The organism is Rhodococcoides fascians NBRC 12155 = LMG 3623 (genome assembly GCF_001894785.1).
Lineage (GTDB): Bacteria > Actinomycetota > Actinomycetes > Mycobacteriales > Mycobacteriaceae > Rhodococcoides > Rhodococcoides fascians.
Genome location: NZ_BCWW01000001.1, coordinates 900282 through 956318 on the forward strand (window position 1 = coordinate 900282; position 56037 = coordinate 956318).

Annotated in this window: 58 protein-coding genes (2 of these 58 running past the window's edge); 38 read left to right on the plus strand and 20 right to left on the minus strand. The window is 66.1% G+C overall.

Annotated features, from left to right (window positions below):
- Window positions 1–392: the 3' portion of a hypothetical protein gene (locus RFA01S_RS04510; RefSeq protein WP_032406650.1), read on the plus strand. It extends 112 nt beyond the left edge of the window; 392 of the gene's 504 nt are visible here — the last part of the coding sequence; the start codon falls outside the window, past its left edge; it ends in the stop codon at window positions 390–392.
- 11 nt (window positions 393–403) lie between these two features.
- On the opposite strand, the gene RFA01S_RS04515 is transcribed toward RFA01S_RS04510, so the two are convergent.
- The 3 genes from RFA01S_RS04515 to RFA01S_RS04525 all read right to left on the minus strand — a co-directional run bounded on the left by RFA01S_RS04515 (window position 404) and on the right by RFA01S_RS04525 (window position 2942).
- Window positions 404–877 carry a YbaK/EbsC family protein gene (locus RFA01S_RS04515; RefSeq protein WP_032364486.1) on the minus strand — a complete coding sequence of 158 codons (474 nt, stop codon included), beginning with the start codon at window positions 875–877 and terminating at the stop codon, window positions 404–406.
- Window positions 878–963: 86 nt separating this feature from the next.
- On the minus strand, window positions 964–1935 hold the full coding sequence (alc, locus tag RFA01S_RS04520; protein WP_032406577.1) for an allantoicase: 972 nt from the start codon (window positions 1933–1935) through the stop codon (window positions 964–966).
- Between the two features lie 11 nt (window positions 1936–1946).
- On the minus strand, window positions 1947–2942 hold the full coding sequence (locus RFA01S_RS04525; protein ID WP_032373856.1) for a hypothetical protein: 996 nt from the start codon (window positions 2940–2942) through the stop codon (window positions 1947–1949).
- A 138-nt stretch (window positions 2943–3080) separates the two neighbouring features.
- Between RFA01S_RS04525 and RFA01S_RS04530 the strand changes: the two genes are divergently transcribed.
- Both RFA01S_RS04530 and RFA01S_RS04535 read left to right on the plus strand, forming a co-directional pair.
- A complete protein-coding gene (locus RFA01S_RS04530) occupies window positions 3081–3659 on the plus strand; it encodes a TetR/AcrR family transcriptional regulator (protein WP_032373887.1) in 579 nt (192 codons plus the stop codon).
- 28 nt (window positions 3660–3687) lie between these two features.
- Entirely contained in the window at window positions 3688–3912 is a 225-nt protein-coding gene (locus tag RFA01S_RS04535; RefSeq protein ID WP_027494384.1) for a DUF6480 family protein, read from the plus strand.
- Window positions 3913–3922: 10 nt separating this feature from the next.
- Here RFA01S_RS04535 and RFA01S_RS04540 read toward each other — a convergent pair whose 3' ends face one another.
- Complete coding sequence (locus tag RFA01S_RS04540) at window positions 3923–4420, minus strand: 2-oxo-4-hydroxy-4-carboxy-5-ureidoimidazoline decarboxylase (protein ID WP_032406576.1); 498 nt, start codon at window positions 4418–4420, stop codon at window positions 3923–3925.
- Between the two features lie 119 nt (window positions 4421–4539).
- Between RFA01S_RS04540 and RFA01S_RS04545 the strand changes: the two genes are divergently transcribed.
- The 3 genes from RFA01S_RS04545 (at window position 4540) to RFA01S_RS04555 (ending at window position 7040) form a co-directional block, all read left to right on the plus strand.
- Window positions 4540–5367: a crotonase/enoyl-CoA hydratase family protein gene (locus RFA01S_RS04545; RefSeq protein WP_072691998.1), complete on the plus strand. Its 828-nt coding sequence runs from the start codon at window positions 4540–4542 to the stop codon at window positions 5365–5367.
- Between the two features lies 1 nt (window position 5368).
- Window positions 5369–5833 carry a MarR family winged helix-turn-helix transcriptional regulator gene (locus tag RFA01S_RS04550; protein ID WP_032369382.1) on the plus strand — a complete coding sequence of 155 codons (465 nt, stop codon included), beginning with the start codon at window positions 5369–5371 and terminating at the stop codon, window positions 5831–5833.
- A 130-nt stretch (window positions 5834–5963) separates the two neighbouring features.
- On the plus strand, window positions 5964–7040 hold the full coding sequence (locus tag RFA01S_RS04555) for a GGDEF domain-containing protein (RefSeq protein WP_032406649.1): 1077 nt from the start codon (window positions 5964–5966) through the stop codon (window positions 7038–7040).
- A gap of 61 nt (window positions 7041–7101) precedes the next feature.
- Here RFA01S_RS04555 and RFA01S_RS04560 read toward each other — a convergent pair whose 3' ends face one another.
- Window positions 7102–7560: a PAS domain-containing protein gene (locus RFA01S_RS04560; protein WP_027494379.1), complete on the minus strand. Its 459-nt coding sequence runs from the start codon at window positions 7558–7560 to the stop codon at window positions 7102–7104.
- A 64-nt stretch (window positions 7561–7624) separates the two neighbouring features.
- Complete coding sequence (locus RFA01S_RS04565) at window positions 7625–8116, minus strand: inorganic diphosphatase (RefSeq protein ID WP_027494378.1); 492 nt, start codon at window positions 8114–8116, stop codon at window positions 7625–7627.
- Window positions 8117–8294: 178 nt separating this feature from the next.
- On the opposite strand from RFA01S_RS04565, the gene dacB reads away from it, so the two are divergent.
- From dacB to RFA01S_RS04665, 19 genes are all read left to right on the plus strand, one after another.
- Window positions 8295–9665, plus strand: a complete 1371-nt coding sequence (dacB, locus tag RFA01S_RS04570; protein WP_052060543.1) for a D-alanyl-D-alanine carboxypeptidase/D-alanyl-D-alanine endopeptidase — start codon at window positions 8295–8297, stop codon at window positions 9663–9665.
- Window positions 9662–10738 (plus strand): Rv3626c family coenzyme F420 biosynthesis-associated protein, encoded by a 1077-nt coding sequence (locus tag RFA01S_RS04575; RefSeq protein WP_052060526.1) that lies wholly within the window; start codon window positions 9662–9664, stop codon window positions 10736–10738. The genes dacB and RFA01S_RS04575 overlap by 4 nt, the downstream gene beginning before the upstream one ends.
- Window positions 10739–10754: 16 nt before the next feature.
- Entirely contained in the window at window positions 10755–11708 is a 954-nt protein-coding gene (gene tilS, locus RFA01S_RS04580; protein WP_032388288.1) for a tRNA lysidine(34) synthetase TilS, read from the plus strand.
- 11 nt (window positions 11709–11719) lie between these two features.
- Window positions 11720–12271: a hypoxanthine phosphoribosyltransferase gene (gene hpt / locus RFA01S_RS04585; protein WP_027494374.1), complete on the plus strand. Its 552-nt coding sequence runs from the start codon at window positions 11720–11722 to the stop codon at window positions 12269–12271.
- A 307-nt stretch (window positions 12272–12578) separates the two neighbouring features.
- Window positions 12579–15419 (plus strand): ATP-dependent zinc metalloprotease FtsH, encoded by a 2841-nt coding sequence (ftsH, locus tag RFA01S_RS04590; RefSeq protein WP_032406573.1) that lies wholly within the window; start codon window positions 12579–12581, stop codon window positions 15417–15419.
- 207 nt (window positions 15420–15626) lie between these two features.
- A complete protein-coding gene (gene folE, locus RFA01S_RS04595; protein ID WP_072691999.1) occupies window positions 15627–16253 on the plus strand; it encodes a GTP cyclohydrolase I FolE in 627 nt (208 codons plus the stop codon).
- 19 nt (window positions 16254–16272) lie between these two features.
- Window positions 16273–17121: a dihydropteroate synthase gene (folP, locus tag RFA01S_RS04600; RefSeq protein ID WP_032406572.1), complete on the plus strand. Its 849-nt coding sequence runs from the start codon at window positions 16273–16275 to the stop codon at window positions 17119–17121.
- On the plus strand, window positions 17118–17519 hold the full coding sequence (gene folB / locus RFA01S_RS04605) for a dihydroneopterin aldolase (RefSeq protein ID WP_045841635.1): 402 nt from the start codon (window positions 17118–17120) through the stop codon (window positions 17517–17519). The genes folP and folB overlap by 4 nt, the downstream gene beginning before the upstream one ends.
- The gene (folK, locus tag RFA01S_RS04610; RefSeq protein WP_032406571.1) at window positions 17516–18025 is read left to right on the plus strand and encodes a 2-amino-4-hydroxy-6-hydroxymethyldihydropteridine diphosphokinase; all 510 of its coding nucleotides are present in this window, start codon (window positions 17516–17518) and stop codon (window positions 18023–18025) included. The genes folB and folK overlap by 4 nt, the downstream gene beginning before the upstream one ends.
- Window positions 18022–18492, plus strand: coding sequence for a DUF3180 domain-containing protein (locus tag RFA01S_RS04615; protein ID WP_032369421.1), 471 nt, complete (start codon window positions 18022–18024; stop codon window positions 18490–18492). Before folK ends, RFA01S_RS04615 begins: the two co-directional genes overlap by 4 nt.
- Before the next feature lie 90 nt (window positions 18493–18582).
- Window positions 18583–19824: a DUF6779 domain-containing protein gene (locus RFA01S_RS04620; RefSeq protein WP_081371259.1), complete on the plus strand. Its 1242-nt coding sequence runs from the start codon at window positions 18583–18585 to the stop codon at window positions 19822–19824.
- A 114-nt stretch (window positions 19825–19938) separates the two neighbouring features.
- Window positions 19939–20853 (plus strand): Rossmann-like and DUF2520 domain-containing protein, encoded by a 915-nt coding sequence (locus tag RFA01S_RS04625; protein WP_032406570.1) that lies wholly within the window; start codon window positions 19939–19941, stop codon window positions 20851–20853.
- Window positions 20850–21758: a pantoate--beta-alanine ligase gene (panC, locus tag RFA01S_RS04630; RefSeq protein ID WP_027494365.1), complete on the plus strand. Its 909-nt coding sequence runs from the start codon at window positions 20850–20852 to the stop codon at window positions 21756–21758. Before RFA01S_RS04625 ends, panC begins: the two co-directional genes overlap by 4 nt.
- 4 nt (window positions 21759–21762) lie before the next feature.
- Window positions 21763–22194: an aspartate 1-decarboxylase gene (gene panD, locus RFA01S_RS04635; protein ID WP_027494364.1), complete on the plus strand. Its 432-nt coding sequence runs from the start codon at window positions 21763–21765 to the stop codon at window positions 22192–22194.
- Between the two features lie 4 nt (window positions 22195–22198).
- A complete protein-coding gene (locus RFA01S_RS04640; RefSeq protein ID WP_027494363.1) occupies window positions 22199–22999 on the plus strand; it encodes a type III pantothenate kinase in 801 nt (266 codons plus the stop codon).
- Window positions 23000–23160: 161 nt separating this feature from the next.
- On the plus strand, window positions 23161–23730 hold the full coding sequence (locus RFA01S_RS04645; RefSeq protein WP_080736027.1) for a cysteine dioxygenase: 570 nt from the start codon (window positions 23161–23163) through the stop codon (window positions 23728–23730).
- Complete coding sequence (locus tag RFA01S_RS04650) at window positions 23727–24149, plus strand: rhodanese-like domain-containing protein (protein ID WP_032364474.1); 423 nt, start codon at window positions 23727–23729, stop codon at window positions 24147–24149. The genes RFA01S_RS04645 and RFA01S_RS04650 overlap by 4 nt, the downstream gene beginning before the upstream one ends.
- A gap of 36 nt (window positions 24150–24185) precedes the next feature.
- On the plus strand, window positions 24186–25709 hold the full coding sequence (gene lysS / locus RFA01S_RS04655) for a lysine--tRNA ligase (protein ID WP_032406647.1): 1524 nt from the start codon (window positions 24186–24188) through the stop codon (window positions 25707–25709).
- A gap of 274 nt (window positions 25710–25983) precedes the next feature.
- A complete protein-coding gene (locus RFA01S_RS04665; RefSeq protein ID WP_027494358.1) occupies window positions 25984–28524 on the plus strand; it encodes an ATP-dependent Clp protease ATP-binding subunit in 2541 nt (846 codons plus the stop codon).
- A gap of 136 nt (window positions 28525–28660) precedes the next feature.
- Here RFA01S_RS04665 and RFA01S_RS04670 read toward each other — a convergent pair whose 3' ends face one another.
- Together RFA01S_RS04670 and RFA01S_RS04675 are read right to left on the minus strand one after the other, a co-directional pair.
- Window positions 28661–30034, minus strand: coding sequence for a serine hydrolase domain-containing protein (locus RFA01S_RS04670; protein ID WP_032406569.1), 1374 nt, complete (start codon window positions 30032–30034; stop codon window positions 28661–28663).
- Between the two features lie 99 nt (window positions 30035–30133).
- Complete coding sequence (locus RFA01S_RS04675) at window positions 30134–31333, minus strand: lipase family protein (protein ID WP_174557202.1); 1200 nt, start codon at window positions 31331–31333, stop codon at window positions 30134–30136.
- Between the two features lie 94 nt (window positions 31334–31427).
- Between RFA01S_RS04675 and RFA01S_RS04680 the strand changes: the two genes are divergently transcribed.
- Complete coding sequence (locus RFA01S_RS04680) at window positions 31428–31865, plus strand: OsmC family protein (RefSeq protein WP_027494355.1); 438 nt, start codon at window positions 31428–31430, stop codon at window positions 31863–31865.
- Window positions 31866–32038: 173 nt separating this feature from the next.
- Window positions 32039–34333 carry a putative bifunctional diguanylate cyclase/phosphodiesterase gene (locus tag RFA01S_RS04685; protein ID WP_139278373.1) on the plus strand — a complete coding sequence of 765 codons (2295 nt, stop codon included), beginning with the start codon at window positions 32039–32041 and terminating at the stop codon, window positions 34331–34333.
- Between the two features lie 16 nt (window positions 34334–34349).
- Here the strand turns inward: RFA01S_RS04685 and RFA01S_RS04690 are convergent, their stop codons facing one another.
- Complete coding sequence (locus RFA01S_RS04690) at window positions 34350–34661, minus strand: antibiotic biosynthesis monooxygenase family protein (RefSeq protein WP_027494354.1); 312 nt, start codon at window positions 34659–34661, stop codon at window positions 34350–34352.
- Between the two features lie 36 nt (window positions 34662–34697).
- Between RFA01S_RS04690 and RFA01S_RS04695 the strand changes: the two genes are divergently transcribed.
- Window positions 34698–35474, plus strand: a complete 777-nt coding sequence (locus RFA01S_RS04695; RefSeq protein WP_052054738.1) for an alpha/beta fold hydrolase — start codon at window positions 34698–34700, stop codon at window positions 35472–35474.
- The gene (locus tag RFA01S_RS04700) at window positions 35441–36250 is read left to right on the plus strand and encodes an alpha/beta fold hydrolase (protein ID WP_032382187.1); all 810 of its coding nucleotides are present in this window, start codon (window positions 35441–35443) and stop codon (window positions 36248–36250) included. The genes RFA01S_RS04695 and RFA01S_RS04700 overlap by 34 nt, the downstream gene beginning before the upstream one ends.
- On the opposite strand, the gene RFA01S_RS04705 is transcribed toward RFA01S_RS04700, so the two are convergent.
- On the minus strand, window positions 36247–37131 hold the full coding sequence (locus tag RFA01S_RS04705) for an HhH-GPD family protein (protein WP_032382188.1): 885 nt from the start codon (window positions 37129–37131) through the stop codon (window positions 36247–36249). The two genes, RFA01S_RS04700 and RFA01S_RS04705, sit on opposite strands and share 4 nt — an antisense overlap.
- Window positions 37132–37252: 121 nt before the next feature.
- On the opposite strand from RFA01S_RS04705, the gene RFA01S_RS04710 reads away from it, so the two are divergent.
- From RFA01S_RS04710 to RFA01S_RS04720, 3 genes are all read left to right on the plus strand, one after another.
- Entirely contained in the window at window positions 37253–37879 is a 627-nt protein-coding gene (locus RFA01S_RS04710) for a carbonic anhydrase (protein ID WP_027494350.1), read from the plus strand.
- A gap of 111 nt (window positions 37880–37990) precedes the next feature.
- Window positions 37991–38737 carry a hypothetical protein gene (locus RFA01S_RS04715; RefSeq protein WP_027494349.1) on the plus strand — a complete coding sequence of 249 codons (747 nt, stop codon included), beginning with the start codon at window positions 37991–37993 and terminating at the stop codon, window positions 38735–38737.
- Between the two features lie 15 nt (window positions 38738–38752).
- Window positions 38753–39622 carry an SCO6745 family protein gene (locus RFA01S_RS04720; protein WP_027494348.1) on the plus strand — a complete coding sequence of 290 codons (870 nt, stop codon included), beginning with the start codon at window positions 38753–38755 and terminating at the stop codon, window positions 39620–39622.
- Window positions 39623–39668: 46 nt separating this feature from the next.
- On the opposite strand, the gene disA is transcribed toward RFA01S_RS04720, so the two are convergent.
- From disA to RFA01S_RS04735, 3 genes are all read right to left on the minus strand, one after another.
- A complete protein-coding gene (gene disA, locus RFA01S_RS04725) occupies window positions 39669–40754 on the minus strand; it encodes a DNA integrity scanning diadenylate cyclase DisA (RefSeq protein WP_027494347.1) in 1086 nt (361 codons plus the stop codon).
- Window positions 40755–40882: 128 nt separating this feature from the next.
- Window positions 40883–42280 carry a DNA repair protein RadA gene (radA, locus tag RFA01S_RS04730; protein ID WP_027494346.1) on the minus strand — a complete coding sequence of 466 codons (1398 nt, stop codon included), beginning with the start codon at window positions 42278–42280 and terminating at the stop codon, window positions 40883–40885.
- 53 nt (window positions 42281–42333) lie between these two features.
- Window positions 42334–42942: a copper chaperone PCu(A)C domain-containing protein gene (locus RFA01S_RS04735; RefSeq protein ID WP_027494345.1), complete on the minus strand. Its 609-nt coding sequence runs from the start codon at window positions 42940–42942 to the stop codon at window positions 42334–42336.
- A gap of 288 nt (window positions 42943–43230) precedes the next feature.
- Between RFA01S_RS04735 and RFA01S_RS04740 the strand changes: the two genes are divergently transcribed.
- From RFA01S_RS04740 to rlmB, 5 genes are read left to right on the plus strand one after another with little or no spacing between them, the layout of a single operon-like run.
- Entirely contained in the window at window positions 43231–43719 is a 489-nt protein-coding gene (locus tag RFA01S_RS04740) for a CarD family transcriptional regulator (RefSeq protein ID WP_027494344.1), read from the plus strand.
- Window positions 43720–43754: 35 nt separating this feature from the next.
- On the plus strand, window positions 43755–44420 hold the full coding sequence (gene ispD / locus RFA01S_RS04745; protein WP_027494343.1) for a 2-C-methyl-D-erythritol 4-phosphate cytidylyltransferase: 666 nt from the start codon (window positions 43755–43757) through the stop codon (window positions 44418–44420).
- Window positions 44417–44881 carry a 2-C-methyl-D-erythritol 2,4-cyclodiphosphate synthase gene (gene ispF / locus RFA01S_RS04750; protein WP_027494342.1) on the plus strand — a complete coding sequence of 155 codons (465 nt, stop codon included), beginning with the start codon at window positions 44417–44419 and terminating at the stop codon, window positions 44879–44881. The genes ispD and ispF overlap by 4 nt, the downstream gene beginning before the upstream one ends.
- A gap of 23 nt (window positions 44882–44904) precedes the next feature.
- Entirely contained in the window at window positions 44905–46320 is a 1416-nt protein-coding gene (gene cysS, locus RFA01S_RS04755; RefSeq protein WP_032406644.1) for a cysteine--tRNA ligase, read from the plus strand.
- The gene (rlmB, locus tag RFA01S_RS04760; protein ID WP_032373657.1) at window positions 46320–47303 is read left to right on the plus strand and encodes a 23S rRNA (guanosine(2251)-2'-O)-methyltransferase RlmB; all 984 of its coding nucleotides are present in this window, start codon (window positions 46320–46322) and stop codon (window positions 47301–47303) included. Before cysS ends, rlmB begins: the two co-directional genes overlap by 1 nt.
- An 18-nt stretch (window positions 47304–47321) precedes the next feature.
- Here rlmB and RFA01S_RS04765 read toward each other — a convergent pair whose 3' ends face one another.
- From RFA01S_RS04765 to RFA01S_RS04790, 6 genes are read right to left on the minus strand one after another with little or no spacing between them, the layout of a single operon-like run.
- Window positions 47322–48176, minus strand: a complete 855-nt coding sequence (locus RFA01S_RS04765) for a 5-oxoprolinase subunit C family protein (RefSeq protein WP_032406568.1) — start codon at window positions 48174–48176, stop codon at window positions 47322–47324.
- A complete protein-coding gene (locus RFA01S_RS04770; protein WP_032406567.1) occupies window positions 48173–48775 on the minus strand; it encodes a 5-oxoprolinase subunit B family protein in 603 nt (200 codons plus the stop codon). Before RFA01S_RS04770 ends, RFA01S_RS04765 begins: the two co-directional genes overlap by 4 nt.
- Window positions 48775–49533 (minus strand): LamB/YcsF family protein, encoded by a 759-nt coding sequence (locus tag RFA01S_RS04775; protein WP_032406566.1) that lies wholly within the window; start codon window positions 49531–49533, stop codon window positions 48775–48777. Before RFA01S_RS04775 ends, RFA01S_RS04770 begins: the two co-directional genes overlap by 1 nt.
- A gap of 10 nt (window positions 49534–49543) precedes the next feature.
- Window positions 49544–50422, minus strand: a complete 879-nt coding sequence (locus RFA01S_RS04780) for a metal ABC transporter permease (RefSeq protein ID WP_032364918.1) — start codon at window positions 50420–50422, stop codon at window positions 49544–49546.
- A complete protein-coding gene (locus tag RFA01S_RS04785; RefSeq protein WP_027494335.1) occupies window positions 50419–51252 on the minus strand; it encodes a metal ABC transporter ATP-binding protein in 834 nt (277 codons plus the stop codon). The genes RFA01S_RS04780 and RFA01S_RS04785 overlap by 4 nt, the downstream gene beginning before the upstream one ends.
- Window positions 51253–51300: 48 nt before the next feature.
- Window positions 51301–52323 (minus strand): metal ABC transporter solute-binding protein, Zn/Mn family, encoded by a 1023-nt coding sequence (locus RFA01S_RS04790; RefSeq protein WP_032406565.1) that lies wholly within the window; start codon window positions 52321–52323, stop codon window positions 51301–51303.
- A gap of 141 nt (window positions 52324–52464) precedes the next feature.
- On the opposite strand from RFA01S_RS04790, the gene RFA01S_RS04795 reads away from it, so the two are divergent.
- Window positions 52465–53571: a LacI family DNA-binding transcriptional regulator gene (locus RFA01S_RS04795; protein WP_032364921.1), complete on the plus strand. Its 1107-nt coding sequence runs from the start codon at window positions 52465–52467 to the stop codon at window positions 53569–53571.
- A 212-nt stretch (window positions 53572–53783) separates the two neighbouring features.
- On the opposite strand, the gene otsB is transcribed toward RFA01S_RS04795, so the two are convergent.
- Window positions 53784–56037, minus strand: the 3' portion of a protein-coding gene (gene otsB / locus RFA01S_RS04800) for a trehalose-phosphatase (RefSeq protein ID WP_032406564.1). Its footprint extends 299 nt past the window's final position; only the last 2254 of its 2553 coding nucleotides appear in the window; its start codon lies beyond the right edge, outside the window; the stop codon is at window positions 53784–53786.

The window sequence follows — 56037 nt, forward strand, 5'->3', positions numbered from 1 at the left end:
CTCAGCAGCAACGCGCCCGGTTGCACGCAGAAGCCGTCGAGCGCGGTGAATCGGCCGACAATCTCGCGGTCTTCCTCGATCTCGAGATCTACATCGCTGCCGACGCCAGGACGGCCCGTCGGGAATTCGCCGCACTCGACGCGCCGGCAAGCCCGTCGTCCATCCGCTACGTCGGTACCCCGTCGGGACTGGCGAGTTTGATCTCCGACGTCACCGCGGCCGATGTCGCCGACGGCGTGACGCTGCAGGTACACGGCGAGATCGAGCGGCAGTCGACGTTCCTGGCCGCGGGAGTGTTGCCGCTCCTCGAATCGCGCGGCACCCGCCTCGACACCGACGTCGTCGACGCGATCCTCGGCGCACCCCGAATTGCCCCGACCCTTGCTTCCTAGGTCGTTCGAGCTCAGGTGACGTCGATCGCCAGACCTGCGGTGATGCGCAGCAACTCGGTGTACGACGAGCGGAAGATCGTGTCGATGTGCCCGGCCGCGGCCCACAGTTCGGGGTGGGCCGCCAGGTCCTGATCGACGAACGTATCCAAATTCGTCGGATGGCCCACCGGAGCGATTCCCCCGATCGGCTGGCCGGTGGCGTGCTTGGCGGTACGCAGATCGGCCCGGGCGAGCGTGCCGCCGAGACGCTCACCGGTGTGCTCGAGATGAACATTGTGAGCCCCGGACACCAGGAGCAACACCGGCTCGTCGTCGAGCAGAAACACCATCGACTTCACGATCGCACCCACATCGACGCCCAACGCAGCTGCGGCGTCGGCGGCGGTGTGGGTGCCCTCGGGACTGTTCACCACCACCCCGTGATGACCACGAGAAATCAGGGTGTCGGCAACGTGGGCTGCATTCGGATGAAGTAGCCGGGACATGCCCCAACCCTATTGCCACACGACCGTTTACGCAGACAGCTTGCCCAACCGGGTCATTCCGCAGGCTCCACTTCTGCCTCAGTGGGTCATTCCGCAGGCTCCACTCCCGCGAGATCACCGAACAATCTCAATCGCGCCATTCCCCCGTCGGGGAAGATGTCCATTCGCACCTCCGACACCGGGGCGTCGTGGTCCAGAACGAAGCGATGCCGAGTGTCGGGCTGCAGTGTCGTTCGCGGCAGGAGTTCGATCCAGTCGCCGTCGCCCAGTCGCCCTTGCAGGGATGCCGCGCCGGGGGCGTTGCCCAGGAAGCAACTGGTGTCCAGCTCGGCCAGCCGGATTCGGCCCGTGCCGGCGAGCTGCACCTGCACCCAGTCGTTGGCGTCGTTGCGTCGACGCGAGGTCTCCCAGCCTTCGCCCATCGAGCGCGGCGGGCCGGGGAACAGCAGATTGTTGGGGGAGCTGTAGAACATGTTGGAGCAGGCCGAGACGTATGCGCCGTTCTCGAGCGCGGCCAGGTCGACGGGCCCGACGGCGAGGAACTTCGGGTCCGGGACGCCGCGGCCCAGTACTCGCAGCCGAGCGACGCCGCCGTCCGGGTAGATGGACAGCTTGACGTGCGTCCACCGGGCGTCGGACGCGACCTCGAATCGGTTCTCGCTGTCGCCGTCGACGGCACTACGGGCAACGATGGTCGTCCATTCCGTGGCGTACAGCTCGGTCGGTGACGGGAATCCGGTCACCTCGGCGGCCTCGACCGAAATTTCCGGCGGGTAGTTGCCGGTGAACCAGGACGTGTCGACGATGACGGCCGATACGATGCCGGCAGCTCCGAGTCGCACGATCGCCTCGTCGTGGCCGGCCTCGCGTCGGCGCCGCGTCTCCCACCCGTCGTAGATCTGCCCCTTGTGCCCGAACGTCGCGGTCGAGTAGTCGGCTTTGCCCGGTGTGATCAGATTTTCCTTCTCGGCGAACGTCTCGTCGTTGGCCCACACCACTGCGCCACCGAGTGTGCGGACAGCGAGATCGGGCATCGGCAGAGGGAAGGTGGCAGTCATGGGATGCCACTTTACTGGCTCGGCATCGATTCACCGGCGCTGCGACGACGGCGCAGAACCGCTGCCGCAGCCATCAGCAGCACGCCGATCAGGATGTAGAGACCCAGTCCGAGTGCCGGCTGCCCGACCCCCGCACCCGAGAAGTACACGATGCTGCGCACTCCTTCGGTGCCGATGCCCGGGGTGATCCACCGGCCGATCGACGCGTACACATGCGGCAGTACGTTGGCCCCGAAAGCGCCTCCAGCGCTGGGATTTCCGAGGATGACGAACAGCACGATCGCCGCCGGTACCGCAGCCACTCCGATCAGGGCTCGCAGGCCCATCGTGAACAGTCCGGTGGCGAAGACGACCCCGGTGCCCAGCACGGTGAGCGGAAACCAGTGTCCGGCAAAGGTTCCGAGTACGTGGGTGGTCAGCAGTGCTCCCAGTGCGCCCGAGGCAATCGAGTACGCGGCGAGAATGCCGACGTGGACACAGGTTTCGCGTCGGGTCGTCGGTGCCCCGATGAGCAGACCGAAGGCGGCCGCGAGGAGGTAGCCGCCGACGACCCAGCCCACCGACAGGTAGAAGCCGGACAATCCACGGTTGTCATGCACGCCGACCGGGATTTCGTCACGCACCACGAATTGGCGTCCCTGAGCGGCATCGACCTCGGTGAAGATCGATTCGAGGGCGGTCGCCACCGAGCTGCCGGCAGCGCTCGCGGTGATCAGTGTGTCGGTGCCGCTCGAGCCGACGACGTAGGCGCCGAGGATGTCCCGATCGCGGAGCAGGGTGCGAACCTCGGCGGTGTCCACTGCCGTACGCGCGTCGAGCGGCGCACCGTCGATGGCGTCGAGGCGGTCGGCGGTCTGCTGGTCCAGGCCGGCGGGAAGCCCGGCCTCGGTCACCACGGCGATCGGAATCGCGTGGGGAGTCGGCTGATGGAACGCCGACACGTAGCTGAGGATGAAGCCGAGTTGCAGCACCAGCACTGCGGCGGCGAGTAGTGACATCTTGCGCATGAAAAGTGCTCCTGAACATGTCGAGACTCGAAGACCTTGTCGATACCCGAGGTATTCAATACTCTAGGTATCGTGAATGCCGAGCAGCAAGAAGAGTGGCGATCGACACAGCCACAGCGCAGGCCGCAGCGCACCGATGTGCGAGAGAGACTGCTCGCCGCAGCGGCCGACGAGTTCACCGAGCGCGGATACGCGGCGGCCAAGCTCACCGACATAGCCGATCGGGCCGGCTTCACGAAGGGGGCCGTGTACTCCAACTTCGATTCCAAGCAAGGGCTGTTCGCCGAACTGCTGGCACAGCGCTCACTCGATCTCGCCGCCCGAGTACTCGCTCACGTGTCCGACCTGGACCCGCAGGCGGCTGCGGGAGCCGGCGGCGGCGAAATCGCGTCCTGGGTGGTCGCCGAGCCGCGGTGGCCACTACTGACCGTCGAATTCGGGATTCTTGCGGGCCGTGACCCGGTGATTGCCGAGCGCTACCGCACCGACCGTCGTGCCCTCCGCTCCGAGCTCGAACGACTCATCGCCGATCGAGCGGTGCAGTGGGGTGTGGGGGAGGCGTTCGATGCTCGACGCCTCGCGATGTCCTTGGCTGCGTTGATCTCCGGATTGGCCGTGGAACATTCGGTGGATCCGGAGGAGATCGACCGGTCCGTCATCGCCGATGCCGTGTCGGAACTGTTCGCCGGAGCGATAGCCAGAGCACAGCTCGATTGAGGGCTGCGCTACCGGGTACTCCGGGTTCATGACTGCTCAGAATCCAGAACCCGATGAGACTGCCGGCCTCGAAGCGGGCGGTAGCGTGACGCCGGGCGATACTCCTCCAGCCGAGACAGCAGTCGGTGGGCCCAACCACGAACCGCCGCAGCGCAGTCGCGTGATGCCGATCGTCGTCATCGTTCTGGTGGCATTGTTGGCAATCGTGATCGCCGGTGGCCTGATCGGCCGAGTCGTCGGCCTCTTCGGCTGACCTCGCGGTATCAGTACGGCGGCCAGCCGCCTTCGGGACCCAACAGTCGGCCGAGGCGACGGTGATCGATCTCGACCAACTCCCTGCGCATGACCAGCCGTTCGGTCGGTTCGTCGTTGTCGAGTCGATGGCCGAGCTCCATCAGCACGTCCCTGGGTTCGAAACCGTCGGGAGCCATCATCAGGTTCGAGACGTACCGCCAGCCGAATTTCGATTCGTACGCGCGCGCTGCGGTGCCCAGGGCGCTACGTGAGTCTGCGTCCATGGTCGTGCACATCTTGTTCGGCTCGGGCAGCGTCGCGGCCAAGGCGTCGATGACGTTGTCGGACAACTCGTTCAGCTCGGCGGCCGCCGCGGTGAACAACTCGTCCCGCGACCGGTACGGGCGGCCGTCGGCGAGACGTGAGGCCCAGGCAACCGAGCAACAGCACTCGTAGAGCGCGTGTACCGCCTTGCGACGCGGCAGATCGTTGAATGTCTCGAGACCCAACCCCTGATGCATCAACATGCATGAATGATGGGGGACCGGAGTCGGTCATTGCCATAGCTGAGCAGGCTCTTAGCGCAGACGTTACTCGGCGTAACACGCCCTGTGGGTACTGCTGCGTCTGCCGCTAGGCTCGCAGCATGACCGAACGGAACTGGACCGCATTCTCTGTGGAGATCGCAGACCACATCGCGCACGTGACACTTCTCGGGCCGAACAAGGGCAACGCCATGGGCCCTGATTTCTGGAGCGAATGCCCAGAACTGTTCGACCGACTCGATGCCGATCCAGAGGTACGGGCCGTGGTTCTCGCGGGCTCCGGAAGGAACTTCACCTACGGTCTCGACCTGCCGGCCATGGCCGGAACGTTCGGGCCGCTGATGGCCGACCAAGCACTCGCCGGACCCAGGACCACGTTTCACGACACCATCAAGACGATGCAGAAGGCCGTCAACGCCGTGGCGGACTGCCGCAAGCCCGTCGTCGCCGCAGTGCAGGGTTGGTGCATCGGTGGCGGCGTCGACCTCATCACCGCCGCCGACGTGCGGTACGCCAGCGCCGACGCGAAGTTCAGCGTCCGCGAGGTGCGTGTCGCGATCGTCGCCGACATGGGATCTCTCGCTCGACTCCCCGCGATCATCGGCGACGGCCACCTGCGTGAGCTCGCGTTGACCGGCAAGGACATCGACGCGGTGCGCGCCGAGAAGATCGGCCTGGTCAACGACGTGTTCGAGGACCACGATGCCGTCCTCGCGGCCGCCCGTGAGTGCGCCGCGGCCATTGCTGCGAACCCGCCCCTGGTGGTGCAGGGCATCAAGACCGTCCTCGACCATTCCCGGTCGGCGAGCGTCGACGACTCGCTGAGATTCGTCGCGGCCTGGAACGCGGCTTTCCTCGCCTCGCACGATCTCACCGAGGCCATCACCTCGGTGTTCGAGAAGCGTCCGGCCCAATTCACCGGTAGCTGACGTGGTCGAATACGCCGAAGAGCTGGGTACACAGCTGGTTCGGCTGCAGCGGATTCGGGAGCGCAACATCGCGCAGATCTCGTCCTCGGGCGGCGTCGACGGTGCCGCCTACGTATGCCTGTTCCGCCTGCTGCGCGACGGACCGATGCGGTCCAGCGAGCTCGCCGCGATGGTCAACTCGGACCCGTCCACGGTCAGCAGGCAGGTAGGCCAGCTGGTCGAGCGAGGACATGTCGCTCGGGTACCCGACGAACGTGACGGGCGGGCATTCGTTCTGGCCGTCACCCCGTCCGGCGAGGAAGCTGCAGCCGCCATCCAGCAACGCCGTACCGAGAACCTCGGACGAGTCATCGAAGGATGGGCCGAGGAGGATCGGGCGACGCTGGTCGGACTGCTGGACCGATTCTTGACCGATTACGAGACCATCAGACCGGACCTGCCCACTCAACGCCCGGGTAACGTCTGAGCCTCGGACTCCGAGAACTCGGTGCCGACGGTCGAGTCGTTTCGTACGCTCGAGCCCTACCTCGACGGCCGGGGCGCGACGCCGTCGTACCCGGATGCTCGGACTGCTCGGAACGGACGGAGGGGACGCGATGCCAACCGATCACGACGTACCCTCCCCGTCGTCCGAGATCGGACCCCGATCGGGCTCGATCCGGCTCGAGCGTCGCGTGGCCAGGGGTATCGCAGTGCTCGTCCCGTCGTTCGGCGTGATCGGCGCGATCATCATGCTGTCGGACGACGGTCCGGTGGGTACGACGGCCGTGCTGATCTGCACGATCGTGCTGCTCTCCACCCTGCCAGTGGGAGCGTGGTGGTGGTTACGGTCGGTGGACGCCTCGCACATGCCCGGATGGTTCGTGATCTATGCGGACGTGGGGGTGTCGGGGCTACTGCTGACCTTTGCGGACCGGGACCTGGCTCTGTACGGGGCTGCCCTGTTCTCGGTGATCGGCACCTACATCGCGTACTTCTCCCGCCGCAACGTACTGAAATTTCATACGGCGTTCGTCAACGCCGTCATTCTGCTGCTCGCGGTTCTGGCCGTCCTCGAACGCCCGGACGACCCGGCCTCGATCGTCGCGCGCGCTCTCGTCACGGTGCTTGTGGTCAACTCGGTGCTCGCCTTTCGCGCCGTCATCCAACGCCAGCTCGACCTCGCCAACACCGACTCCTTGACGGGCCTGCTCAATCGGCGCGGTCTGGAACTGCGGCTCGAGCGGATGCTGGGCAGATTGGCCGACACTGAATCCGTGGCGTTGATGGTGGTCGATCTGGACCAGTTCAAGCGGGTCAACGACACCTTCGGCCACGCGATGGGTGACCGGGTTCTTCGTCGGACAGCGCGGCGGCTGAGCGCTGTCACCGGTAGACGTCCGTGCGTGGCGCGGACCGGAGGTGAAGAGTTCACGATTGCCGTTCCGGTCGACGCCGACTCCGCGAAACACCTGGCCGACGACATTCGCGAGGCGGTGCACGATCCAGGCGACGACGTGCCGGTGACGGTCAGCATCGGGGTCGCGATACTCGATGCCGGCCAGTGGCGGTCGGCCGATTCGACCTACGAGTCGGCCGAGTTGATGCACAACGGACTGCTCGACGCCGACGCAGCGATGTACGAGTCGAAACACGCGGGTGGAAACAAAGCAACGGTGTACACCGGCACCTGACATGCCGATGTACACCGTTGGTCGTTCCCGGGAAACGTTCTGGGGAGAACGATTCGAGCCTTCAGCGCAGAGCGCTCTTCGGGTCGTTCCACAGCTGGTCGGTGAAATCCTCCAACGCGACGAGCACGATGGTGTCCTCGGTGCGCCGAAGAATCGACTTGCTGGCCCGCACCTGAACGATGTCGCCGGTCTTGTCGGTCATCCGCCACAGGGAGTCCGCACGGGTGGCGACGGTGGTCAGGAACATCTCCGCGACGTTCACGCCCTCCGGAGCTCGATCCGGGAAGATGTCGTGCAGGTGAAAGTCCTCTCGTTCTGTCCGGTCGAGTCCGAACAGATCGTCGAAGGCCTCGTTCGCGAACACGATGGCACCGGTGGGATCGACAGCCAGAATCGGTACCGGGATCCGGTCGAGAACGACGGTCACCGGCAGATCGGGGAACTGGGTCGGGTCCGATATCGGCCGCGACTCCAGATTGCGCCGATCACCGGCGGTGCCGTTGGAAGTGCTGTCGGTCATACGTCTCCCCAAACTGTGGTTCGTCGGCACACGGCCGAAACGAGGTGTTGTGATGCCGAAAGGATCAGTGACCCGGATTGTCCGTCAAACGCTTGAAGGACGCAGCGATTTCGGCCTCGGCTTCTGCGCGACCCACCCAGTCTGCACCGGTGACGTGCTTGTTGGGTTCGAGATCCTTGTAATGGACGAAGAAATGCTTGATCGCGTCGAGCTCGAAGGTCGAGACGTCGCTCAGATCCTGGATGTGATCCCAGCGGGTGTCGCCGGCCGGCACACACAGCACCTTGTCGTCGCCGCCTGCTTCGTCGACCATCTTGAACATGGCCACCGGGCGGGCCTCGACGATGACACCGGGGTACACCGACTCGGGCAGCAGCACCAGCGCGTCGAGCGGATCGCCGTCCTCGCCCAGAGTGTTCTCGATGAAGCCGTAGTCGGCCGGATACGCCATCGCGGTGTAGAGGTAGCGGTCGAGGCGAACACGTCCGGTGACGTGGTCGACCTCGTACTTGTTGCGCTGCCCCTTGGGGATCTCGATGGTGACGTCGAACGACACGTGCAGTCCTCACTGTCTTGGTTCGAGCCCGAGCGGGCTCGAGTGGTTTGCGAATGTCTCTATGGTGGCGGCGCAAGGCTACCGGACCCGAGGATACTGTTGACTCGATGATCATGGGTACGACCACGGCAATGACGGAGGAACGGTGGCGGGGCTGACACGGCGATTCCTCGGTCCCATGGCGGGGCGCAGACGCAGGAAGAAGCGGTTGATCCTCACGCTGTGCGCGGTGTTCGTCGTGGTCCTTGCCGTCACGACCGCCGCTCTGGTGCTGCCCAGGGTCTCCGAGAGTGCCGACGCCGCGATCGCACCCCCACCCGAGACGGTGCTGCCGAACCCGTCGATCACCGCGTTCCCGGACTCCGCCCCGGTGCCGAGCGCAGCCGGTCTCGCAGGCGCGCTCGCACCCGTCGTGGACGACGCCGCGCTCGGCACCTTCACCGGCACCGTGGCCGACGCGCAGACCGGCCAGATCCTGTGGTCGCAGAATCCCGACACGCCCATGACTCCCGCATCGACGACCAAGGTGCTCACGGCAGCGGCCGCAATGCTCGCGCTTCCGTCCGACCACCGCGTCGCGACCCGGGTGGTCCAGGGCAGCGGTGAGGGCAACATCGTGCTGATCGCCGGCGGCGACCCCACGCTCACCGCCCTGCCGGTGGGTACGACCGGGTTCTATCCGGGAGCGGCACGCATCGACGACCTGGTGGAGCAGATCCGTCGCAGCGGAACCGCAGTGCGCAGCATCAGCGTCGACACGTCCATCTACTCCGGCGACACGATGGCCCAGGGCTGGTTCCCGGCCGACATCGCCGCCGGATCCATTGCCCCGATCGAACCGATCATGCTCGACGGCGGCCGCTCGAACCCCCTCGTCGACGAATCGCCGCGCAGCACCACGCCTGCCCTCGATGCCGGCCGCGCCCTCGCCGCGGGACTCGGCGTCGACCCCGCTGCGGTGACGACGGGCAAGGCGGCGGAGGGTGCAGATCAGATCGCATCGGTGCAGTCGGCCCCGTTGCGGGATCGGCTGCAGCAGATGATCTATCGGTCCGACAACGTGCTGGCCGAAGCGGTGGGCCGAGAACTCTCGCTCGAGATGAACACGGCGGCAAGCTTTTCCGGGGCGGTGGCGTCCATCGGCCAGACCCTGTTCTCGGCCGGCTTCGACATGGCCGGTCTGGCGTTGCAGGACGCGAGCGGACTGTCGGTCGACGGCAGGATTCCCGCGCGCCTGCTCGATCAGGTGCTGACGTCGGCAGCCGGGAGCGGTCAACCGGCACTGCGGCCCATGCTCGACTACCTACCGGTCGCCGGTGCCACCGGAACGCTGTCCGATCGGTACGCCTCGGGTGATCGTACCGGTGCCGGCTGGGTTCGCGCGAAGACCGGAACTCTCTCCGCTGCAAGCGCTTTGGCCGGATACGTCGTCGACGTCGACGGCCGGATCCTGACGTTCGCCCTGATGTCCAACGACCGGCCACCCGATGTCAGTCGACCCGCCCTCGATGCCGTCGCATCGACCCTGAGAATGTGTGGTTGCCGATGAGCACCGAAACAGCAACCGCCGACGACAACGACGCCACGTCCCGGTTCGCCGGCGCAGTCGACTGGGCGGTGGCCGCGAAGGCCGGAGCGAGATTGGCCCGCCCGGGGCCGGCCACCTCGCGATACACCGCCGCCGCAGCCGTGGAAGAGCTTGCCGCAGCATCGCTTCGGGCCGAGGGGCCGGTACGGGAGACGACAGGCCTGGCCGACGGTCTGCCGGTGCCCGACGCCCAGGTGGTCGATCGAGCAGGATGGATCGCAGCGGCGGCTGCGTCGATGAAGCACCTCACCGGGGACGAGAACGAGGCACCCCCGTCCGGTCTGCTCGGCGGCAAGCCCGCCGGGTTGCAGGCCGGTGCCATGCTCGCGTTCCTGTCCAGTGCCATTCTGGGACAGTACGATCCGTTCACCGGTGAGAGCGGCACCCTGCTGCTGGTCGCACCCAACGTGATCGCCGTCGAACGTGCACTTCGCGTCTCACCCAGTGATTTTCGGCTCTGGGTATGCCTGCACGAGGTGACCCACCGAGTGCAGTTCTCCTCCGCGCCGTGGCTCGGGCAGTACATGCGGGACAACGTCGGATTGCTCTCCGACGGCACCGACGAGCCGATGTCCGATGTCCTCACTCGGCTGAGCGGCGCTCTGAAGGCCAGGAAGAATCCCGGCGGATCCGCCGAGGACGCCGGCATCATCGGTCTGCTCCGCGCGACCCAGCCCGAGCCGCAGCGGCAGGCGATCGACCGTCTCCTCGTTCTCGGAACACTGCTCGAAGGTCACGCCGACCACGTCATGGACGCCGTCGGACCGGCCGTCGTGCCGTCGGTGGTGCAGATCCGCCGCGCGTTCGATCGGCGACGCCAACGCAAGGTCAACCCCGTCCAACGCGTCGTGCGCACGCTGCTCGGGATGGACGCGAAGATGGCGCAATACGTACGCGGCAAGGCATTCGTGGATCACGTCGTCGGCTCGGTGGGAATGGAACGCTTCAACACAGTGTGGACCGGGCCGGACACTCTGCCGTTGCTGTCGGAGATCGAGGACCCGGATGCGTGGGTCGCGCGAGTCCTTGGCTGAGCCTGCGAAACGACCCATGCTGCCCGAGTCTCCGGCGTTGCTGGAGGTTCGGCGAGCGGTGCGGGGTTGGTTGGCGGCGCATCCCGGCCCGGTAGCGGTGGCGCTGTCCGGTGGCGCGGATTCTTTGGCGCTCACTGCGGCGACGGCAGCCGAGGCTTCGAACGTGACGGCGCTGATCGTCGATCATGGGCTGCAGGCGGGATCGGCCGAGGTGGCTGCCGTTGCCGCCGAGCGTGCCCGGTTGCTGGGCGTCGATGACGCCCGAGTGCTGACAGTGACCGTGGCCGGTTCGGGCGGGATGGAAGCTGCCGCTCGCCGAGCCCGATACGACGCGTTGGACGCCGCGCGCGGTGATGCCTCGGTGCTGGTGGCGCACACTCTCGACGACCAGGCCGAGACGGTGCTGTTAGGCCTCGGTCGGGGCTCGGGGCCTCGGTCCATCGCCGGAATGGCAGCGTTCGACGACCCGTGGGGTCGGCCGCTCCTCGGGGTGCGACGCGCTGTGACGCGGGCCGCGTGCGCAGAGCTGGGGCTCGAACCGTTCGAGGATCCGCACAACACCGATCCCGACTTCACCCGGGTGCGACTACGCCACGAGGTGCTGCCGTTGCTCGAGGACGTGCTCGGTGGGGGCGTCGCTCCGGCTCTGGCCCGCACGGCCGAGCAGCTGCAGGAGGACGGCCGGGCGCTCGACGCCATCGCCGCGGCCGTCGTCGATCCGAACACGCGCGAGCTGGACGTCTCGGCGATCGAATCGTCCGACCCTGCGATCCGCCGCCGAGTGGTGCGCCGCTGGCTCCTCGGCCGGGGTGTGACGTCGTTGTCGGACCGTCAGATCCGCGCTGTCGATGCGCTCGTCGTGCGCTGGACCGGGCAGGGCGGAGTTGCGCTGCCTGGGGGAACGCCGGAGGCGAGGTTGGTGTGCTCGCGTCGGCATGGCAGGCTGAGCGTCGGCCTGGAGAACGAATGAAGGGAAACCCCGTGTACGAGGGCGACATCGAATCGGTTCTCATTTCCGAGGAACAGATCAAAACACGGACCGCGGAACTCGCAGAGGAAATTGCCAAGCGGTATCCCGAGGGTGCTCCCGAAGGCGACTTGCTGCTGGTCGGCGTTCTCAAGGGCGCGATCATGTTCATGACCGACTTCGCGCGGGCCCTGCCCATCCCGGCGCAGCTCGAGTTCATGGCGGTGAGCTCCTACGGCTCGTCGACGTCGTCCTCCGGCGTCGTCCGGATTCTCAAGGACCTCGACCGCGACATCACCGGACGCCACGTGCTGATCGTCGAGGACATCATCGACTCCGGTCTGACGCTGAGCTGGCTCAAGCGCAACCTGGCGACCCGGTCGCCCGCCTCGCTGTCGGTGGTGACGTTGCTGCGTAAGCCCGACGCGATCAAGGTCGACGTCGAGGTCGCGAACGTGGGCTTCGACATCCCCAACGAGTTCGTCGTCGGCTACGGCCTCGATTACAACGAGCGATACCGCGATCTGCCGTACATCGGTCTGCTGGACCCGAAGGTGTACAGCTGATCCGAGTTCTTTCGGTTCCGCCCGTGTCGCTGCGCTGGACCGTCCGTCAATGGACCATTGCCGCGCCGAGACGTATGCAATGGTCCATCGATCCGGATAGTGTGCGGCGATACACGGGGAACTGCCGGGGGAGTGCAGTCGTTGGAGGGGAAGAAGCGTCGACGCCGACAGGCGCGTGGACGCAGAGCGCCAGGTAAGAGCGAGTCCGATGTCCGAGTCTCGCGGTAGCCTGGAGTATCCGGCGGGCAGGGAGCAGCCAGCGCGCGGGAGCGGACTGAAAGGACACGGCCGAGTCGGCTGAAGCTGTATGAATCGGAAGACAGTAATACGAAATCTCGCCATCGTTTTCGGCATTCTGTTGGTGATCTATGCCTTCAGCTACTTCGGTAACGACACGCGGAACTGGACGTCGGTCGACACCTCGGTGGCGATCGCCCAGCTCGACGACCGCAATGTCGAGTCCGCGCAGATCGACGACCGTGAGCAGCAGATTCGGCTGACCCTCAAAGAGGCCTCCGACGCCACGGACAACGAGAAGCAGATCATCGCGAAGTATCCGGACTCGGCGTCCGAGCAGATCTTCGACAAGGTCGACTCGCAGGGCTTGAACAGCTACAACACCACCGTCACCCAGGAGAGCTGGTTCAGCTCGTTCCTGCTGCTCATCCTCCCGATGGTGTTGATCCTCGGCGTGATCATCTTCGTGATGAGCCGTATGCAGGGCGGCGGCCGCGGCGGTGTCATGGGCTTCGGGAAGTCCAAAGCCAAGCAGCTGACGAAAGATATGCCGAAGACCACGTTCGCCGATGTCGCGGGCGCGGACGAGGCTGTCGAAGAGCTCTACGAGATCAAGGACTTCCTGCAGAACCCGGCGCGCTACCAGGCCCTCGGTGCCAAGATTCCGCGCGGCGTCCTGCTGTACGGCCCTCCCGGAACCGGCAAGACGCTGCTGGCGCGCGCCGTCGCAGGCGAGGCGGGCGTCCCGTTCTTCACCATCTCCGGCTCCGACTTCGTCGAGATGTTCGTCGGCGTCGGTGCATCCCGCGTGCGCGACCTGTTCGAGCAGGCCAAGCAGAACAGCCCCTGCATCATCTTCGTCGACGAGATCGACGCCGTCGGCCGCCAGCGCGGCGCAGGCATGGGCGGCGGACACGACGAGCGCGAGCAGACGCTCAACCAGCTGCTCGTCGAAATGGACGGCTTCGGTGAGCGCACCGGCGTCATCCTCATCGCCGCCACCAACCGGCCCGACATCCTCGACCCGGCCCTGCTGCGTCCGGGCCGTTTCGACCGTCAGATCCCGGTCGGTGCCCCCGACCTGGCCGGCCGTCGAGCGATCCTGAAGGTGCACTCGGCCGGAAAGCCCGTCGCGCAGGATGCAGACCTCGAAGGTCTGGCCAAGCGAACCGTCGGAATGTCGGGTGCAGACCTGGCCAACGTCATCAACGAAGCGGCACTGCTCACCGCTCGTGAGAACGGCACCGTCATCACCGAGGCGTCGCTCGAAGAATCCGTCGACCGCGTCGTCGGTGGTCCGCGCCGCAAGAGCCGCATCATCAGCGAGCACGAGCGCAAGATCACCGCGTACCACGAGGGTGGCCACACTCTCGCGGCATGGGCGATGCCCGACATCGAGCCCGTGTACAAGGTGACCATCCTCGCGCGCGGTCGCACCGGCGGCCACGCGATGACGGTCCCCGAGGACGACAAGGGCCTGATGACGCGGTCGGAGATGATCGCACGCCTGGTGATGGCCATGGGTGGACGCGCCGCGGAAGAGCTTGTGTTCCACGAGCCGACCACCGGAGCGTCCTCGGACATCGACCAGGCCACCAAGATCGCCCGCGCTATGGTCACCGAGTACGGCATGAGCAGCAAGCTCGGTGCCGTTCGCTACGGACAGGAACAGGGCGACCCGTTCCTCGGTCGTTCGATGGGACAGCAGTCGGACTTCTCGCACGAGGTCGCACGCGAAATCGACGAGGAGGTGCGCAAGCTCATCGAAGCCGCGCACACCGAGGCGTGGGCCATCCTCAACGAGTACCGCGACCTGCTCGACACCCTTGCCTCCGAGCTGCTCGAACGTGAGACGCTGACCCGCAAGGACCTCGAGAAGATCTTCCACAGCGTCACCAAGCGCCCGCGCATCACGCTGTTCAACGACTTCGGTGACCGTAAGCCGTCGGACAAGCCGCCGGTCAAGACTCCTCGCGAGCTCGCAGCCGAGCGCGGCGAGCCGTGGCCTCCGGTACCACCGGCGCCGAAACAGCTTCCGCCACAACAGTTTCCGCAGCCCAGCTACGCCGGGTCGCCGCAGCTGACCAAGGGTGGGCAGCAGAACGGCAGCAACGGTTACAACGGCGCACCCAGCAACGGCGCACCCGGCACCGGCGAGCTCGGACCGAACACGGGTGCCGGTCGACGTAGCGCGCCTGCCCCCGGCGACTACAACGGCAGTAGCAACAACGGCGGCGGCTACAACGGGGCTACCAACGGTGGCGGCTGCAACGGCGCTACCAACGGCGGTCCTGCCAACGGAAGCTACGGCGGGCCGACCACAGGCGGCGGATACTCCGAGGGCTATCGCCGGCCCGAGCCCCGATCGGGTCCCAATGGTTCGGGCCCCGATTACGGCGCTCCCGCCGGCTGGTCGGCACCCGGCTGGCCGCCGCGCGATCAGCCACAGGTGCCGCGCTACCAAGGCCCGTCCACGCCGCCGGCTCAGTACCAGCCTCCGCGTGAACAGGACTCGGATCAGGGCTACCACCAGCATCCGACGTATCAGCAGCCGCAGTCCTACCAGCCTCCCCAGCCGCAGCAGTCGTACGACCCGCAGCAGCCGCAGCAGTCGTATCAGCCGCCGCAGTACCAGCCGGATCCGTTCCGGCCGGACGCCGGGGAGCACGGTCGCACGTCCCGGCACGAGCCTCCCTACGGCGAGAATTCCGAGGGCGCGCCAGAGTCGACTCCCACATGGGAGGTTCCGGAAAGCTCGCACAACTACCCGCTGCCCGGAGACGATCGACCCGCTCATGGTTCGTCGGAGGAGTCGCAACAGGGTGAGCGCGGCGACGGTCACGGAAACGACGACGGCGACGCCGGCCCACGCACCCAACGGTGGGAAGGACCGGGCGGCTCACACCGCTAGTCCGATCATTAGGCTGACTGGGTCGACCGTCACGGTCGACCCAGTGAGTCGTTTCGAACCCGTGCTGTTGTCCGTCGGCGAGCCGTTCACACCGAGCAGCACGCCCGCCCAGCTGCCACATTCGCGGAGCCCAACCGGAGGTACGTTCTCGTGTCAGTCAACAGGACCGACGAGTCGACAGGCGACTCGGCAGAAGTCCCAGCAGCCGTGCAATCCGTCGTCCCGCAGCAGGGAATCGCGGAGACGGTGGCCTATGCCACGGGCGCGGTGTTCGACCAGCCCCGCGCGGAGGCCGCGGTACGCGAGTTGCTCATCGCCGTCGGTGAGGATCCCGATCGCCCGGGCCTGCTCGATACCCCGGCTCGTGTCGCCCGGTCCTACCGCGAGATCTTCGCCGGCCTCTACACCGATCCGGACACCGCGCTGAACACGACCTTCGACGAAGGCCATCAAGAACTGGTTCTGGTTCGCGACATCCCCATGTACTCCACGTGCGAGCACCACCTGGTCTCGTTCCACGGCGTCGCCCACGTGGGATACATCCCCGGCAAGAGCGGCAAGGTGACCGGTCTGTCGAAGCTGGCCCGCGTGGTGGACATGTACGCCAAGCGTCCCCAGGTGCAGGAGCGGTTGACCAGCCAGATCGCCGACGCGTTGATGCGGAAGCTCGACCCGCGCGGTGCGATCGTCGTGATCGAGGCCGAGCATCTCTGCATGGCGATGCGCGGTATCCGCAAGCCCGGTGCCAGCACCACCACCTCGGCGGTCCGGGGTCTGCTGCAGTCCAGCGCGGCATCGCGTTCGGAAGCCTTGGACCTGATCCTCCGGAAATGACGGTTCCGGTCCGATCACGATGAATGTCGCGCGCTCCGTTCCCGCTGCGCCCATCGTCATGGGCGTTCTCAACGTGACGGCCGATTCGTTCTCCGACGGCGGTCGCTACCTCGACGTCGACGCGGCCGTCGAACACGGTCTGGCGATGCATCGGCTGGGAGTCGACATCGTCGACGTCGGCGGGGAATCCACGCGCCCCGGGGCGGACCGCGTCGACCCGTCGGTCGAGGTGCAGCGCGTCGTACCGGTCATCTCGGCCTTGGCCGCCGAAGGCGTGAGCACCAGCGTCGACACGATGCGCGCACACGTCGCCGCTGCGGCGATCGAGGCCGGGGTGTCGATCGTCAACGACGTCTCGGGCGGTCGAGCCGACCCCGCGATGGCCGGCGTGGTCGCGCAAGGCGGGCTGCCGTGGATCCTGATGCACTGGCGGGCCGCCGACTCGGCGTTCCGGCACACCGGTCCGGCCGATCACTACGACGACGTGGTCGCCGACGTCCGCCGCGAACTGCTCGAGCAGGTCGACCACGCAGTGAGCGCCGGGGTCGACGCGTCGCGGATCGTGCTGGACCCGGGCCTCGGATTCGCCAAGAACGCAGAGCACAACTGGCAGCTGCTGCGCGGACTGCCCACCCTGGTGGAATCCGGTTTCCCGGTTCTGGTGGGTGCGTCCCGCAAACGTTTTCTGGGCTCGCTCCTCGCCGAACCCGACGGTTCACCGCGTCCACCGGACGGCCGGGAGATCGCGACGGCCGTCGTCTCGGCCCTCGCCGTCGCCGGCGGCGCGTGGGGAGTGCGGGTGCACGACGTCCGGTCGTCACTCGACGCGGTGGCCGTCGTGCGGGCATGGCAGGGTGGTCGCGCATGAGCGAGATCAACAGTGCCGCTGCAGGGACTCGTCGCGGTGACCGCATCGAATTGCGCGGGCTGACCGTCCGCGGCAATCACGGGGTCTTCGACTTCGAGAAGCGAGACGGCCAGGACTTCGTCGTCGACATCACCGTCTGGATGGATCTCTCGCCCGCGGCCGAGACCGACGATCTGACTCGGACGTTGCACTACGGCGAGCTGGCCGAACATGCCGCGGCGGTCGTAGCGGGCCCGTCCCGGGATCTGATCGAGACGGTCTCCGCCGAGATCGCCGAGGTGGTGCTCGGTTACGACTCCCGAGTCGACGCGGTGGAGGTGGTGCTGCACAAGCCGTCGGCTCCCATTCCCCTGACGTTCGGCGACGTTGCCGTGGTGGCCTATCGGGAGCGAAAGTGAGCCGTGCAGTGCTGTCGATCGGCAGCAACATCGGCGACTCGATGAGCCACTTGCGTTCTGTCACAACCGAATTGGGTTCGCGCGTGGTGGCGTGCTCGGCCGTGCATCGATCTGCTCCGTGGGGCGGCGTCGAGCAACAGGACTTCTTCAACGCGATCGTGGTGGCCGAGGACGAGGCCTACGGCCCGTGGGACTGGTTGCGTCTGGGGCAGCAACTCGAGGAGGCAGCGGACCGCGTTCGAGTGCAGCGTTGGGGACCGCGCAGCCTCGACGTCGACGTGATCGTGTGCGACGACGTCATCAGTGACGACCCGCGCCTGATTCTTCCCCATCCCCGTGCACACGAGCGCGCGTTCGTGCTGCTGCCGTGGCTGGACGTCGAGCCCGACGCCACTCTTCGGGTCGACGGGACGGACGTGCCGATATCCGAGCTGCTCGAGCGTCTGAGTACGGACGAGCGAGCGGGAGTCGTCCGTCTCGACGACGACGGTGATCGACTGTGGTGACCAATCCCACCAAGATCTGGGATGTCTTGGGTTTGTTTCTGATCGCCGCAGTGGGCACGTGGCTGCTGGTGCGGGTTTTCTACGGTTCGTTTCCGCCGATCCCGGTGTACGCCGGAGCGTCGCTGTATCTGGTCGCGGTAGTGGAAGTGGTGACCGCGGTGATCGTCCGCAATCGCATCGCCGAGCATCGAGTGGGCACCGGTCTGCACGACCTGCATCCGTTGACGGTCTTCCGGGCGCTGGTGTTGGCGAAGGCGTCGTTGCTGGTGGGAACCGCTCTGGTGGGGGTGTGCGTCGGCTTCCTGGTGTACGTATTGCCACGTGCGGCAACGGTGCGAGCGGCGTCCGCTGACCGAGCCGGAGCGATCGTGGCCCTCGTCGCGGGCCTTGCTGTCGTGGCCGCCGCGGTGTGGCTGGAGCAGTGCTGCCGCACCCCGGAAGATCGGGACGACGAGCGCTCCCGATAACGTATCCGTCCCTCGATCGTTACCTTCGTTGTGTACGTGATCGGTCGGGGATGACCAGATGCGACCGACAGGCCGGTTACCCTTGAGAACATGACAGATCAGACTCGCGCCAAGAAGGGACGCCGAAAGCGGCGTAGTGCGAGCCAGCTGTTCCTCGCGGCGCTCGTCGTGTTCGGCATCGTCGCCAGTGTGCTGTTGTTGTTCAGCGAAAGCGTTCAGTGGATGCGCGTCGGGGTGCTCTCGGCGCTGTGGGCCGCGGTGATCGGTGCGTTCGCGATGACGAAGTACCGCAGGGAAGCGGCCGCGGATCAGACCAAGGCCAAGGACTTACAGACCGTCTACGAACTGCAGCTCGCCCGCGAGATCTCGGCCCGACGCGAGTACGAGATGAGCGTCGAAGCCCGGGTGCGCAACGAGACGCGGTTGGAATCGGACGAGGTCGCTGCGCTGCGTAACGAACTGGCCGCGCTGCGCCAGAACCTGCAGGTGCTCTTCGAGGGCAATCTACCGACCGAACGGGTCGCACTGCGCGCCGAGGCGATGCGGATGCAGGAACTCGGTGGCCGTGGCTACGACAGCTATCAGCCCGCACCGTCCGGGTTGTACGTACGGGGTGGCGGCAACGGCAACGGACCCGCAGGCCCCGGCTTCAACGGCGTGGGTACGCCCTACGACGAGCCGGTCACCGCCGAGACGTCGGTGGTCTACCCCGAGGATCCGGACGAAATGCCCCGTGCGACGGCGGCACCGGACCCCGATTCCCGGTACGCACAGGACGCGTCTGCCGAGCAGGGTTCTGCACCGGAGGGTTCCGACGACGTCACCGACGCCGGGCAGAACGACCGCACCGAGCCGCCGGCCGCGCAGTCACGCCCCTACGGGGCACCGAGGCCGGCCGGGCGGGTGAGCCCGCCCACCTCGCCGTTCACCGCATACAACTTCGAGCAGACGCGTCGACCTGCGGCCGAATCCGAACCGGCCGAATCAGCAGCGGCCGAGGACGCCGAACCTGTCGAGGAGGCCCTGGCTCAACAGGCCCCCGAGCCCGAATCGGCCGAAGAAGCGGCCACGTACCCGGAGTCTCGCCGCTCTCTGCGAGATTCGGCCGATGCGTTCTTCGCAGCCGACCGCGTCGACGACACGCCTGCCGAGGAGACGGCGGATGCACCGCGACGCGGACGCAGGCGCGCCGAATCCCCCGAGGAGGCGTCCGGCGCGCACTCCAACGGCCGTTCCGTCGCCGAGATCATGGCCGGGCTGGCAGGCGGCGATTCGGCCGACACGACGACCACCGACGCAGGCACGCGTCGCCGTCGCCGTCGCGCAGACTGAGAACCAGATCACACCGGTTTCCCATGGCACGTTCGGTGCCGCTGTCGCTATTGTTCCCTGCAGGACGTCTGGTACCCGCCGAGCGGGACTGGAACGAACGAGAGGAAAATTTCGGTGACCTCATCAGGGTTCACTGGTGGTCTGTCTCCGGCTCGCTTGACCGTGGGTGTCGTCTCCGCCGGTCGTGTCGGTACGGCATTCGGTGAGGCGCTCGAACGCGTCGGACACGTTGTCGTCGGTGCCGCCGCGGTATCGGACGCATCCATCGAGCGAGTACGTGATCGATTGCCCGAGTCGCAGATTCTGCCTGTCGACGAGGTTGCCCGTCGCGCCGAACTGCTGATTCTGGCGGTGCCGGACTACGAACTGGCCTCGATCGTCGCCGGTCTCGCCGCGACCGGGGCGGTCGCGCCGGGCAAGTTGGTGGCCCACACCTCCGGCGCGAACGGCGTCGCGGTACTGGAGCCGTTGGCTGCCCTTGGCGCGGTTCCGTTGGCGATACATCCGGCCATGACATTCAGCGGCGGACCCGAGGACACCGACCGGATGACGGCCGCGTGCTTCGGCATCACTGCGGGCGACGAGATCGGTTACGCGGTAGCCCAAGCCCTCGTCCTCGAGATCGGTGGCGAGCCGGTGCACGTGCCCGAGAACAACCGGGCGCTCTACCACGCGGCGTTGGCTCACGGCAGCAATCACCTCGTGACGTTGGTCGTCGACGCGGTCGAGGCACTGCGAGTTGCGTTGGCCGGTCCGGGTTTTCCTGGATCCGATGCCGAACGTGGTGTGCCCGAGCGCGTTCTGGCTCCGCTGCTCGAAGCTGCACTGGACAATGCGCTGCGCAACGGACAATCCGCACTGACCGGCCCGGTGGCCCGAGGCGATACCGCGGCTGTGGGCAAACACCTCGAAGTGCTCGAGGCCGTCGATCCACGGATCGCCGCCGGTTACCGTGCGCTGTCGCTGCGGTCCGCCCAACGTATCGGTGCCGCAGCCGAACTGATCGAGATTCTGGAAGGGAAGCGATGACCCTCGCGGGCAGCTACACGAAGGGGCAGTTGACGGTTCACCACGATCCCGCGGTGATCACGTCGGTGTCCAAGGCCCTACGTGGCGTCGGCAAGCAGGTCGCTCTGGTGCCGACCATGGGCGCATTGCATGCCGGCCACCTGCAGTTGGTGCGCCAGGCGAAGCTCACCGGCGCGGTCGTGATCGTGTCGATTTTCGTCAATCCACTGCAGTTCGGCGTGGGGGAGGACCTCGACGCCTATCCGCGGACCCTCGACGCCGATGTCGAACTGCTCCGCGGCGAGGGCGTGGAATTAGTCTTCGCGCCGTCCGCATCGGACATGTACCCGTCCGGGCCGCGCACCACGGTCCATCCCGGTCCGCTCGGTAGTGAACTCGAAGGTGCCAGCAGACCAACGCATTTCGCAGGAATGCTCACCGTCGTGGCCAAGCTGCTGCAGATAGCCGCTCCGCATCGGGCGTACTTCGGGGAGAAGGACTACCAGCAGCTGACGTTGATCCGGCAGATGGTGCGAGACCTGAACTTCGACGTCGCGGTCATCGGAGTCCCGACGGTCCGTGAGCAGGACGGTCTGGCGCTGTCCTCGCGCAACAGGTATCTCGATGCCGAACAGCGTGACGCTGCAATGGCGTTGTCGGCTGCACTCGTGGCCGGGGCGCATGCCGCTGCCGGTGGTCCGGAGGCGATCATCGCCACCGCGCGTGCCGTGCTCGACCAGGTGCCGTTGGTGCAGGTCGACTACCTCGAAGTGCGCGACCCGCATCTCGGCCCGGCTCCCGAACGTGGGGACGGCAGACTGCTCGTGGCGGCCAAGGTGGGTACCACGAGATTGATCGACAACGTCGGTGTCGCAGTCGGCACGGGCTTTCTCGAATACCCCGACGATCCCAAAAGTGGAGAGTGACACGATGTTTCGTACCATGATGAAGTCCAAGATCCATCGCGCCACCGTCACGCACGCGGACCTGCACTATGTGGGCTCGGTGACCGTCGATCAGGAGCTGATGGAAGCAGCCGATCTGCTCGAAGGCGAGCAGGTCACCATTGTCGACATCGACAACGGTGCGCGGCTGGAGACCTACGTGATCACCGGCGAGCGGGGCAGTGGTGTCATCGGAATCAATGGGGCCGCAGCGCATTTGGTGAATCCGGGTGATCTGGTCATCCTGATCGCCTACGGGGTCATGAACGAGCAGGAGGTTGCCGACTACGCACCCCGGGTGGTGTTCGTCGACGACAAGAACCGGCCGGTCGAGCTCGGCAGCGACCCGGCTCATGCGCCCGCCGGTTCGGGTCTGATCACGCCGCGCGATCTGCGGGCCGACTCCGTGCTGGTCTGACTCGATGCTTCTCGCAATCGATGTACGCAACACCAGCACGGTGGTCGGGCTCTTCACCGGCACCGGGGATCACTCGAAACTGCTGCGCGACTGGCGTATTCGAACCGACCCCCATGTGACGGCCGACGAGCTGGCGTTCATGCTGCGGGGGTTGTTGGGCGAACAGGCCGAGCAAATCACCGGGGTGACGGCTCTGTCCACGGTGCCGTCCGTGCTGCGCGAGATGCGGACGATGCTCGTGCGCTACTGGGATCACGTAGTGCACGTGGTGGTCGAACCCGGTGTGCGGACCGGGGTTCCGCTGCTGGTCGACAATCCCAAAGAGGTCGGGGCCGATCGCATCGTCAATACCCTTGCCGCACATGATCTGTACGACTCGGCGTGCATCGTGGTGGATTTCGGCACCACCACGTGTGTCGACGTCGTCTCGGCCAAGGGCGAGTTCCTCGGCGGAGCGATCGCGCCCGGTCTCGAAATTTCGGCCTCGGCCATGTCGACTCGCACCGCGACGCTGCGTGAGGTCGAGATGGTGCGGCCGCGATCGGTGCTGGGAAAGAACACCGTCGAGTGCATCCAGGCGGGCACCATCTTCGGTTTCGCCGGCCTGGTGGACGGGCTCGTCGGACGCATCAGACGTGAGGTGCCGGAGGTCAAAGGCGCCGACGTCGCGGTCATCGGTACCGGAGACATCGCTGCGCTGATCCTGCCCGAGTCGACGACCATCGAGCATCACGAACCCGACCTGACGCTGGAGGGTCTGCGACTGGTCTACGAACGCAACATGGCAAAGCGGCGGCCACGCTGAATGTTTCAGCGGCGGCCACGCTGAGTGTTTCGGTGAAGCGGGGTAGCGCGTCGGGCGTTCGTGTGTCAGAATCGTCGGCGTGATGACGTGCATGGCCACCCAGGAGTGTTGTCGAGGCTGACCGCTGCCTCGTTCGTTACACACCCCTGGAGTAGAGCTTCATGCTTTCCACACCTGTATTTTCTGCACCCACCCGACCCCGTTCGACCTCGCGGTCGGTCTCGACATTGCCGACTCGGCTGCGTCCTCCCGACCTGCTTCGGATCACCGATCAGGGCGCATCGGACGTCCTCGAGGGTCGCTTCGACCACCTGCTTCCCGGCGGTGGACAGTGGCCTACCGACGAGCGTTGGGCCACTCGCCTGCACTCCGACGACGATCTCGACGTCTGGTTGATCAGCTGGGTTCCCGAGCGATCCACCGAACTGCACGATCACGCCGGATCGCTCGGTGCATTGACCGTCCTGAGTGGTTCTTTGCTCGAATACCGTTGGGCGGGAACCGAACTGAAGGAACGTCATCTCGATGCGGGAGATCAGGCAGCCTTTCCGCTGGGATGGGTGCACGACGTGATGCACGATCCGGCGTCGAGCACGACCGGGCCCACCCTCAGCGTGCACGCCTACTCACCGCCGCTGACGGCGATGTCGTACTACGAAGTGACCGAGCGCGCCACGCTGCGCCGGACCCGCAGCGAGCTCACCGCCGAACCCGAGAAGGCCACGAGATGACCATCGTCGAAATGCTCGAATCCGCTCGCGAGACCATCGATCGCATGACCGTCTTCGAACTCCGTGACGCTGTCGACCGCGGCGCGGTCGTCGTCGACATTCGCCCGCAGGCGCAGCGCGCAGTCGAGGGCACCCTGCCCGGTGCGTTGGCCATCGAACGCAACGTCCTCGAATGGCGTCTCGATCCCACCAGTGACGCGCGGCTGGCGATCGCCACCGACCACGACGTCGAGTGGATCGTCATCTGCTCCGAGGGCTACACCTCCTCGCTCGCGGCCGCGTCGCTCAAGCTGCTGGGTCTGCACAAGGCCACCGATCTGGTCGGCGGCTATCAGGCACTGAAGTCGGCCGGGCTGCTCGGGGTGTTGACGCAGGCCAAGCACTGCGTTCGCGAGGCCGAGGCCGTCGCAGCGCACTGATCGTCCCGACAGTCTCGGACTGTAAAGTGTGTGCGCGTGAGTGATACAGCTTCTACCCAGCCGGCCGACGACACCCCGGAGCAGCTACGGATTCGTCGCGCCAAGCGCGCTTCGTTGCTCGAGCGCGGGGTCGAGGCGTACCCGGTGTCGGTTCCGCGGACCCATTCGCTGCTCGAGATCCGCACCCAGTTCCCCGAGCTCGACGCCGACACGACAACCGGCCTGATCGTCGGGGTCGTCGGGCGCGTCATCTTCGTCCGCAACACCGGCAAGCTGTGCTTCGCCACGCTGCAGGAGGGCGACGGTACCCAACTCCAAGCCATGATCAGCCTGGCAGGCGTCGGGGAGGTCGCCCTCGCAGCCTGGAAGTCCGATGTCGATCTCGGTGACTTCGTGTTCGTGCACGGCGAGGTCATCAGTTCTCGTCGCGGTGAGCTGTCGGTCATGGCAGATGCGTGGCAGATCGCGTCGAAGTCGTTGCGGCCGTTGCCCGTCGCGCACAAGGAACTCAGCGAAGAGACCCGTATCAGGCAGCGGTACCTGGATCTGATCACGCGTCCGGAGGCCCGAGAGACCGCCCGCAAGCGCATCGCCGTCGTTCGTGAACTGCGTAACGCACTCGAGCGTCGCGGCTTCCTCGAGGTCGAGACCCCGATGCTCCAGACGCTGCACGGCGGTGCCGCGGCCCGGCCGTTCGTCACCCACTCCAATGCGATGGACACGGACCTGTACCTGCGCATCGCGCCGGAGCTGTTCCTCAAGCGGTGCGTCGTCGGCGGCATCGAGAAGGTTTTCGAGATCAACCGCAACTTCCGCAACGAAGGTGCCGACTCCTCGCACTCGCCGGAGTTCGCGATGCTCGAGACCTACGAGGCCTACGGCACGTACGACGACTCGGCGAAGATGACGCGGGAACTCGTCCAGGAAGTGGCGGTGGCCGCACTCGGATCCACCGTGGTCACTCTGCCCGACGGCACCTCCTACGATCTCGGCGGCGAATGGACGACGCTCGAGATGTACCCGTCGTTGTCGGAGTCGCTCGGATTCGACGTCACCCCCGACACCACCGTCGACGAACTGCTCGCGATCGCCGACAAGGTCGGGCTGGATGTCCCCCGCAAGGACGGCGTCCCGATCTACGGCCACGGCAAGCTCGTCGAGGAACTGTGGGAACACCAGGTGGGCGACGCGTTGACCGAACCGACGTTCGTTCGTGACTTCCCCGTCGAGACGTCGCCGTTGACGCGTCAGCACCGCAGCAAGCCGGGCGTCACCGAGAAGTGGGATCTCTACGTTCGTGGATTCGAGCTGGCGACCGGCTACTCGGAGCTGATCGACCCGATCATCCAGCGCGAGCGCTTCGAGGACCAGGCGCGTCAGGCTGCCGCAGGCGACGACGAGGCGATGGTGCTCGACGAGGACTTCCTGGCGGCCATGGAACAGGGAATGCCGCCGACCACCGGAACCGGTATGGGAATCGACCGTCTGCTGATGGCGTTGACCGGGCTGGGTATCCGAGAAACGATCCTGTTTCCGATCGTCAAGCCGTCGCAGGCCTGATCGGGAGGTATGTCCGCTGTTCGCCAGCAGCGGACATCGAATGGGAAACGTTTTGCAAAGTGCCTGCGTTATGAACAGTAAGCAGGCAGCAGTGAAGTATCCGCTGGGGGTTGCGCAGCATTTCAGGGGTGGAGGGTCGGCGTTCGTCACGTCGGCCAACTACAGTGAGAATCAGTCTTACCTTCAAATGCACAAGCGACCTCAGCGTATGGACACTGCGGAGCTGGAAGAACTGGTGGGCGAGCTACCACCCACCAAGAAGTGAGGGAGAGCGATGTTCGAGAGGTTCACCGATCGCGCGCGGCGTGTTGTCGTCCTGGCTCAAGAAGAAGCCCGGATGCTCAACCACAACTACATCGGCACGGAGCACATTCTGCTCGGCCTCATTCACGAGGGCGAAGGCGTCGCAGCCAAGTCTCTCGAGTCGCTGGGCATCTCCCTCGAAGGAGTACGCAGCCAGGTCGAGGAGATTATCGGCCAGGGCCAGCAGGCTCCGTCCGGTCACATTCCGTTCACTCCGCGCGCCAAGAAAGTACTCGAGCTCAGCCTGCGTGAAGCACTGCAGCTCGGCCACAACTACATCGGCACCGAGCACATCCTGCTCGGCCTGATCCGCGAAGGCGAAGGCGTCGCAGCTCAGGTTCTGGTCAAGCTCGGAGCCGACCTCAACCGCGTGCGCCAGCAGGTCATCCAGCTGCTGTCGGGCTACCAGGGCAAGGAGCCGTCCGAGAGCGGCAGCGGCCGCGGCGAGGCGGGCACCCCGTCGACGTCACTGGTTCTCGACCAGTTCGGACGCAACCTCACCCAGGCCGCGCTCGAAGGCAAGCTCGACCCGGTCATCGGCCGCGCGAAGGAAATCGAGCGCGTCATGCAGGTGCTGTCGCGTCGTACCAAGAACAACCCTGTTCTCATCGGCGAGCCCGGTGTCGGCAAGACCGCAGTCGTCGAAGGCCTGGCTCAGGCCATCGTCAACGGCGAGGTTCCCGAGACGCTCAAGGACAAGCAGCTCTACACCCTCGACCTCGGCTCGCTCGTGGCCGGCAGCCGTTACCGCGGTGACTTCGAGGAGCGCCTGAAGAAGGTGCTCAAGGAGATCAACACCCGCGGCGACATCATCCTGTTCATCGACGAGCTGCACACGCTCGTCGGCGCAGGTGCCGCCGAAGGTGCCATCGACGCAGCGTCGATCCTCAAGCCGAAGCTGGCTCGTGGCGAACTGCAGACCATCGGTGCCACCACGCTCGACGAGTACCGCAAGTACATCGAGAAGGACGCCGCTCTCGAGCGTCGTTTCCAGCCCGTCCAGGTCGGCGAGCCGACCGTCGAGCACACCATCGAGATCCTCAAGGGTCTGCGCGATCGCTACGAGGCACACCACCGCGTCTCGATCACCGACGGTGCACTCGTCGCTGCCGCCACTCTGGCCGACCGGTACATCAACGATCGGTTCTTGCCCGACAAGGCAATCGACCTCATCGACGAGGCGGGCGCGCGGATGCGCATCCGCCGGATGACCGCGCCGCCAGACCTGCGTGAGTTCGACGACAAGATCGCCGACGCACGCCGGGAGAAGGAATCGGCCATCGACGCACAGGACTTCGAGAAGGCTGCGAACCTGCGCGACAAGGAGAAGACCCTCGTCGGTCAGCGTGCCGAGCGGGAGAAGCAGTGGCGCTCCGGTGACCTCGACGTCATCGCCGAGGTCGACGACGAGCAGATCGCCGAGGTTCTGGGCAACTGGACCGGCATCCCCGTCTTCAAGCTCACCGAGGAGGAGACCACCCGTCTGCTCCGCATGGAAGACGAGCTGCACAAGCGGATCATCGGCCAGGTCGAGGCAGTCAAGGCCGTCTCCAAGGCGATCCGTCGTACCCGTGCAGGTCTGAAGGACCCGAAGCGCCCGTCGGGCTCGTTCATCTTCGCCGGCCCGTCAGGTGTCGGTAAGACCGAGCTGTCGAAGGCACTCGCGAACTTCCTCTTCGGCGAGGACGACGCGCTCATCCAGATCGACATGGGCGAGTTCCACGACCGCTTCACCGCGTCGCGTCTGTTCGGTGCTCCTCCCGGATACGTCGGCTACGAAGAGGGTGGCCAGCTCACCGAGAAGGTCCGCCGCAAGCCGTTCTCTGTCGTGCTGTTCGACGAGATCGAGAAGGCACACCAGGAGATCTACAACACCCTCCTGCAGGTGCTCGAAGACGGCCGTCTCACCGACGGCCAGGGACGCACGGTCGACTTCAAGAACACCGTGCTGATCTTCACCTCGAACCTCGGTACCTCGGACATCTCGAAGGCAGTCGGCCTCGGCTTCTCCTCGGGCGAAGGCACCGGATCGAACTACGAGCGGATGAAGCTCAAGGTCAACGACGAGCTGAAGAAGCACTTCCGCCCCGAGTTCCTGAACCGCATCGACGACATCGTCGTGTTCCACCAGCTCACCAAGGACGAGATCATCCAGATGGTCGATCTCATGCTCAACCGAGTCGAAGGTGCGCTCAAGAACAAGGACATGGCGATCGAGGTCACCGAGAAGGCGAAGTCTCTGCTCGCCAAGCGCGGATTCGACCCCGTCCTGGGTGCGCGGCCACTGCGTCGCACCATCCAGCGCGAGATCGAGGACCAGCTGTCGGAGAAGATCCTCTTCGGCGAAATCGAAGCCGGCCAGATCATCCTGGTCGACGTCGAGAACTGGGACGGCGAAGGCGCTGGCGAGGACGCGAAGTTCACGTTCCGCGGTGAGAAGAAAGCCATCATCGTCCCCGACGAGGTCCCGGTCGACCTGGCCAAGGCCGCCGGAGACAGCGACAGCGAGTAAGTTTCACAGCTCCACACAACGGGCGATCCTCTTCGGAGGGTCGCCCGTTGTCGTATGTCCACAAGCCAACCAACACCCGCCCCCCGCCCCCGTTCGCGTCAATGGACCCCTGCAGCGCTCAGACGCATGCAATGGTTCATTCACGCAAATCACCTCCGTGGGTGAATGGGCCGTTGCACCGTTCAGACGTGTGTGCAGGGGTCCATTGACGGAGGGTGCGAACAGCGAGAGCAACGGCGATGACGGCAAGTTCCGACAGCACGAGCCAGAACAGCACTGTCACGTCGGGAGCCCAACGGCCCAGGGTGGAGATGGGTACACCGGTGAGCGTCGGTGTCGCGAAGTACAGCACTCCTCCGGCAGCAACAGCGATGAGGACGTGCGCAGGTGCCCACCGGCCGGGCGCGGTTTGCCGGCGAAGCAGAATGCGGATCGCGCACACGGCGAGCAGCACGGCGACAGCGGTCGAGCCGATCAACAGCATGGCGTACAGGCCCGGGCCGGTGCTGCGGGGCTCGTCGAATCCGAGTCGAGTGAGAACCAGTGCGCGGGCCGCCGAGGCCAACTGTTCGGCTTCGAGTTCGCCGTATCGGTTGGTCGCGAACACTACGGCCATGTGGCGGTCCGGGATGAGCGCGACGTGGGTGAAGTAGCCGGGAACGGCCCCCGAGTGCCAGCGCATCTCGGTACCGTCGGGCAGGGTTTCGACGTACCAGCCGAATCCATAGGACAGTCCCGACCCCGTGGGCACCGCATCTCGACCGGTCGACGCCACAGTGGTGAGTTGGCTCGATGCGTAGCGTGAGAGTTCGTCGATGGATCCGGCGAGGTAGCCGTAGCCCAACCCGGCGTTGTCGATTCCGGTGTCGATGCGTCGAGGGAAGGTGAAGAACGGGACGTGACCGGGTGGCACTGCTTCGCTGGTGTGCACACCGGTTTCACGGGCGACGACGTCGGCGAACGGTTCGTCGGTGATTTTCTCGACGATTGCTTGCAGCAGTAGGTAGTCGAGGCTGGAGTAGCGGAACGAACCCGGGTCGTCGGGTGTGAGCCGCAGGGTGGGCACCACGTCGAGGGCTCGTTCTGTTCTCCCCCACACGTCCAACGCGGTGACGTCGTGGGGTAGCCCGCCGGTGTGGTGGATCAGGTCTGCAACGGTGGCGTCGGCCGAGATGATCGAATTCGATTCGGGCAAAACATCTTCGACGAGATCGGTCAGGTCGAGACGGTGCTGGGCCACGAGCGCCTGCACCGTTGCTGCCGTCACCGATTTCGATACCGAACCCCACACGAAGGGTGTGCCGTCGTCGATCGGGGAACCGTTTCCGTCCATCCCGACCGTCACGTCCTCGGTGACCTCGCCTTCGGAGACGACGCGAAGCGCCACTCCGGGCAGACCCAACACGTCGGCGACGTGCTCGACGTCCGACCGGGCGTCGGTGTCGGGTGGAACAGGAGAGATCGAGGCAAGGATGGCTGCCACGGTCAACAGTGTGTGCACGATGCGCATGAATGGGCGTCCCTCGGTCGGCGAACTGCGTTGCCGCACGAGTGAATCAAGGAACTCCCCGCGATCGCCTCGGTGAAGACCCTGATTTCGGTGCTGAGATCAGGCCTCGGTTCTGTGAACGAGGTCGGCGATCCAGGGCAGTATGTCGGCGTATGCGGCCAGGGCTCCGGGTGCATGGTTCGCGCCGGTGATCGGGACGACCGGAAAGTCGTATTCGCGGTAGGTGACGTCGGCGCCGAGGTCCTGCCAGCGTTCGAGCAGAGCCCGGGATTGCTCGATCGGTACGACGTCGTCCGCGACGCCGTGCGACAGGTAGACCGGCATGCTCGGTGCAATTCGGCCGACGGTGTTCGCATCGATCACGTCGACGATTCCGGGGTCGTTCAGGTGTTCGGTGAGTGGGCGTCCGTTGCGGGTGAGTTCGCTGGTGTCGATAGCGTCGTTCGCTGCGCGGTCGGTGCTGCACCAATTCTGCGCGGCGTCGAGCAGCGCGGTGCCGTCGGCGTCGAACACGCTTCGGATCTCGTCGGCACGTTCGGGGTAGGCGTTGATCATGCCGTCGACCGCGAACAGGATGGCGCTGCCGAGTGTGGTGCCGTCGAGGGGCTCGATGTTGAGCGTCGGATCTGCCGGTGGCGCACCGACATAGGCGCCGACGATGTTGAGCTCGGGGGCATACCCATTGGCGAGTTCGGCCGCCGAGGCCGAGGCGAACCCACCCTCCGAGTACCCGTACAGCACCACCGGCGCGTCATCGTCGGCGGTTCTGGCTACGTCGAGCAACGCGTGTCCCGAGGCCAGACGGTTCAGATACGTGTGCCCGCCCGGAGTGCCGAGTCCCTGGTAGTCGGTCGCTACGATGCGATAGCCGGCCAGCAGTAGCGGCAGGATGGCGGGGGACGACCCGACGGTACCGAGTACCGCCGATCCGGCACAGCGATCTGCCATCCCGGATGTGCCGGGCGCGTAGGCGATCACCGGTCGCGGTCCGGGACCGGGCCACGGCGCGGTGGGGGTCATCGTGTACCCGGAGACGGTCATGGGTTCGCCGTGCGTATCGATGGAGGTGTACAGGATTCGTTCGATGTCGAAGCCGAGTCCGAAACCTTTGGGCGAGTTCATCGGTCGTACTCGCACCACATCGCCGGGCGAATGTCCCGTCGATTCCACCGGCAGGTCGTAGAAGTCCGACAGGGGATCGGCGACGACGGGTGCCGACAGCGTGACACCCCAGACGAGCGCCGCCGCCACGATCATCGCTGTTCGCCGCAGGCAACTGGTGGCTCGCTCGTTCGTCATGTCGAGATCTCCGCACTCGATGGCCCGGTCACCCCGCCGACGTTAGCCTGAGTATCGGCCCTATGAAGGGTCGACGACGAAAGGACTCGGTTCGATGCCAACACGTACCTCACGCACCGCATGGAATGGAACTCTCGAACAAGGTTCCGGCCAGGTGGAGCTGTCCAGTTCTGGTGCAGCGACGTTCGACGTGTCGTTTCCCAAGCGTGCCGCCGAGAACGCCGACGGCACCACCAGCCCGGAGGAACTGATCGCAGCGGCTCATTCGAGCTGTTACGCGATGCAATTGTCGGCGCTGATCGCAGAAGCGGGCGGTACTCCGCAGAGTCTCGAAGTCACCGCTGATGTCTCGCTCGGTCCGGATCAGCCCGGTTTCAAGCTCACCGGTATCAAATTGACCGTCCGCGGCGAGGTGGACGGTCTCGACGCCGACGGGTTTGCGAAGGCGGCGCAGGCAGCGAAAGAGACCTGCCCGGTCAGCAAGGCTCTCACCGGTGTCGAGATCACGCTGGACGCCGCGCTCGAAGGCTGATCGAACGGATCACCCGATGTGAGACTGGCGAACAGTCGTCAGGTTTGAAATAGTTCGTGAATCGACCCATCCACGGATGGTTCGGTGCCGAATCGAGGTCAAGCATCGGGTTAGATCGGCTGTTGCATACCTTTGGGGAATGTAACGACCAGCCTAGGAAGGATGTGCCCACCATGTTGTGGACGCGCTTCCTAGGCCTGGGTGCCCTCGCAGTCGCAGCGCACGCGGCAGCCCCGCACGGATTACCCCGCGACATCGTCTATGCAATCGTGGTCCTGGCCACAATGGCGGCATTCGTCTATCGGTACCTGCGCGAGCACGGTCCGGATCGGCGCACATGGAAGTACATGGCCCTCGGTGTCGGCTGTTGGGGCGTGGGGGACGGCTTGGTCGCCCTGATGCAGTACGGGGGCGGTCGGGTCTCGACTTTCTCGGCCGCGGACGTGCTGTTTCTGGCCGGGTACGTGATCATCGCTGTGGGGTTCGCGCGTGCGGCCGACGAGAACGGGCTCGTTTTCGGTTTGGAAGAGCTGCTCGAATGTCTGGTGGTCGCAGTGGGCGTCGGTCTGGCCGCGTGGATGTTCGTCGTTCCCGGCGACTGGACGGGGCCGCTGGCCTCGATGCTCTCGTTCCTGCCTGCGACCGTCTACCTGACCATCGACGCGTTCTTGCTCACTCTCATCGGCAGTCTCTATCTGTTGACGCGTTCGACCGGAATCCCGGTCGTGGCTGCCACCATCGGCACAGTGCTTCTCACCGTGTCCGACTTCGCCACCTACTCTCGGCTCGACGATGTCGAGCTCTACCGCTCGCTGATCCCGAACACGCTGTGGCTGGCGGCCTACGTGTGCTTCGGAGTCGTTGCGCTGTTCGTGCCGGAGCGGGCGGTCGCACGGATCGAGCGGCCCAGTCCGTTCAGGTTCGGGCGAGCACGATTCGTCGGTCTGGGTCTCGCGGTTGCCGTCACCCCGGCGGCCATGGCCGTGCAACTGGCTCGCGGAGTGCCCGTCGCGCAGTGGGGTTGGGTGATCGTGCTGTCCTCTGCGTTGGTCATATCCCTGGTCGGCGGCAGGATGGCCTGCTTCCTCGGAACGCTGCGCAGGCAGGCTTCGGTGCTCGAGAACGTGGCACGAACGGATGCCGTTACCGGACTGGGGAACCGCAGGCTGCTTCGGGAGCGCCTCGACACGATGCTCGCCACGCGCGGCGAATCGGACGTCTTCACGCTCGTGGTCGACATCGACCGTTTCGCTCAGATCAACGAGACGTTCGGGTACAGCGTGGGCGACAGCGTGCTCCGCGAGATCGGCCATCGCCTCGTCGCCTCGGTGCGGTCCGACGATCTGGTGGGGCGGCTGGGAGGCGATCAGTTCGTCGTGGCGATGCGTCGGATGCCGGGCAGGACCGATATTTTCGACATGGCACATCGGCTCCAATTCGCGGTCAGCAGAACGATGTTCGTGCACGACATCAACGTCGCCCTCGACGCGGCGGTAGGGATAGCGGCGTTCGAGGAGTGTTCGGGGGCGTCCGAGACGAACGGCGTCGACGGCGAGGCGATGTTGCAGCGAGCTCATGTGGCATTGACGTCCGCGAAGGCAGGCCATGCTCGCATCGGTCTGTACGAGCCCGACATGGACCGAAACCGACACGATCAGATGCGACTGTTGGGCGAGCTCGACACGGCGATCCGTGACCATCAGCTCCGGGTGTTCTTCCAGCCGTGTCTCGATCTCGAGTCGGGCAGCGTCGACCGGGTCGAGGCTCTGCTGCGGTGGCTGCACCCTCGCGAGGGACTGATCGGGCCGTCGACGTTTCTCCCCGATGCCGAGCGCACCGGCATGTTGCCCGCCATCACCGCACTGGTACTGGACGAGGCACTCGCGCAGTGCAGCGCACTACGACGGCGAGGCATCACTCTGTCTGTCTCGGTGAACCTTTCGGTTCGGAATCTTCTCGACGAGACACTCACCGAACAGGTCGCCGCGGCACTGGCGAAACACTCCGTACCGGCGCACGCCCTGGAGTTCGAGGTCACCGAAACGACAGCCATGACCGACCCGGTGCGATCGGTGGCTGCGTTGACCGCGTTGCGCAACCTGGGGGTGACTCTGGCCATCGACGATTACGGGACCGGCTACAGTTCGCTGGCGTACCTGCAGACCTTGCCGGTGCAGACCCTCAAGATCGACCGCTCGTTCGTCTCGAAGATGAACTCCGACGACACCGACGCGTCCATCGTTCGCTCGACCATCGACCTGGCCCGCAGTCTGGGTGTGCGAATCATGGCCGAGGGCGTCGAGGATGCAGGCACCCTCGACGCCCTTCGTCGGCTGGGTTGCGATGCAGCACAAGGCTTTTACCTCGGTCGCCCGATGCCTGCCGAGCTGTTGTTCGACGCCGTGCACAAACTCGATTCCGATACGCCCACCAGACTGGAGTGGGAGCTCGCCCGTCAGCCCATCTGACGGGCGAACTGCGTCGTCACGAGGTGGCGGGCACGTCCAGCACGACCTCGAACTCCAACAGTGACGCGCCCGACGCGACCGGCTTGCTCTCGCCGGAACCGGCGTGCGCCTGCCGTGACGGGCCACCGGACCAGGCCTGGAACGACTCCTCGTCCTCCCACTGGGTGACGACGAAATAGCGTGTCTCGCCCTTGACCGGACGGAGCAACTGGAACCCGAGGAAACCGGGCGAACCGTCGACCGTTCCGGCACGCGCGGCGAAGCGCTTCTCGAGCTCGGGGCCTGCGCCCTCGGGTACGTCGATCGCGTTGATCTTCACAATGGCCATTCTGGGGAGACTACCCCGCCGATATGCTCGGCGGTGATGCTCTACGACGAGGGTGGATCCGGCCGTTCGATACTGCTGCTGCACGGGCTGATGGGCAGTGCGGCGACGTGGCGACGCCAGATTCCGTGGCTCCGAGAATTCGGGCGGGTGCACACCTACGACGCCCCGGGCCACCGTCGGCCTCCGCCGCCCGAACTGACGACAGAGGCGTTCGTGGACGACCTGATCGAGCACCTCGAAACGGTGGGTCCCAGTGTGCTGGTCGGTCATTCGATGGGAGCGCTGCACGGCTGGTGTGCGGCTGCGCGGCGACCGGATCTGGTCACCGCGCTCGTCGTAGAAGACATCGCGCCGGACTTTCGCGGTCGAACGGCGGACGGCTGGGCGGCGATGATCCGGGCGTGGCCGCAACCGTTCCCGGACGCCGACGCGGTACGCACCTTCTTCGGAGATGTTGCCGGACAGTACTTTTTGGATTCGTTCGAGCTCAGCGACGACGGCTGGCGACTGCACGGTGACGTCGATACGTTCGAGGCCATTTCGCAGGAGTGGGGGACGCGGCACTTCTGGAACGAATGGGATGCCGTCCGTGCTCCGGTTCTGTTGATCGAAGGTGAGCACACCATCACGCCGGCCGGCCAGATGAGCCGAATGCACTCGGCCAAGCCCGGATCGGTGTACGTCCGAGTCGAGGGTGCGGCGCATCTCGTTCACGACGAAGCCCCGGAGCGGTATCGCGACGCCGTCGAGGGGTTCCTGCGCACACTAGGATCATCCGAATGCCGCTCGCACAGCTCAACGGAATCGACCTGAACTACGACGTCACCGGTGACGGACCGCTCGTGGTTCTGGTGATGGGAACGGGAAGCCCGGGCCGCGTCTGGCGAACCCATCAGGTTCCCGCGCTGGTGAAGAGCGGATATCGCGTGGTCACATTCGACAATCGCGGTATCGCACCGTCGTCCGAGTGTGCGCGCGGGATGACGCTCGACGACCTGGTCGCAGACACCGCCGCCTTGATCGAACATCTCGGCGGCGGAAAGGTGCGCGTCGTCGGCACGTCGATGGGCGCACGCGTCACCCAGGAATTGGCGTTGGCGCGGCCGGATCTGGTGTCGCACGCAGTGATGATGGCCACCTACGGCAAAAACACCACGATGCGTCAGCAGTTGACGAAGGGCGAGAAAGATCTGTTCGACGCCGGAGTCGAACTTCCGGCCTCGTACCGGGCGGCGATGACTGCGATGCAGAACTTCTCGCCCAAGACTTTGGCCGACGAGGCAGCGATCGGCGACTGGCTGGCGGTGCTCGAATACTCCGGCGGCAAGAAGACGGCCGGTATGCGGGCGCAGATCGGACTCGAAATGCGTGCCGGCACAGACAGATTGATAGCGTATCGCCGAATTTCGGCCAAGTCGCTCGTCGTCGGATTTGCCGACGACCGGCTCATTCCGGTGCAGCAGTGCCGCGAAGTGGCTGCGGCGATACCCGGTGCGCGCTACGTCGAAATCGCCGATACGGGCCACTTCGGCTACCTCGAACGACCCGACGCGGTCAATGCGACTCTGGTGGAGTTTCTGGCGTCCTAGCTGTCCGAACCCTCACCAGCCAGCGCGAACAAACCCGATTCGGTCTGCTCGATCAAGCCGTCGGTCAACAGTGAGTCCAACGCGCGGTCACGCTGGGTTGGGTCGGTGGGCCAGACGATGTCGAGCTGAGCCCGCTCCACCGGCCCCGTGCTCTCTCGCAGGACCGACATCAGTTTACCGCGTACCTGTCGATCGGTTCCGGCGAACTTCTGCACCTTCTTCGCCGGGCCGGTGTGCGCAGGCCGCCCGGCCTCGATCCAGGCGCACTCGGGAAGTGGGCAAAGCAGGCACGCCGGATTCTTTGCGGTGCAGATGAGCGCACCGAGCTCCATCAACGCCGCCGAATACCGGGCGGCGCGGGGCACGCTCTTTGGAAGCAGTTGTTCGACGTCGGCCAAATCCCTTGCCGTCGAGGGATTTCCAGGCTCGGCGTTGCCGTGCAACGCACGCGCGACGACGCGTCGAACATTGGTGTCCACCACCGGAACTCGCTGGCCGTACGCGAAAGTCGCCACCGCCCTGGCCGTATAGGCCCCGATGCCGGGCAGGCCGAGCAAGGTATCGACGTCCTGCGGAACCTCGTCGCCGTAGTCCTCGGCGAGCACCCGAGAACACTCGTGCAGACGCAATGCGCGACGCGGGTACCCCAGCTTCCCCCACGCCCGCAGCACCTCGGCCTGCGACGACGCGGCCATCGCCGAGGGGACCGGCCACCGCTGCACCCACTGCTCCCAGATGGGAGCCACCCGCACGACGGGCGTCTGCTGCAGCATGATCTCGCTCATCAGGATCTGCCATGCGGTCACTCCCGGACGACGCCACGGCAGGTCGCGTCCGTCGGTATCGAACCATCCGAGCAGGGCCTCGGGATCGATCGGCAACTGTGCGCCCTTCTTCTCGTGTCTGTGACGGGTACCAACAGTAGTGAACCCGACTCGCCGGTAACCCTCTGCGCGTGCACCCGACTCGCCGGTAACCCGCTGCGCGTGCACAATGAGAGCTATGCCTGCTTCGAATCCGATCGCTGCCTGGAAGTCACTCAAGGAAGGCAACCAACGGTTCGTCTCCGGAGAGGTCCTGCATCCGTCGCAGGGTATCGAGGACCGCGCCCGGCTCGAGAGCGCTCAGCACCCCGGGGCCATCCTGTTCGGCTGCGCCGACTCACGCGTCGCCGCTGAGATCATCTTCGATCAGGGGCTCGGCGACATGTTCGTCGTTCGTACCGCCGGCCACGTCGTCGATTCCGCTGTTCTGGGCTCCATCGAGTACGGCGTCGCGGTGCTCAATGCTCCGCTGATCGTCGTGCTCGGACACGACCACTGCGGTGCCGTCCAGGCGACCGTCGACGCACTCGAGAGCGGTGACGTGCCCGGCGGCTACATCCGCGACGTCGTCGAGCGCGTCACCCCGTCGGTGCTCTCGGCCCGACGCGACGGCCACGAAGCCGTCGACGAGTTCGAGGCGCGCCACGTCCAGGAAACCGGCAACCTGCTGATGCAGCGTTCGCGCATCGTCGCCGAGAAGGTCGAAGCCGGCGAGCTGGCGATCGTCGGACTCACGTACCAGCTGTCCAAGGGGCGTGCGCAGCTTCGCGAGGTCATCGGCGACATCGGCGAACAGCCCGCCTGAACGGTCGAGCAGCCCGCCTGACGGTCCGGCAGCCCCCGAAAGCCCGTTCGCCGGTGCGACACGCCGCGTGGGCTCAGGGATAGCCAGGCTTCGGCCGCATACGGTTGATTCGTGTTGGAACCGACCGGGCCATTGCCTCCCGAAATCTATTGGCGACGCCGCGCACTCGCCATCGGTGCGGCCGTTGTCGTCCTCGGCTTGATCGTGTGGTTCATCGCCTCGCTCAGCGGTCGTTCCGACGACCCCGAGGCCGCTCCGGCCGGGGTCGCAGCTCCGGCGACCACGTCCGCCCTGCCGTCGCCCAGCTCGTCTGCCACGCCCGGTGGTTCGGGTGGCTCCGGTGGTTCGGGTGAGGGATCGGGCGGTTCCGGTGGGTCCGGTGGTTCGGGCGGCGGTACCGACTCCGCGGCCGGCGGTGGCACGACAGCAGCAACGACCAGTGGTGCGCCCGCTCCGGCGATCGCCAACCAGTGCCCGGATCAGTCCCTCGCGATCAAGGTGACGCCCGAGAAGGCCACCTATCGCCTCGGCGAAGAGCCCGTGTTCACCGTCGTGATCACCAACATCGGGTCAGCGGAGTGCCAGCGCGACGTCGGTGCCGGGTTGCAGCAGGCACTCGTCTACACGCTCGACAATCAGCGCATCTGGTCCAACATCGACTGCTTCCCGAACGCTGCGTCGGATCTGCGAACCTTCAAGCCCGGTGAGCAGGCCGGCTTCACGGTGAAGTGGTCGGGCACCAACTCGGTTCCCGGTTGCGGTGAAGAGCGCGTCCCGGTCGGCGTCGGTGCATACCAGGCCATCGCGCAGCTCGGCGAGCTCAAGAGCGTGCCGGAACCGTTCAACATCACCGGCTGAGTACGGTCGAATCTCATGACCACCCCGACAGCGCTTGCCCGAGCGGCCTACACGACGCTCGAACCCTTCCATGTGACCGCGTACTTCAATCCGGAACTCGGATCTGCGTACGAGGACACCGGACTCGACGGACATGCCTGGTACGTGGGCGCACGGGCCGCGCCGATGGGTCCGTGCGCGCCCAGCGTCGTCGCGGCTGCGTTCTACAACTTCAACCCGGTGTTGATCGAGCAGGCGTGGCCGGCCGCTGTGGCCGTCGGTCTGGATGCGGTGTCCGATCGTCGGTGGGCACTGCTCGACTCCGTCCTCGGCGCAGCCTTGGGTTCCTTGGCCTCCGAGCCCGATCTCGCGACCATCGCGGAGCGATTACGCAGCATCGGCGACGCGGCGTCCTTCGCCGGCCGTCCTCTCGCAGCAGCATGGCATTCCACCGAACGACCCGACGTGCCTCATCTCGCCCTGTGGCATTCGATCACCGTGCTGCGTGAATGGCGGGGCGACGGCCACCTCGCCGCGTTGATCGACGCGGAACTCGACCCCGCGGAAGCAGCGGTATTTCACGAAGCCGTCCGCCCGACACCACAGCCCGGGCGTCGAGCGCTCGGCAAGCGCATCACACAGCTGACGCGACAGTGGTCCGAGACCGAATGGGATTCGGCTGCAGAACGACTCGCCGTCCGGGGACTGCTCACCACTTCTGCCGAGGGGGAGACGTTGACCGAGGCCGGCACCGCTCTCGATCGGCACATCGAGGAGCGCACCGACGCCATGGCTTCGGCAGTGTGGAAGACCGTTCCGGATGCGGAGCAGCTGATCACGAGCGCACGGCCCTACGTGAAAGCCGTGATCGACGCTGGTTTCCTCCCGGGGACCAAGAAGCGGTAGGGGTTACCGGTTCTCCCAGTGGTCCCGGGTAGGGTCGTAGCGCTTCCTAGTCGTAGGGCCCGGAGATCGAGGCCTCTGCCAAGCGGGACAGTCCCTCACGAATGTGTCTGGCCCACAGGCCGCCGATGCCGTCGACCGACTGCAGATCGGCGGCGGTTGCGGCCAGCAGGCCCTGCAAAGTGCCGAATGCGCCCACGAGTCGGTGAATCTGGCTGAACTGCAACCGCGGCACTCGCGTCAGTACGCGATAACCGCGCGGACTCATCGGGGTGTCCAACGCTTCGATGGTCGCGGGATAACCGAATGCCCGGGACAGAGTCGTCAGGTCCAACAGGTCGACATCGGTCAGCTTGTCCAGCGCCGCGAGCGCTTTCTCCACACCGGTGGTGCTCGACGGTTCGTTGCCGGCGAGATAGTCGCGCACGATCAGTTGACGGTCGATGTCGTTGTCGCCCAACAACTCTTCGAGCTGAAGAGCGAGCTGACGGCCGTCGGTGCCGAGTTCGAGGACGTTCTGCTCGATTTCCACCGACACCCGTCGCACCATCTCGAGGCGCTGGGCGACGGTCAACGCGTCGCGCAGGGTCACGAAATCTTCGATCTCCACGACCGAGAGCTGACGCGTGTTCTCGTCGAGCCGGGCCTTGTATCGCTCGAGCGTGGCGACGGCCTGATTGGCGCGCGAGAGGATGGTGGCTGAGCCCTCGACGACGTGCCTGATGCCGCTGATGTAGACACTGACGATGCTCATCGACTGGCTCACGGAGACAACGGGATACCCGGTCTGCATCGCGGTTCGCTCGGCCGCGCGGTGTCGGGTGCCGGATTCGACGGTAGGAATCTTGTGGTCGGGGACGAGCTGAACATTGGCCCGAACGATGCGCTGCCCGTCGGTCGAAAGCACTACTGCGCCATCCATTTTCGACAGCTCGCGCAGTCGTGTCGGCGCGAACTCGACATCGAGCTCGAACCCGCCGTCGCAGATGGCCTCGACCTCTTCGTCGTAGCCCAGGACGATCAATCCGCCGGTGCGGCCGCGCAGGATTCGTTCGAGACCGTCCCGCAGGGCGGTGCCCGGTGCCAGTCGAGCGATGGTCTCGCGTAACGCCGGGGACTGCGCGGCGCCTTCCATGGCCAACCCCCTCGTGTCGTAACGGCATGCGGCAGATCTGGAGCTCGTGCCCAACAAAGACTAACGCGCCGCCGAATGCGGGCCACGCCGTTGCACACGGGCAGCGCCGTAAAGGGTACCGCCCGGTGTCATACCGGCCGCATACGCGTGTACGTCAGGGCCTCGCCGACGTTGGTGACGGTTTTGACCTTGATGCCGGGCGGGATGGGGCCCGCGTCCTCGGGGACGATGGCGTAGTTGAACCCCAGTCTGGCTGCCTCGGCGAGGCGGCGCCCGAGCCCGGCGACGCGTCGTACCTCGCCGGCGAGCCCTACTTCCCCCAGAATCACCATTCCTGCGGGCAACGGTTGATCACGCACCGCCGACGCCACCGCAGCTGCCAGAGCCAGATCTGCGGACGGCTCACTCGTGCGCATCCCGCCGACCGTCGCGGCATAGACCTCGGCCTTGGACACCTTCACGCCGCACCGGCGTTCCAGGACGGCCAGAATCATCGCGACACGGGCGTGATCGAGTCCGCTGACCGCGCGTCGCGGTGACGGCATCGCGGTGTCGACGATCAGTGCCTGCAACTCGGCCAGCAGCGGTCGCTTGCCGTCCATCGTGACGGTGACGGCGGTCCCGGGGACGGCGTCGTTGCGGTGATGCAGGAACAGCCCGGACGGGTCACTGATGCCGACGATTCCGGTCTCCCGCAATTCGAAGCAGCCCACCTCGTCCGAGGCGCCGAACCGGTTCTTGACGCCGCGAATCATGCGCAGCGTGGAGTGCTTGTCGCCCTCGAAATTGAGGACGACGTCGACGAGGTGTTCGAGCGAGCGTGGACCTGCCACCGCGCCTTCCTTCGTCACGTGCCCCACGAGCAGAACGGCGACTCCGGTGGTCTTGGCCAGCGTGGTCAACGCACTGGTGATGGCGCGGACCTGAGTGACACCGCCGATGACGCCGTCGACGTCGGCGGCGAGCATCGTCTGCACCGAATCGACGATCAACAGGCTGGGCTTGACCTGTTCCACATGTCCGAACACGGTTGCCAGATCGGACTCGGCGGCGAGAAAGACGCGCTCGTGCACCGCGCCGGTACGGTCTGCCCGCAGCCGAACCTGCCCTGCCGATTCCTCGCCGGTGACGTAGAGCGCGCGGCGATCGGGAGCCGAACGCGCCCACCGATGCACCACCTCGAGCAGCAGCGTCGACTTGCCGACGCCCGGCTCACCGGCCAGCAGAACGACCGAACCGGGGACCAGACCGCCGCCGAGGACACGATCGAACTCGTCGATGCCGGTGGTGTTCGCCTGCGAGGTTGCGCTGCTGATGGTCGTCAGTGCAGCTGCGGGCGTCGTCGGGATCATGGCACCGCCGCCCGAGCGGAGCGCCGATGCACCTGCGCGCGACGTGAGCGGTGCCGCGGTGGCCTGGACCTCGTCCATCGAGCCCCAGTCGCCGCATTCGGGACACCGACCGACCCACTTGGAGACCGAATGATGACACGCGGAGCAGCGGTAGCTCGACTTCAGTTTGACCACGTCGGAAGCCTAACGATCGGCACCGACAGGTCCGGTGACCTCGTGCGGAGGGGTCAGTGCCCGCCGCTGTGCTCGGAGACTGCCTCTTCGGAGCGCTCGAGTTCGTGACCGGCGTCGACGGGGACGTTGACGACAACATCGCCCGCATTGGCGAACTCGAAGGTGACCGGCAGCGTCAGGCCCGGGCGCACGTTCTCGCTGATGTCGGCCATCTCGACCTTGATGAGCTGGATCGGAAGCAGAGGATCGTCCAGCTGCGTGTCGGCGGGTGATCCGGCACCGAGCGCGGTCAGCGGAGCGATCTCGGTGCTGCCCGGTTCTGCCTCGTCGACGATGGTGACCTGAGCCTCGGGAGAGGAGATCCCGGTCAGCTCGTCCGCCACGGCGGGGTTGGCGTTGATGGCCGTGAACCCGAGCTCGACGGTGCCGCCGGGCTCGATGCTGTACTCCTCGGAGGAGGGGTACACGACGTGCACGTTGCGAAGCTGAATGTCTCCGACGTCGACGGAATTGCCGTTGACCGCCGCGACCTGAGTGGCCGTCTGCGAGATCTGACCTGCGCCGCAGGCGGTGAGCACGAGGGTGCCACCAGCGAGAAGCGCGAGGGCGGCGGCCGTTCTGCGATGGCGGCCAAGCGGTGTCGCAGCGTCGATTGCAGTCACTTCGGTCGTCCTCCATGTGGTGCCGGGCCGGCTCGGTCCATCTCGTCCACTAGGCAGAGTAGTAGTTCTCGTCCACCGACCGCTCGTGGGGTCCGCCACTGCTCACGATGCGCCAGGTAGGGCAGCCTTCCGCACGGAACGGGGGTGTTACGACCGCGGCCGAAATGTGGCATCGGATACACGTCGAACGGTCTGTGTCAACCCCTGATTCGGCAGCACTGTGCCCCTGACCTGCGCCGTTGATATTGGGCGTGGTATTCTGGATAAATCGAAAGGGGCACTTGTCACATGATTTTCAAGGTCGGAGACACCGTCGTTTACCCCCATCACGGAGCGGCGCTGATCGAAGCGATAGAGACACGCACCATCAAGGGTGAACCGAGAGAGTACTTGGTTCTCAAGGTCGCGCAAGGCGACCTCACCGTTCGAGTCCCCGCGGACAATGCCGAGTACGTCGGCGTTCGCGATGTCGTCGGGCAAGAAGGCCTCGACAAAGTCTTTCAGGTGCTGCGCGCACCGCACACCGAAGAGCCCACCAACTGGTCGCGTCGCTACAAGGCCAACTTGGAGAAGCTGGCTTCCGGTGACGTGAACAAGGTGGCAGAGGTCGTTCGTGATCTATGGCGTCGCGAACAGGATCGTGGATTGTCGGCAGGCGAGAAGCGGATGCTCGCCAAGGCGCGTCAGATCCTCGTCGGCGAGTTGGCACTGGCCGAGGGAACCGACCAGGCCAAGGCCGACACCATGCTCGACGAAGTTCTCGCCACCGCTTCGTAGAGTGAGCAGCTTCGCAGAATGAGCAGCTTCGTAGCGTGAACGGTACCGCCGGCGACGTTGTCGCCCTGGTACCCGCAGCAGGTAAAGGCCTTCGGCTCGGACACGACGAGCCGAAGGCTTTCGTCTGTCTGGGTACCGACTCTCTTCTCGCGCGGTCCGTGGACGGACTGCGTGCCTCGGGTGCCGTCGACCGCATCGTCGTCATCGTGCCCGTCGATCTGCTCGACGCGGCCCGCGGGCTCGTCGGCGACGACGTCATCGTCGTGGCAGGCGGCCGCGAACGCACCGATTCGGTGCGCGCCGGTCTCGCCGTCGTCGGAGACGCTTCGGTCGTGCTCGTCCACGACGCCGCTCGCGCTCTCACCCCGCCCGGGTTGATCGCCCGCGTCGTCGCCGAGGTCCGAGCCGGACGACCAGCGGTCATCCCGGTGCTGCCCGTCGTCGACACCGTCAAGGAAGTCGACCTCATGGGCGCTGTGGTCGGCACGCCCGATCGCGCGAGTCTGCGTGCGGTCCAGACCCCGCAGGGCTTCGACGCCGACGTCCTGCGTCGCGCCTATGCCGCCGCTACCGACATCTCCACCGACGATGCGGGACTGGTCGAGCGCATCGGCGAGACGGTGCACACCATCGTCGGCGACGCGCTCGCATTCAAGATCACCACTCCGCACGACCTACTACTGGCAGAGGCGCTCCTATGAGAGTCGGCATCGGCACCGACGTCCACCCCATCGCTCCCGGCCGACCCTGCTGGCTGGCCGGACTGCTCTTCGAGGACGCGGACGGTCTCGAGGGCCACTCCGACGGCGACGTCGCCGCGCACGCGCTGTGTGACGCCCTGCTGTCCGCTGCGGGCCTGGGCGATCTGGGGTCGGTCTTCGGTACCGGGCGTCCGGAGTGGGACGGGGTCAGTGGAGCCGCGATGCTGACCGAGGTACGACGGTTGCTCGACGCCGACGGGTTTGCGGTCGGCAACGCTGCGGTGCAGATCATCGGTAATCGGCCCAAGATCGGACCGCGCCGCGTCGAGGCGCAGGACGTTCTCTCGGGTGTGCTCGGTGCACCGGTGTCGGTGTCCGCGACCACCACCGATGGGCTCGGGCTGACCGGTCGCGGCGAAGGAATCGCGGCCGTCGCGACCGCACTTGTCATGACGAGGTAAAACCACCGGTAGCATTGCTGGTCGTGACCCTTCACCTACACGACACCGAGACGAGGGCCCTGCGGGAATTCACCCCCTTGGTCCCTGGCCATGTATCGGTGTACCTGTGTGGGGCAACGGTGCAGGGTGAGCCTCACGTCGGCCACGTACGCAGCGGAGTGGCGTTCGACGTCCTGCGCCGCTGGCTGTTGGCACACGACTACGACGTCGCTTTCGTTCGCAACGTGACGGACATCGACGACAAGATCCTGAACAAGGCGCGCGACGCCGGTCGTCCGTGGTGGGAGTGGGCGGCAACGTACGAGCGTTCGTTCACCTGGGCCTACGACCGACTCGGTGTGCTGCCGCCGTCCGCCGAACCGCGTGCGACGGGCCACATCACTCAGATGGTTCAGATGATCGAGCGGCTGATCGAGCGTGGGCACGCGTATGCCGATTCGTGCGGAGACGTGTACTTCGACGTACAGAGTTTCCCGAGTTACGGCGCGTTGTCCGGTCACAAGCTCGACGACGTACACCAGGGCGAGAGCGTTGCCGAGGGCAAGCGCGATCCTCGCGACTTCACACTGTGGAAGGGTGCCAAGCCCGGCGAGCCCTCGTGGCCGACGCCGTGGGGTCCAGGCCGTCCCGGCTGGCATCTCGAGTGCTCGGCGATGGCGGAGACGTACCTCGGCGCGGACTTCGACATCCATTGTGGCGGACTCGATCTGGTGTTTCCGCATCACGAGAACGAGCGGGCTCAATCCATGGCGGCCGGCGACGGCTTCTCGCGCTACTGGCTGCACAACGGCTGGGTGACGATGGGCGGCGAGAAGATGTCCAAGTCTCTCGGCAACGTCCTCTCGGTACCCAACGTGCTCAAAAAGGTTCGGCCGCAAGAACTTCGGTTCTACCTCGGTGGCGCGCACTATCGCTCGATGCTGGAATACTCCGACACTGCGCTCGAGACCGCGGCGGTGACGTACCGGGGCATCGAAGGGTTCGTCCGGCGAGCCGTCGAACGTGCCGGTGACGTACCGATGGGCAAGTGGACCGCCGGGTTTGCCGCGGCTCTCGACGACGATCTCGGTGTGCCCAAAGCGTTGGCCGAGATTCACGCCACCGTCACCCTCGGCAACACCGCCCTCGAGTCCGGTGATCTACCGGCAGCCGTGGAGCATGCGGGCAGCGTGCGGGCGATGCTCGACATCCTCGGTGTCGACCCCCTCGATCCGCACTGGTCGAGCGACAGTGGTTCGGACGCAGGAGCTCTCGGTGCACTCGGCGTTCTCGTCGAGGCCGAGCTGGAGCGTCGAGCAACGGCGAAGGCGACCAAGGACTGGGCCGTCGCCGACGAGATACGCGATCGACTGGCGCAAGCCGGAGTCGATGTGACAGATACACCCAACGGGCCCGAATGGTCGCTGGGTACGAGCAAGACCGACGAAGCAGGTTTGTGATGGCAGGCAATTCGAGTAGGCGCGGCGCAATCCGCAAGGACGGCACCAAGAAGGGTCAGGTCGCCGGATCCGGAGGCAAGCGTCGTAAGGGCCTCGAGGGCCGCGGCGCAACACCCCCCGCCTCCGAGCGCACCAAGCATCCCGCAGCGCGTCGGGCCAAGCTCGCCGAGAAGTCCGCGCAGAACCGTGGCGGTACCACCGGAGGACGCGCGGGTGGACGTCCGGCCGGACGCAAGGCAGAAGACGGTCCCGAGGTGGTACTCGGGCGCAACCCGGTCGTCGAGTGCCTGCGTGCAGGCGTGCCCGCCACCGCCCTGTGGGTTGCCGTCGGCACCGACAGCGACGATCGACTCAAGGAAGCCGTGCAACGCGCAGGCGACGCACGGATCTCCATCCTCGAAGTTCCCCGCTCCGATCTGGACAAGCTCAGCGCCAACGGACTGCACCAGGGCCTCGCCCTGCAGGTGCCGCCGTACCGCTACGCGCACCCCGACGATCTGATCTCGAACGCGCGCACGCACCAGGAACCCGCACTGCTCGTGGCGCTCGACAACATTACCGACCCGCGTAACCTCGGTGCCGTCGTGCGTTCGGTGGCCGCGTTCGGTGGCCACGGCGTCGTGATTCCGCAGCGTCGCAGCGCCAGCGTGTCGGCCGTGGCGTGGCGCACCAGCGCCGGTGCCGCAGCCCGACTGCCCATCGCGCGGGCGGTCAATCTGACTCGTACACTGAAGGATTGGCAGTCCAAGGGCGTCACCGTCGTCGGCCTCGACGCAGGCGGCGACACCGACCTCGACACCTTCGACGGTAAGGGACCGGTCGTCATCGTCGTCGGATCCGAGGGCAAGGGCCTCTCGCGTCTGGTCAGCGAGACCTGCGACCACATCCTGTCGATCCCGATGGCCGGGCCGGTGGAATCGCTCAACGCATCCGTCGCTGCGGGCGTCGTGCTGGCCGACATCGCGCGTCAGCGTCGAGGCTGAGGTTGCGCAGGGTCGGGATCAGCCGACAGCGCGGAACTGGATTCGCGTTCCGGGGGTCAGTTGCGCGGCGGCGGACACATCGTTCGCGGTGACGACGGCGATCACCGGATAGCCGCCCGTGACGGGATGGTCGGCGAGAAACAACACCGGCTGTCCTGATGGTGGCACCTGTAGTGCCCCGAGAACCATTCCCTCGCTGGGCAATTCGTCGTCGACCGCGCGGGTCAAGGGCTCCACGCCGTCGAGCCTGATGCCGACGCGATCCGAATCCTGCGTGACCGTCCATGGCTGCTGCACCAGAACCGATCGGGCATGCTCGGTGAACCAGTCCTCGCGCGGGCCGAACGTGATGTGCAGTGTCTGCTCGAGCGGGTTCGGTACTACGAAATCCGTTGCAGGCCACTGGTCTGTGGCGTCGCCGACCGGGAGCACCGTCCCGGGGGAGAGTCGATCGGGCCCGAGGCCCGACATCGTGTCCGTCGATCTGCTGCCGAGAACCGGAGGGACGTCGATGCCTCCCCGGACGGCGAGGTAGCTGCGCAGACCCGATGTGGGCGGCGACAGAGTCAACTCCTGCCCGGCTCGGACCACGAGCGTCGAATGCAGTCCCTGCACGGTGCCGTCCACGCGGCAGATCACGTGCGCTCCGGTGACGGCCATGACGGCGTCGAACTCGGCTCGGACCTGCAGGCCACCGAACGTCACTTCCAGGGTGGCGGCCCCGAAGTCGTTGCCCACCAGACGGTTTGCCGCATCGTGTGAACGCAGATCCGCTGCACCGGACCGTCCGACGCCCACCGCCGCGTGGCCACGTCGTCCACGATCCTGGACGGTGCACAGCGGTCCCGTCTGCAGGACGGTCAGGGTCTTCATGTCGACTCGAATCGGACGGTGGTGCCGGGTGTGAGCAGTGCCGGTGGAGTGCGCTCACTGTCCCACAGCGTCACGTCGCTGCGGCCGATCAGCTGCCATCCCCCGGGTGAGGATCGCGGGTAGATGCCGGAGAACTCGCCGGCCAGACCCACTGCGCCTGCCGGGACGCTGGTGCGCGGTGAATCACGCCGCGGCACGTGCAGTCGGGTGTCGGTGCCGACGAGGTAGCCGAAGCCGGGCGCGAAGCCGCCGAACGCGACCGTCCAGGTCTGTTGCGTATGCGCTGCAACCACTTCGGCGACGGACAGGCCCGTCAGGCGGGCGACGTCGTCGAGATCTGCGCCGTCGTAGGAGACGGGAATCGTGACCGCCTCGGATGCGGCAGTGGGGTCGTCGACAGCGGGTTCCAGCGCCGCGACCCACTCGAGTATCGGTGCCGGTGCCCCGTCGAAGATCACCAGCACGGTGCGGGCGGCAGGGACCAGATCGACGACCGCGTCCGGCCGTTCGCGGACCATGGACCGGTGGTACGACATGGTCTCGGGCAGGTCGGCGAACTCGATCAGCAGCGCGTTCTCGCCTGCGGGTAGGAGGCGCATCAGACGAAGGGTGTGATGTCGACAGCGTTGACGCGCAACAGATCCCGCACGGCATCCGCCATCGCCACCGCGCCGGGGGAGTCGCCGTGCAAGCAGATCGATTCGGCGCGGACTTCGACCGTTGTGCCGTCCACTGCTTCGACCGTACCGTCGGTGATCATCGTCAGTACCCGCTTGGCGACCGCCTCCGGGTCGCCGAGCACGGCTCCCGGTTCCGAGCGCGAGACCAGAGTTCCCTGTGGGGTGTAGGCGCGATCGGCGAAAGCCTCTGCGACCGTGCGTAACCCGACGCGTTCGGCTTCGTCGAGGAATGCCGAACCGGGCAGTCCGAGTACCGGCAGGTGCGGGTCGTACGCGGCGACTGCCTCGGCGACGGCTTTCGCTTGCTCGCGGTGATGCACGATCGCGTTGTACAGCGCACCGTGCGGTTTGACGTACGTGACGGCCGAACCGGCAACTCGGGCAAGGCCGTCGAGGGCACCGATCTGATAGATGACGTCGGCGGTGAGATCTGCGGGGGTGACGTCGAGAAAGCGTCGACCGAATCCGGCGAGGTCCTGATAGCCGACCTGAGCCCCGATCCGCACGCCTGCGTTCGCAGCCGAGCGACACGTGCGCAGCAGAGTGGTCGGATCACCGGCGTGAAAGCCGCACGCGACGTTGGCACTGGACACCACTGCGAGCATCGCGTCGTCGTCGCCCAGAGTCCACGCACCGTAGCTTTCGCCGAGATCGGCGTTGAGATCGATGGCCGTCACCTTGGACAGTCTAGGCGGCGACGAGCCGTCCGGAATTGGCCTTGCGGGTTGCCCCGATGCCGCGGCACACGAGGTAGATGACGAACGAGATGGTCGTGACGAAAGTCGAGACCGGGAGGCCAGGGGCGAGCGAGAGCAAGATGCCACCGACAGCGGCGATCTCGGCGAAGAGGATGGACAGCAGCGTCGCCTTCAGCGGGCTGGCCGTGACCCGCGCGGCGGCCGCGGCAGGGGTGATGAGCAGCGAGAGCACCAGCAGCGCGCCGACGATCTGCACGCCGAGTGCGCAGGCAACCCCGACGAGTACGGCGAACACGACCGAGAGTGCGCGAACGGGGACGCCGCGCGCCAGGGCCACCTCGGGGTCGGTGCTGGCGAACAGCAGCGGGCGATAGACCACGGTGAGCACGATCAGCACGAGAACGGCGCACACCAGCAGCAGCTGGATTCCGCTCTGCCCGACGCCGACGATCTGGCCGATGAGCAACGAGAAGCTGGTGCCGGTTCGGCCCGGGTACAGCCAGATGAACAGCACCGACAGGCCGAGGCCGAACGACATGATGACGCCGATGACCGAGTCGCGGTCGCGGGCCTTGTTGCCGAGGAGGGCGAACATCACCGCGGCGACGACGGAACCGACGATGGCCCCGAGCCCGACGGTGATACCGACGAGCAGTGCAGCGGACGCACCGGTGAGGGAGAGTTCACTCGATCCGTGTACCGCGAAGGCCCACTGCCTACTGACGATGAGCGGTCCGAGCGCGCCGGCGAGCAATCCGAGAATGGCAGCGGCGATCAACGCCTGCTGAACGAAGTCGTAGCTCAGCAGATTCGCCGTGGTGTCGAAGTCGAGCATTTTCGAGAATGCGTCGAGAACCTTCTCGTTCATGCCTTGTCTTCTCCGTCGTGCGGTACGGGTGGGTGGTGGGCGCCGGCCGAGCCGAGCGCATCGATCGAGTCGCCGGTTCCGACGACGACGAGCCGACCGCGAACCTTCAACACCTCGACCTCGGTGCCGTACAGCTCGGACAACACCTCGGTGGTCATGACGTCCTCGGGAGTCCCGATCCGGAACCGGCCGTCGACGATGTAGACGACGCGGTCGACGAGCGGAAGGATCGGGTTGATCTCGTGCGTCACGAACAACACGGCTGTGTCGTGCTCCCGCCGTCGGCGATCGATGAGGCCGGAGACCAACGATTGGTTGGCGAGGTCGAGGCTGAGCAGGGGCTCGTCGCACAGCAGTACCGACGGATCTCCGACGAGTGCCTGGGCGATCCGCAGTCGCTGCTGTTCACCACCGGACATCGAGCCGACCGGTGCGCCGGCGAAGGAATTGGCGTCGACCTGATCGATGGCGCGCTGCACCGTCTCCTTGCGCTGCCGCATGCCGCGCAGTCCCATGCCCCATTTGTGGCCGTCCCAGCCCAGACCGACGAGATCGCGTCCGCGCAGCGGCAGATCGTCGTCGATGTTGCGTTGCTGTGGGACGTACCCCACGCCCGACTGGCCGCGGCGAACGGGACTGCCGCCGATCGACGCGGTGCCGGACGTGAGGTGGTTCTGACCGAGCAGCACCTTGAGCAACGACGTCTTGCCCGACCCGTTGGGGCCGAGGACGGCGACGAACTCGCCCGCCGCGACGGACAGATCCAGGTTCTGCCAGAGTGTGCGGTCGCCGAAGGCCAGTCCGGCATCGCGCAGTTCTACAGCAGGCATGCGTTACAGCTTTCCATCAGCTGCCCACCGATCGGGAGGCGGATCGGCTCACGGGTTGGTGCTGAGCGCGGCCTGCAGGTCCGTCGCGGCCTTGGTCTGCCACTCGATGAACGTCATCCCGGCGGGCAGAGTTTCGGTGACCTCGACGACGGGGATGCCCGCAGCCTCGCTGGTGGTGCGAATGTCCTGTGTGACAGCGTCTTCGGTCTGAGTGTTGTAGACCAGCGCGCGGACGGACTTGGACGTGAACAGATCCCGTGTCGCGGCGATCGATGCGGGCGACGGGTCGTTGCCCTCCTCGATGGCGTCCTTGAAGTCCTCGGGAGTGCGGTCGTCGAGATCGGATTCCTCGAGGAGGTAGTGCGCGATCGGTTCGGTTTGGGCCACCGGTGCGTTCGGGAACTCGGCGGCGATCCGGTCCGTCACGTCGGTGATGGCGTGGATCTGCTCGTGGAACGCGTCGGCGTTGGCGGTGTACTGCGCGGCGTTGTCCGGGTCGAGCTGACCGAGCTTGTCGGCGATCTCCTCGGCGGTGTGCGCTGCGACCTCGGCGTTGTACCAGACGTGTTCGTTGACCTCACCGTGCGAGTGGCCGTCTTCGGTCGCGGGCTCGGTTGCGGGCTCGGTTGCTGCCTCGGACGTCGTCTCGGAGTCGTGATCGTGGTCCGCGTCGAGCAACGTGAAGGCATCGACGGACGGCACGTCCTTGCCCTCGGAGCCGAGGATGTCCTCGATGAACTGGTCGTAGCCACCGCCGTTGTAGACCACCAAGGACGCCTCGGCAACCGCGGCGGCGTCACCGGGGCTCGCCTCGTACGAGTGTGGATCTGCCGACGGGTCGGCGATGATCGACTTCACGGTGGCCAGGTCGCCCGCAACGGCCTCGGCAACGCTGCCCCACACGTTCGTGGACGCGACGATCGTGATCGGACCGTCGACGGGGTTGGCCGGTGCGGACTCGGTGCTCGTCGGCTCGTTGGAGCTGCAGGCGGTCAGTGCCAGCGCGGCAGCGCAGGTCAGGCCGATGAGGGCCGAGCTCTTGACCCGAGACGGGCGGTGGAAGGACGACATCGATGTACTCCTGAAGGCAGTGCTTGACGCTAATGGAAACCGTTACCGTTGTACTCTAGCTCTCGGGCGGGCTCGGTATCGAATCGGACGAGCCCAACCTCGATTTTCACTGCAGCGTGGTGTGGGACTAACGTCCCGGTTATGGCCAGGTCAAGCGAGCCCCGACGTCAAGCGACGTTGGCGTCGATCGCAGCCGAGCTGAAGGTATCGCGAACCACCGTCTCGAACGCCTACAACCGACCCGATCAACTCTCGCCCGAACTGCGCGAACGCGTTCTCCAGGCAGCCAAGCGACGCGGTTACGCAGGCCCGGACCCGGTCGCGCGATCGCTGCGCACCCGCAAAGCCGGAGCCATCGGACTACTGCTCACCGAAGCCCTCAGCTACTCCTTCCGCGACCCCGCCGCCATGAGCTTCCTCGCCGGTCTCGCCGAATCCTGCGAGGCCGCAGGACAAGGGCTGCTGCTCATCCCCGCCGGAGCCGAACGCGACGACGTCCAAGCCGCAGCCGTCGTCCAACAAGCAGGAGTCGACGGATTCGTCGTCTACTCCGTCGCCGACGACGACCCCTACCTGGCCGCAGTGCGCGAACGACACCTACCCATCGTCGTGTGCGACCAACCCCGCAACATCCCCGAGGCCGCCCTCGTCGCAATCGACGACCGCGTCGCCATGAAAATGCTCGCCGCACATCTGATCTCGCTGGGACACGAACATCTTGCAGTGCTGTGCATGCGGCTCGGACGCGACCGCCGCGATGGCGTCGTACCCCCGGGGCGGCTGGCCGACAGTCACTTCCACGTCCAACGTGAACGCATCGCCGGAGTCCAGGCCGCCATGATCGACGCCGGACTCGACCCCGACACCCTCACCGTCGTCGAACGATTCGACCACACCGTGCGCTCCGGCCACTCCGCCGCAGCCCAGGCACTACAGGCCAACCGCGAGACCACCGCACTGCTCTGCACCACCGACGTCATCGCCCTCGGTGCACTCAACTTCGCCAGAGTCTCGGGAATCGATGTGCCGAGCCAACTCTCGGTCACCGGATTCGACGGCATCTCCGACGCCATTCGCGAGAACCTGACCACCGTGCGCCAGGACGCCGAGGAAAAAGGCCGCCGCGCAGGCAAACTGGTGCTCTCGTCCTCGCACTCGGGCATCGTCGCCGCCGAAACCCTCCCGACCGAACTCTTCCGCGGCCGCACCGCAGCACCGCCGCCGGCTCAGCCGCCCGCAATTGCCTGACCAGCTGCCCTCGCGCGCTCACTCCAGATCTGCGCCCCTTTTGGGATCAATGTGGGTTTCAGTCACTCAGAGTGCAACAAAGCCACATTCATTCAGTGTCGGCTGGAACCCCGTTCGGGATGAATGTGGGTTTCAGTCAGTCTGAGTGCAACAAAGGCGCATTGATCCCAACTGGGGAGGAGTGAACCGGGTGCGCGAGGCGGGGCGGGGGGTCATGCAGGCTGAGCGCTGAGCAATCTCGCGCAGCGCAGCAGACCAAGGTGACTGTAGGCCTGGGGGTGGTTGCCAAGCGATCGTTCGGCAATCGGGTCGTATTCCTCACTGAGCAGTCCGGTCGGTCCGGCGGCGCTGACGAGTTGAGCGAACAGAGCCTCGGCCTCGGCGCGTTGGCCCACCAGCAGGTATGCCTCGACGAGCCACGCTGCGCAGAGGTGGAATCCGCCCTCGCCGCCGGGAAGGCCGTCGTCGTGGCGGTAGCGGTAGACCGTCGATCCGCTGCGCAGTTCGGCTTCGGTTGCGGTAACGGTGGCTGCGAAACGCGGGTCCGACGGCTCGATCAGTCCGGACAGGCCGATGTACAGCGTCGCGGCGTCGAGGTCGGTGCCGTCGTATGCGGCGGTGAAGGACTGCACTTCGTCGTTCCAACCGTTGGCGAGCACTTCTTCTCGGATGGTGTCACGAAGCTCGGACCAGCTCGATTCGGCTGTGCGGCCGAAGGTTTCGGCCAGACCGATGGCGCGGTCCACCGTCGTCCAGCCCATCACCTTCGAGTAGACATGGTGGCGGGGATTGTCTCGGATCTCCCAGATGCCGTGATCGGGTTCGAACCAGCGTCGCTCGACGGCTTCGACCATCGCGCGGACGAGGTCCCAGTCGTCGTCGGAGAGGCCGTTCTCGGACCCCGCGGCCTTGCGGGCGTGTGCGAGGGCGGACACCAATTCGACGATGGGCCCGAAGACGTCGAGCTGAACCTGTTGGTTGGCAGCGTTTCCCACGCGGACCGGACGTGAACCCGCGTAGCCGGGCAGCTCGTCGATGACGGCCTCGGGTGGCAGGCCCAGGCCCCAGATGGTGTAGAGCGGGTGCAGGCGTTCGGGTCCCGACACCGATTCGAGTACCCCGTGGATCCACGACAGGTAGTTCTCGGCCTCGGCTGTCGATCCGACGTCGACCAGTGCGGTCGCGGTCAATGCTGCGTCGCGCAGCCAGCAGTATCGGTAGTCCCAGTTGCGCACTCCACCAATGTCTTCGGGCAGCGAGGTGGTGGCGGCAGCCATGATCGAACCGGACTCGGAGTGCACGAGGCCACGCAAGGTCAGGGCCGATCGCTTCATCAGGTCGCGCTTGAGCGGCGGCAGATTCAGGCCGTCGGCCCAGTCCTTCCAGTACGACTCCGATGCTCGACGCCGTTCGACCTCGGGCCACGGGTGCTCGCTCAGATCGTCTGTGCCGAGCCGCAATTCGAGAACTATCGGCCCGTTCGACGGGTCGACCTCGGCGTGGGCGGACTGCTGGGATCCGTCGGAGACGATGTTCCAGGTGACGCCGGGGCTCCGCAGGACCATCGGGTCCGCGGTGCCGAGGATGCGCAGTCCGTCCACGTCGGGTTCCAGTGATGCCCACGCCTTTCCGAACTCCGGACGCGGCGCGAACGTGACGATGGCCGATGCCTTGCCGGTGATGACGCGGGTCAGCGCGGTCTGGCCCTGGCCGATGTCGTGCGGGAGGTAGTCGGTGACCTGCAGGCTGGCCCACTTGGTCTGCACGGTCATCGTGCCGTCCACGTACTGCTGGCTCAACGGAAGCGATGCGCGGACGGGTCCGATGCTGAAGTGTCCGGCCTGATCGCCGCCGAGCAGGTGTGCGAACACCGCTGCCGAATCGGGCTCGGGGTGACAGAGCCAGGTGACGTCGGCATCGGGAGTGAGCAGCGCGACGGCGTTGGGGCTGGCCAACATCGTCAGTCGTTCGATGCGCGGGGCGTCGGCTCCGGAGAGCCACTGCCGACGCTCCTCGAGCAGGAACGCCAAGGCCAGTGCCACGTGCTCGGTGCTGTCGATGCGGAATTCGGCGAGAGTATCGCCCGGTCCGATCTTGACCCCGATGTCGGGTCCGTGCAGGTGGCCGAATGCCTTCTCGTCGGTGACGTCGTCGCCGAAAAAGACTGCGGCAGTGGAGGCTTCCTGATGTCTGAGGATATCGAGGGCGACGCCCTTGTCGGTGATGATGACGGCCAGCTCGATGACGGACTTGCCTTCGGTCACCTGGACGCCGTCGCGTGCGGCAGCACCGGAACGCACGGCGGCCAGGGCTTCCTCGCCCGCGGCGGGCTCGGCGTTGCGCACGTGCAGTGCGACGCTGGCCGGCTTGGTTTCGATACTCACGCCCGGATGGGCGTCGGCGATGGCTTGGAGCTCGCCGGTGATGACGGTGAGGAGCTTCTTGGCGTCGTCGTCGATGGCGTTG

Excerpts from the sequence above, each read along its gene's own strand:
- RFA01S_RS04515 (WP_032364486.1), bottom strand. The coding sequence starts at position 877 with ATGTCCCGGCTACTTCATCCGAATGCAGCCCACGTTGCCGACACCCTG.
- alc (WP_032406577.1), bottom strand. The coding sequence starts at position 1,935 with ATGACTGCCACCTTCCCTCTGCCGATGCCCGATCTCGCTGTCCGCACA.
- RFA01S_RS04525 (WP_032373856.1), bottom strand. The coding sequence starts at position 2,942 with ATGCGCAAGATGTCACTACTCGCCGCCGCAGTGCTGGTGCTGCAACTC.
- RFA01S_RS04535 (WP_027494384.1), top strand. The coding sequence starts at position 3,688 with ATGACTGCTCAGAATCCAGAACCCGATGAGACTGCCGGCCTCGAAGCG.
- RFA01S_RS04540 (WP_032406576.1), bottom strand. The coding sequence starts at position 4,420 with ATGTTGATGCATCAGGGGTTGGGTCTCGAGACATTCAACGATCTGCCG.
- RFA01S_RS04545 (WP_072691998.1), top strand. The coding sequence starts at position 4,540 with ATGACCGAACGGAACTGGACCGCATTCTCTGTGGAGATCGCAGACCAC.
- RFA01S_RS04555 (WP_032406649.1), top strand. The coding sequence starts at position 5,964 with ATGCCAACCGATCACGACGTACCCTCCCCGTCGTCCGAGATCGGACCC.
- RFA01S_RS04560 (WP_027494379.1), bottom strand. The coding sequence starts at position 7,560 with ATGACCGACAGCACTTCCAACGGCACCGCCGGTGATCGGCGCAATCTG.
- dacB (WP_052060543.1), top strand. The coding sequence starts at position 8,295 with ATGGCGGGGCGCAGACGCAGGAAGAAGCGGTTGATCCTCACGCTGTGC.
- RFA01S_RS04575 (WP_052060526.1), top strand. The coding sequence starts at position 9,662 with ATGAGCACCGAAACAGCAACCGCCGACGACAACGACGCCACGTCCCGG.
- tilS (WP_032388288.1), top strand. The coding sequence starts at position 10,755 with ATGCTGCCCGAGTCTCCGGCGTTGCTGGAGGTTCGGCGAGCGGTGCGG.
- ftsH (WP_032406573.1), top strand. The coding sequence starts at position 12,579 with ATGAATCGGAAGACAGTAATACGAAATCTCGCCATCGTTTTCGGCATT.
- folP (WP_032406572.1), top strand. The coding sequence starts at position 16,273 with ATGAATGTCGCGCGCTCCGTTCCCGCTGCGCCCATCGTCATGGGCGTT.
- folB (WP_045841635.1), top strand. The coding sequence starts at position 17,118 with ATGAGCGAGATCAACAGTGCCGCTGCAGGGACTCGTCGCGGTGACCGC.
- RFA01S_RS04620 (WP_081371259.1), top strand. The coding sequence starts at position 18,583 with ATGACAGATCAGACTCGCGCCAAGAAGGGACGCCGAAAGCGGCGTAGT.
- panC (WP_027494365.1), top strand. The coding sequence starts at position 20,850 with ATGACCCTCGCGGGCAGCTACACGAAGGGGCAGTTGACGGTTCACCAC.
- panD (WP_027494364.1), top strand. The coding sequence starts at position 21,763 with ATGTTTCGTACCATGATGAAGTCCAAGATCCATCGCGCCACCGTCACG.
- RFA01S_RS04640 (WP_027494363.1), top strand. The coding sequence starts at position 22,199 with ATGCTTCTCGCAATCGATGTACGCAACACCAGCACGGTGGTCGGGCTC.
- RFA01S_RS04645 (WP_080736027.1), top strand. The coding sequence starts at position 23,161 with ATGCTTTCCACACCTGTATTTTCTGCACCCACCCGACCCCGTTCGACC.
- RFA01S_RS04650 (WP_032364474.1), top strand. The coding sequence starts at position 23,727 with ATGACCATCGTCGAAATGCTCGAATCCGCTCGCGAGACCATCGATCGC.
- RFA01S_RS04665 (WP_027494358.1), top strand. The coding sequence starts at position 25,984 with ATGTTCGAGAGGTTCACCGATCGCGCGCGGCGTGTTGTCGTCCTGGCT.
- RFA01S_RS04670 (WP_032406569.1), bottom strand. The coding sequence starts at position 30,034 with ATGCGCATCGTGCACACACTGTTGACCGTGGCAGCCATCCTTGCCTCG.
- RFA01S_RS04675 (WP_174557202.1), bottom strand. The coding sequence starts at position 31,333 with ATGACGAACGAGCGAGCCACCAGTTGCCTGCGGCGAACAGCGATGATC.
- RFA01S_RS04680 (WP_027494355.1), top strand. The coding sequence starts at position 31,428 with ATGCCAACACGTACCTCACGCACCGCATGGAATGGAACTCTCGAACAA.
- RFA01S_RS04685 (WP_139278373.1), top strand. The coding sequence starts at position 32,039 with ATGTTGTGGACGCGCTTCCTAGGCCTGGGTGCCCTCGCAGTCGCAGCG.
- RFA01S_RS04690 (WP_027494354.1), bottom strand. The coding sequence starts at position 34,661 with ATGGCCATTGTGAAGATCAACGCGATCGACGTACCCGAGGGCGCAGGC.
- RFA01S_RS04695 (WP_052054738.1), top strand. The coding sequence starts at position 34,698 with ATGCTCTACGACGAGGGTGGATCCGGCCGTTCGATACTGCTGCTGCAC.
- RFA01S_RS04700 (WP_032382187.1), top strand. The coding sequence starts at position 35,441 with ATGCCGCTCGCACAGCTCAACGGAATCGACCTGAACTACGACGTCACC.
- RFA01S_RS04710 (WP_027494350.1), top strand. The coding sequence starts at position 37,253 with ATGCCTGCTTCGAATCCGATCGCTGCCTGGAAGTCACTCAAGGAAGGC.
- RFA01S_RS04720 (WP_027494348.1), top strand. The coding sequence starts at position 38,753 with ATGACCACCCCGACAGCGCTTGCCCGAGCGGCCTACACGACGCTCGAA.
- disA (WP_027494347.1), bottom strand. The coding sequence starts at position 40,754 with ATGGAAGGCGCCGCGCAGTCCCCGGCGTTACGCGAGACCATCGCTCGA.
- RFA01S_RS04740 (WP_027494344.1), top strand. The coding sequence starts at position 43,231 with ATGATTTTCAAGGTCGGAGACACCGTCGTTTACCCCCATCACGGAGCG.
- ispF (WP_027494342.1), top strand. The coding sequence starts at position 44,417 with ATGAGAGTCGGCATCGGCACCGACGTCCACCCCATCGCTCCCGGCCGA.
- rlmB (WP_032373657.1), top strand. The coding sequence starts at position 46,320 with ATGGCAGGCAATTCGAGTAGGCGCGGCGCAATCCGCAAGGACGGCACC.
- RFA01S_RS04765 (WP_032406568.1), bottom strand. The coding sequence starts at position 48,176 with ATGAAGACCCTGACCGTCCTGCAGACGGGACCGCTGTGCACCGTCCAG.
- RFA01S_RS04770 (WP_032406567.1), bottom strand. The coding sequence starts at position 48,775 with ATGCGCCTCCTACCCGCAGGCGAGAACGCGCTGCTGATCGAGTTCGCC.
- RFA01S_RS04780 (WP_032364918.1), bottom strand. The coding sequence starts at position 50,422 with ATGAACGAGAAGGTTCTCGACGCATTCTCGAAAATGCTCGACTTCGAC.
- RFA01S_RS04785 (WP_027494335.1), bottom strand. The coding sequence starts at position 51,252 with ATGCCTGCTGTAGAACTGCGCGATGCCGGACTGGCCTTCGGCGACCGC.
- RFA01S_RS04790 (WP_032406565.1), bottom strand. The coding sequence starts at position 52,323 with ATGTCGTCCTTCCACCGCCCGTCTCGGGTCAAGAGCTCGGCCCTCATC.
- RFA01S_RS04795 (WP_032364921.1), top strand. The coding sequence starts at position 52,465 with ATGGCCAGGTCAAGCGAGCCCCGACGTCAAGCGACGTTGGCGTCGATC.